The 54,039-nt window shown below is 63.3% G+C and carries 51 protein-coding genes; 34 read left to right on the forward strand and 17 right to left on the reverse strand.

The annotated features are described in order from the left end of the window. A partial coding sequence (locus C446_RS11310; RefSeq protein WP_006673233.1) for an SOS response-associated peptidase occupies positions 1–682 on the forward strand: 682 nt, incomplete at its 5' end. Between the two features lie 213 nt (positions 683–895). Continuing rightward, entirely contained in the window at positions 896–2,551 is a 1,656-nt protein-coding gene (gene thsB / locus C446_RS11315; RefSeq protein ID WP_006673234.1) for a thermosome subunit beta, read from the forward strand. A gap of 761 nt (positions 2,552–3,312) precedes the next feature. Here thsB and lrp read toward each other — a convergent pair. Further along, positions 3,313–3,774 carry an HTH-type transcriptional regulator Lrp gene (lrp, locus tag C446_RS11320; protein WP_006673236.1) on the reverse strand — a complete coding sequence of 154 codons (462 nt, stop codon included), beginning with the start codon at positions 3,772–3,774 and terminating at the stop codon, positions 3,313–3,315. Positions 3,775–3,900: 126 nt separating this feature from the next. Between lrp and glnA the strand changes: the two genes are divergently transcribed. Further along, a complete protein-coding gene (glnA, locus tag C446_RS11325) occupies positions 3,901–5,256 on the forward strand; it encodes a type I glutamate--ammonia ligase (protein WP_006673237.1) in 1,356 nt (451 codons plus the stop codon). A gap of 72 nt (positions 5,257–5,328) precedes the next feature. On the opposite strand, the gene C446_RS11330 is transcribed toward glnA, so the two are convergent. Together C446_RS11330 and C446_RS11335 are read right to left on the reverse strand one after the other, a co-directional pair. Beyond that, positions 5,329–6,348 (reverse strand): phosphatase PAP2 family protein, encoded by a 1,020-nt coding sequence (locus C446_RS11330; RefSeq protein ID WP_006673238.1) that lies wholly within the window; start codon positions 6,346–6,348, stop codon positions 5,329–5,331. A 98-nt stretch (positions 6,349–6,446) separates the two neighbouring features. Beyond that, the gene (locus tag C446_RS11335; protein WP_006673239.1) at positions 6,447–7,970 is read right to left on the reverse strand and encodes a YihY/virulence factor BrkB family protein; all 1,524 of its coding nucleotides are present in this window, start codon (positions 7,968–7,970) and stop codon (positions 6,447–6,449) included. Positions 7,971–8,101: 131 nt separating this feature from the next. Here C446_RS11335 and C446_RS11340 point away from each other — a divergent pair, with 131 nt between their 5' ends. After that, positions 8,102–8,434, forward strand: a complete 333-nt coding sequence (locus C446_RS11340; RefSeq protein ID WP_006673240.1) for a hypothetical protein — start codon at positions 8,102–8,104, stop codon at positions 8,432–8,434. Between the two features lie 141 nt (positions 8,435–8,575). Here C446_RS11340 and C446_RS11345 read toward each other — a convergent pair whose 3' ends face one another. Next, positions 8,576–9,697 (reverse strand): tRNA (guanine(26)-N(2))-dimethyltransferase, encoded by a 1,122-nt coding sequence (locus C446_RS11345; protein ID WP_006673241.1) that lies wholly within the window; start codon positions 9,695–9,697, stop codon positions 8,576–8,578. A 176-nt stretch (positions 9,698–9,873) separates the two neighbouring features. Between C446_RS11345 and C446_RS11350 the strand changes: the two genes are divergently transcribed. Further along, positions 9,874–10,302 (forward strand): hypothetical protein, encoded by a 429-nt coding sequence (locus tag C446_RS11350; protein WP_006673242.1) that lies wholly within the window; start codon positions 9,874–9,876, stop codon positions 10,300–10,302. A 133-nt stretch (positions 10,303–10,435) separates the two neighbouring features. Further along, a complete protein-coding gene (locus tag C446_RS11355; RefSeq protein ID WP_006673243.1) occupies positions 10,436–10,792 on the forward strand; it encodes a hypothetical protein in 357 nt (118 codons plus the stop codon). 15 nt (positions 10,793–10,807) lie between these two features. Here C446_RS11355 and C446_RS11360 read toward each other — a convergent pair whose 3' ends face one another. The 3 genes from C446_RS11360 to C446_RS11370 form a co-directional block, all read right to left on the reverse strand. Continuing rightward, entirely contained in the window at positions 10,808–11,638 is an 831-nt protein-coding gene (locus tag C446_RS11360; protein WP_006673244.1) for a hypothetical protein, read from the reverse strand. 62 nt (positions 11,639–11,700) lie between these two features. Beyond that, complete coding sequence (gene hisH, locus C446_RS11365; RefSeq protein WP_006673245.1) at positions 11,701–12,426, reverse strand: imidazole glycerol phosphate synthase subunit HisH; 726 nt, start codon at positions 12,424–12,426, stop codon at positions 11,701–11,703. A 65-nt stretch (positions 12,427–12,491) separates the two neighbouring features. Beyond that, complete coding sequence (locus C446_RS11370) at positions 12,492–12,671, reverse strand: GNAT family N-acetyltransferase (protein WP_006673246.1); 180 nt, start codon at positions 12,669–12,671, stop codon at positions 12,492–12,494. Positions 12,672–12,738: 67 nt separating this feature from the next. Here C446_RS11370 and C446_RS11375 point away from each other — a divergent pair, with 67 nt between their 5' ends. Further along, entirely contained in the window at positions 12,739–13,578 is an 840-nt protein-coding gene (locus C446_RS11375) for a glycerophosphodiester phosphodiesterase (RefSeq protein ID WP_006673247.1), read from the forward strand. Position 13,579: 1 nt separating this feature from the next. On the opposite strand, the gene C446_RS11380 is transcribed toward C446_RS11375, so the two are convergent. Further along, positions 13,580–15,226 (reverse strand): FAD-dependent oxidoreductase, encoded by a 1,647-nt coding sequence (locus tag C446_RS11380; protein ID WP_006673248.1) that lies wholly within the window; start codon positions 15,224–15,226, stop codon positions 13,580–13,582. A 158-nt stretch (positions 15,227–15,384) separates the two neighbouring features. On the opposite strand from C446_RS11380, the gene C446_RS11385 reads away from it, so the two are divergent. Next, positions 15,385–15,855 (forward strand): response regulator, encoded by a 471-nt coding sequence (locus C446_RS11385; protein WP_049920181.1) that lies wholly within the window; start codon positions 15,385–15,387, stop codon positions 15,853–15,855. A gap of 30 nt (positions 15,856–15,885) precedes the next feature. Here C446_RS11385 and C446_RS11390 read toward each other — a convergent pair whose 3' ends face one another. Next, on the reverse strand, positions 15,886–16,773 hold the full coding sequence (locus tag C446_RS11390; RefSeq protein ID WP_006673250.1) for a TIGR01548 family HAD-type hydrolase: 888 nt from the start codon (positions 16,771–16,773) through the stop codon (positions 15,886–15,888). Between the two features lie 194 nt (positions 16,774–16,967). After that, on the reverse strand, positions 16,968–17,384 hold the full coding sequence (locus tag C446_RS11395) for a UPF0146 family protein (RefSeq protein WP_006673251.1): 417 nt from the start codon (positions 17,382–17,384) through the stop codon (positions 16,968–16,970). A 39-nt stretch (positions 17,385–17,423) separates the two neighbouring features. Here C446_RS11395 and C446_RS11400 point away from each other — a divergent pair, with 39 nt between their 5' ends. The 3 genes from C446_RS11400 to C446_RS11410 all read left to right on the forward strand — a co-directional run bounded on the left by C446_RS11400 (position 17,424) and on the right by C446_RS11410 (position 19,599). Beyond that, the gene (locus C446_RS11400; RefSeq protein WP_006673252.1) at positions 17,424–17,945 is read left to right on the forward strand and encodes an archaemetzincin family Zn-dependent metalloprotease; all 522 of its coding nucleotides are present in this window, start codon (positions 17,424–17,426) and stop codon (positions 17,943–17,945) included. Between the two features lie 106 nt (positions 17,946–18,051). Then, positions 18,052–18,786, forward strand: a complete 735-nt coding sequence (locus C446_RS11405) for a class I SAM-dependent methyltransferase (protein WP_006673253.1) — start codon at positions 18,052–18,054, stop codon at positions 18,784–18,786. A gap of 48 nt (positions 18,787–18,834) precedes the next feature. Then, complete coding sequence (locus C446_RS11410) at positions 18,835–19,599, forward strand: hypothetical protein (RefSeq protein ID WP_006673254.1); 765 nt, start codon at positions 18,835–18,837, stop codon at positions 19,597–19,599. 155 nt (positions 19,600–19,754) lie between these two features. On the opposite strand, the gene C446_RS11415 is transcribed toward C446_RS11410, so the two are convergent. From C446_RS11415 to C446_RS11425, 3 genes are read right to left on the reverse strand one after another with little or no spacing between them, the layout of a single operon-like run. Further along, complete coding sequence (locus tag C446_RS11415; protein ID WP_006673256.1) at positions 19,755–21,569, reverse strand: ribosome biogenesis/translation initiation ATPase RLI; 1,815 nt, start codon at positions 21,567–21,569, stop codon at positions 19,755–19,757. Between the two features lie 2 nt (positions 21,570–21,571). Further along, positions 21,572–21,895 carry an EMC6-like membrane protein gene (locus C446_RS11420; protein WP_006673258.1) on the reverse strand — a complete coding sequence of 108 codons (324 nt, stop codon included), beginning with the start codon at positions 21,893–21,895 and terminating at the stop codon, positions 21,572–21,574. A 55-nt stretch (positions 21,896–21,950) separates the two neighbouring features. Then, positions 21,951–25,505 carry a DUF7289 family protein gene (locus C446_RS11425; protein WP_006673259.1) on the reverse strand — a complete coding sequence of 1,185 codons (3,555 nt, stop codon included), beginning with the start codon at positions 25,503–25,505 and terminating at the stop codon, positions 21,951–21,953. Positions 25,506–25,729: 224 nt separating this feature from the next. Between C446_RS11425 and C446_RS11430 the strand changes: the two genes are divergently transcribed. The 6 genes from C446_RS11430 (at position 25,730) to C446_RS11455 (ending at position 30,921) form a co-directional block, all read left to right on the forward strand. Continuing rightward, the gene (locus tag C446_RS11430; protein WP_006673260.1) at positions 25,730–27,340 is read left to right on the forward strand and encodes a long-chain-fatty-acid--CoA ligase; all 1,611 of its coding nucleotides are present in this window, start codon (positions 25,730–25,732) and stop codon (positions 27,338–27,340) included. A 224-nt stretch (positions 27,341–27,564) separates the two neighbouring features. Continuing rightward, the gene (locus tag C446_RS11435) at positions 27,565–27,858 is read left to right on the forward strand and encodes a winged helix-turn-helix transcriptional regulator (RefSeq protein ID WP_006673261.1); all 294 of its coding nucleotides are present in this window, start codon (positions 27,565–27,567) and stop codon (positions 27,856–27,858) included. A gap of 123 nt (positions 27,859–27,981) precedes the next feature. Continuing rightward, positions 27,982–28,395, forward strand: coding sequence for a hypothetical protein (locus C446_RS11440; protein ID WP_006673262.1), 414 nt, complete (start codon positions 27,982–27,984; stop codon positions 28,393–28,395). A 367-nt stretch (positions 28,396–28,762) separates the two neighbouring features. Further along, complete coding sequence (locus C446_RS11445) at positions 28,763–29,455, forward strand: metal-dependent hydrolase (RefSeq protein ID WP_006673263.1); 693 nt, start codon at positions 28,763–28,765, stop codon at positions 29,453–29,455. Continuing rightward, on the forward strand, positions 29,455–30,153 hold the full coding sequence (locus C446_RS11450) for a metal-dependent hydrolase (RefSeq protein ID WP_006673264.1): 699 nt from the start codon (positions 29,455–29,457) through the stop codon (positions 30,151–30,153). The genes C446_RS11445 and C446_RS11450 overlap by 1 nt, the downstream gene beginning before the upstream one ends. A gap of 114 nt (positions 30,154–30,267) precedes the next feature. After that, positions 30,268–30,921, forward strand: a complete 654-nt coding sequence (locus C446_RS11455; RefSeq protein WP_006673265.1) for a hypothetical protein — start codon at positions 30,268–30,270, stop codon at positions 30,919–30,921. A 166-nt stretch (positions 30,922–31,087) separates the two neighbouring features. Here the strand turns inward: C446_RS11455 and C446_RS11460 are convergent, their stop codons facing one another. After that, positions 31,088–32,980, reverse strand: a complete 1,893-nt coding sequence (locus C446_RS11460) for a PINc/VapC family ATPase (RefSeq protein WP_006673266.1) — start codon at positions 32,978–32,980, stop codon at positions 31,088–31,090. A 173-nt stretch (positions 32,981–33,153) separates the two neighbouring features. Between C446_RS11460 and C446_RS11465 the strand changes: the two genes are divergently transcribed. Then, positions 33,154–34,875, forward strand: a complete 1,722-nt coding sequence (locus C446_RS11465; protein ID WP_006673267.1) for a globin-coupled sensor protein — start codon at positions 33,154–33,156, stop codon at positions 34,873–34,875. A 79-nt stretch (positions 34,876–34,954) separates the two neighbouring features. Then, the gene (locus C446_RS11470; RefSeq protein ID WP_006673268.1) at positions 34,955–36,052 is read left to right on the forward strand and encodes a M20 family metallopeptidase; all 1,098 of its coding nucleotides are present in this window, start codon (positions 34,955–34,957) and stop codon (positions 36,050–36,052) included. Positions 36,053–36,081: 29 nt separating this feature from the next. Here the strand turns inward: C446_RS11470 and C446_RS11475 are convergent, their stop codons facing one another. Next, positions 36,082–36,438 (reverse strand): hypothetical protein, encoded by a 357-nt coding sequence (locus C446_RS11475; RefSeq protein WP_006673269.1) that lies wholly within the window; start codon positions 36,436–36,438, stop codon positions 36,082–36,084. 204 nt (positions 36,439–36,642) lie between these two features. Between C446_RS11475 and C446_RS11480 the strand changes: the two genes are divergently transcribed. Both C446_RS11480 and C446_RS11485 read left to right on the forward strand, forming a co-directional pair. Further along, complete coding sequence (locus C446_RS11480; protein ID WP_006673270.1) at positions 36,643–38,169, forward strand: carboxypeptidase M32; 1,527 nt, start codon at positions 36,643–36,645, stop codon at positions 38,167–38,169. Positions 38,170–38,298: 129 nt separating this feature from the next. Continuing rightward, positions 38,299–39,825 carry a carboxypeptidase M32 gene (locus C446_RS11485; RefSeq protein ID WP_006673271.1) on the forward strand — a complete coding sequence of 509 codons (1,527 nt, stop codon included), beginning with the start codon at positions 38,299–38,301 and terminating at the stop codon, positions 39,823–39,825. Positions 39,826–39,847: 22 nt separating this feature from the next. Here C446_RS11485 and C446_RS11490 read toward each other — a convergent pair whose 3' ends face one another. Further along, on the reverse strand, positions 39,848–40,996 hold the full coding sequence (locus C446_RS11490) for a site-2 protease family protein (RefSeq protein WP_006673272.1): 1,149 nt from the start codon (positions 40,994–40,996) through the stop codon (positions 39,848–39,850). 114 nt (positions 40,997–41,110) lie between these two features. Here C446_RS11490 and C446_RS11495 point away from each other — a divergent pair, with 114 nt between their 5' ends. The 10 genes from C446_RS11495 to C446_RS19090 all read left to right on the forward strand — a co-directional run bounded on the left by C446_RS11495 (position 41,111) and on the right by C446_RS19090 (position 48,491). After that, the gene (locus C446_RS11495; RefSeq protein ID WP_006673273.1) at positions 41,111–41,716 is read left to right on the forward strand and encodes a metal-dependent hydrolase; all 606 of its coding nucleotides are present in this window, start codon (positions 41,111–41,113) and stop codon (positions 41,714–41,716) included. Between the two features lie 96 nt (positions 41,717–41,812). Beyond that, positions 41,813–42,451 (forward strand): phospholipase D family protein, encoded by a 639-nt coding sequence (locus C446_RS11500; RefSeq protein ID WP_006673274.1) that lies wholly within the window; start codon positions 41,813–41,815, stop codon positions 42,449–42,451. 91 nt (positions 42,452–42,542) lie between these two features. After that, positions 42,543–42,971, forward strand: a complete 429-nt coding sequence (locus C446_RS11505; RefSeq protein ID WP_006673275.1) for a universal stress protein — start codon at positions 42,543–42,545, stop codon at positions 42,969–42,971. A gap of 242 nt (positions 42,972–43,213) precedes the next feature. Next, entirely contained in the window at positions 43,214–44,011 is a 798-nt protein-coding gene (locus tag C446_RS11510) for an SDR family oxidoreductase (RefSeq protein WP_152419431.1), read from the forward strand. Positions 44,012–44,265: 254 nt separating this feature from the next. Next, positions 44,266–44,655: a hypothetical protein gene (locus tag C446_RS11515; RefSeq protein ID WP_006673277.1), complete on the forward strand. Its 390-nt coding sequence runs from the start codon at positions 44,266–44,268 to the stop codon at positions 44,653–44,655. Between the two features lie 813 nt (positions 44,656–45,468). Next, positions 45,469–45,612 carry a hypothetical protein gene (locus C446_RS19330; RefSeq protein WP_169331363.1) on the forward strand — a complete coding sequence of 48 codons (144 nt, stop codon included), beginning with the start codon at positions 45,469–45,471 and terminating at the stop codon, positions 45,610–45,612. After that, the gene (locus tag C446_RS11520; protein ID WP_006673279.1) at positions 45,602–46,312 is read left to right on the forward strand and encodes a magnesium transporter; all 711 of its coding nucleotides are present in this window, start codon (positions 45,602–45,604) and stop codon (positions 46,310–46,312) included. The genes C446_RS19330 and C446_RS11520 overlap by 11 nt, the downstream gene beginning before the upstream one ends. Before the next feature lie 3 nt (positions 46,313–46,315). Then, a complete protein-coding gene (locus C446_RS11525) occupies positions 46,316–46,732 on the forward strand; it encodes a CBS domain-containing protein (RefSeq protein WP_006673280.1) in 417 nt (138 codons plus the stop codon). A gap of 220 nt (positions 46,733–46,952) precedes the next feature. Then, positions 46,953–47,621 carry a phosphate signaling complex protein PhoU gene (gene phoU / locus C446_RS11530; protein ID WP_006673281.1) on the forward strand — a complete coding sequence of 223 codons (669 nt, stop codon included), beginning with the start codon at positions 46,953–46,955 and terminating at the stop codon, positions 47,619–47,621. Positions 47,622–48,341: 720 nt separating this feature from the next. Beyond that, the gene (locus C446_RS19090) at positions 48,342–48,491 is read left to right on the forward strand and encodes a hypothetical protein (protein WP_160162968.1); all 150 of its coding nucleotides are present in this window, start codon (positions 48,342–48,344) and stop codon (positions 48,489–48,491) included. Between the two features lie 430 nt (positions 48,492–48,921). On the opposite strand, the gene C446_RS11540 is transcribed toward C446_RS19090, so the two are convergent. Then, positions 48,922–51,276 (reverse strand): APC family permease, encoded by a 2,355-nt coding sequence (locus tag C446_RS11540; RefSeq protein ID WP_006673283.1) that lies wholly within the window; start codon positions 51,274–51,276, stop codon positions 48,922–48,924. Between the two features lie 219 nt (positions 51,277–51,495). Here C446_RS11540 and C446_RS11545 point away from each other — a divergent pair, with 219 nt between their 5' ends. The 3 genes from C446_RS11545 to C446_RS11555 all read left to right on the forward strand — a co-directional run. After that, on the forward strand, positions 51,496–51,699 hold the full coding sequence (locus C446_RS11545; protein ID WP_006673284.1) for a hypothetical protein: 204 nt from the start codon (positions 51,496–51,498) through the stop codon (positions 51,697–51,699). A 119-nt stretch (positions 51,700–51,818) separates the two neighbouring features. Next, positions 51,819–52,688, forward strand: a complete 870-nt coding sequence (locus C446_RS11550) for a bacteriorhodopsin (protein WP_006673285.1) — start codon at positions 51,819–51,821, stop codon at positions 52,686–52,688. A 198-nt stretch (positions 52,689–52,886) separates the two neighbouring features. Beyond that, positions 52,887–54,039, forward strand: a 1,153-nt coding sequence (locus C446_RS11555; RefSeq protein WP_394295210.1) for a glycosyltransferase, incomplete at its 3' end; no start/stop codon positions are given.

The following is a 54,039-nucleotide window of genomic DNA, read 5'->3' on the forward strand; positions in this document are numbered from 1 at the left end:
CCTCGAGTCCGACGACCTCGAGGACCGATTCGACGTAACCCTCGAGGAACCGTTCTCGCCCCGCTACAACGCCGCACCCGGACAGCGGCTCCCCGTCATCACGGACGCCGAACCGGACACAGTTCAGCGCCTCGAGTGGGGGCTGGTTCCGTCGTGGGCCGACGACGACAACGGCGGGCTGATCAACGCACGTGCGGAAACGCTCGAGGAGAAGCCGAGCTTTCGGGAGGCGTACGAATCTCGGCGGTGTCTCGTCCCCGCGGACGGCTTTTACGAGTGGGTCGAGACGGAGCATGGTAAGCAACCCTACAGAGTCTCCTTCGAGGACGACCGGCCGTTCGCGATGGCGGGCCTGTGGGAACGCTGGGAGCCCGACGAGGAGACGACCCAGGCGGGACTCGAGGCCTTCGGGGGCGGGAGCGCGGACGCCGAGAGAGACGACGGCCCGCTCGAGACGTTCACGATCGTCACGACGGAGCCGAACGACCTTGTCGGGGACCTCCACCACCGGATGGCGGTGATTCTCGAGCCTGGCAATGAACAGGAGTGGCTGACGGGGGACGATCCGAAAGCGTTGCTCGAGCCGTATCCGGCCGACGGCATGCGGGCGTACCCGGTTTCTACGGCGGTCAACGACCCTGGGAACGACGACCCGTCGCTGCTCGAACCGCTCGAGCCCTGAACCGCAAACGAGTGTATTTAAACGTGACGAGCGTCGCCGGGTTGACCCCTACATAGAGGGATGGTATCGAGCACCAAGATAATCGGACTATACGTCCGCAGTACGGTGGTTTTGTCGTTAGTTCTGCGATGCTGACGTAGGACCGACCGACCCAGATAGCGAAGGTTTTATATAGAAGCACAATCAATGAGTCGGATGACTATGAGCCAGCGAATGCAGCAGGGTCAGCCGATGATCGTAATGAGCGAGGACTCCCAGCGCGTCAAGGACAAGGACGCGCAGGATTACAACATCTCCGCGGCGCGAGCGGTCGCCGAGGCCGTCCGCTCGACGCTCGGTCCGAAAGGGATGGACAAGATGCTCGTCGACTCGATGGGATCGGTGACGATCACCAACGACGGCGTCACCATCCTCGAGGAGATGGACATCGACAACCCGACGGCCGAGATGATCGTCGAGGTCGCCGAAACCCAGGAGGACGAAGCTGGTGACGGCACCACGACGGCCGTCGCGATCGCCGGCGAACTGCTGAAAAACGCCGAGGACCTCCTCGAGCAGGACATTCACCCGACGGCGATCATCAAGGGCTTCCACCTCGCCAGCGAGCAGGCTCGCGAAGAGATCGACGACATCGCGACCGACATCGACACCAGCGACGAGGACCTCCTGCGCAAGACCGCCGAAACCTCGATGACCGGCAAGGGTGCTGAGGTCAACAAGGAGCACCTCTCGCAGCTGATCGTCGACGCCGTCCGCGCCGTCACCGTCGAGAACGACGAGGGCGAGAACGTCGTCGACCTCGAGTTCCTCAACATCGAGACCCAGACCGGCCGCAGCGTCGACGAATCCGACCTCCTCGAGGGCGGCATCGTGGACAAAGACCCCGTCCACGACAACATGCCCGTCGAAGCCGAAGACGCCGATGTCCTGCTGCTGAACGAGGCCATCGAGGTCGAGGAGACCGACGTCGACACCGAAGTCTCCGTGACCGATCCGGACCAGCTCCAGAAGTTCCTCGACCGCGAGGAAGAGCAGCTCAAGGAGAAGGTCCAGCAGATCGCCGACCTCGGCGCTGACGTCGTCTTCTGTCAGAAGGGCATCGACGACCTGGCTCAGCACTACCTCGCCAAAGAGGACATCCTCGCCGTCCGCCGCGCGAAGAAGTCCGACCTCGAGTTCCTGCAGGAGGTCGTCGACGCGGCGGTCGTCTCCGACCTCGGGAGCGCCGAATCCGACGACCTCGGTCACGGTGATGTCACCCGTGACGAGGAAGACGAGCTGTTCTACGTCGAAGGCGAAGACGCCCACGGCGTCACGCTCCTGCTGCGTGGCTCGACCGACCACGTCGTCGACGAACTCGAGCGCGGCGTCAACGACGCGCTCGACGTCGTCGCCCAGACCGTCTCCGACGGTCGCGTCCTCGCGGGCGGCGGTGCGATCGAAGTCGAGCTCGCTTCGCGACTGCGTGACTTCGCCGACTCCGTCTCCGGCCGCGAGCAGCTGGCCGTCGAGGCCTTCGCGGACTCGCTCGAGCTCGTCCCGCGCGTACTCGCCGAGAACGCTGGTCTGGACTCCATCGACACGCTCGTCGACCTCCGCGCGGCTCACGAGGACGGCGAGGTCGAGGCTGGCCTGAACGTCTTCTCGAGCGACATCGAGAACACCTACGACGCTGGCGTCGTCGAACCGGCCCACGCCAAGGAACAGGCCGTCAGCTCTGCTTCCGAGGCCGCAAACCTCGTTCTCAAGATCGACGACATCATCTCCGCCGGCGACCTGTCGACCGACAAGGGCGACGACCAGGAAGGCGGCGCGCCCGGCGGCGGCATGGGCGGCGGTATGGGCGGTGGCATGGGCGGCATGATGTAGGCGTCCACGCTCCGTTCCCGTTCGTCGCTCGCCGACAGAATACAGTAACAACTGCAACCAGTTGCACACTGATCCCGATCCGTCCGACGATCAGTGCGCACTGACTTGCAGTGGCTACTATACCTGACTTACAGCGAGAACAGCGCGAGAGCCCACGAGTTCACTCGTGGGAGAAGCCAGATTCGTCAGGCACCGGTTTTGCAGTCCACTTCGTCCCCTCTGTTCGCTCGAGTGGCGACCCCGCGGTTGCTCCAGGCAAGCCGGTGATCTTTTGTGCTTGCCGTCGTACGCCGGCCATGGCCTTCCAGACAACGCTCGGCTGGTCGTTGATATCGTCCGGTATCGTCACGCTCGTCCTGAAAGTCCTGCCCGGCGACTCGTTGTGGTGGGGACTGCTGTTTCTGGTAGTTGGTGCGACTGTTCTGTATATCCGGACCTGAAACGGCTCGTCCCGACACGGATGCACACGTCGTTCGCGAAATAGTGGGGTTGCTCGGGGTCGCCATCGCTTGGGTGCGTAAAACGTCGCCACTCTCGAGAGTCCGATTCGTGACGAGGCAACCAGTGTGGTCGGCACGAACGGGCGGGCGACGACTCCAGTGAATCGCTCGAGTGACGGCCTCACCGTTGCTTCACAGTCGAACGAGACGATACCGGAGTGAAAACAGCCGTCGGGCTTGCCACGGTTAAAGCCGGTGTGGTCGCCTCGTCCGTGCGACAACCGAGGCGGTGTGTCGTCGGTCCGGTCCGTACCGGGGGAATCAGGTATCGTCGACGTCGAGTTCGAACTGCTCGTTCTCCGAGACCGCGTTGAGCACGACGCTCGTGTTCGAGGCCTTGATATCTGGGTCGGTCAGGAGTTCCTTGATCTGGTCGTTCATCCCGTCTGTGTCCTTGAACTTCCCGATAGCGATCACGTCGTAGTCGCCAGTGACCTCGTAGACGGAGATCATCTGCCGGTGCTCACGCAGCGTGTCCGTGATGTCGGGTAAGGCGTTGCCCTCGACTTGGAGTTGGATGACGGCGGTAACGTCGTAGCCGACGGCGTCGTAATCGAGTCGTGGTGTGTAGCCTTCGATAACGCCTTCCTCTTCGAGATCGGAGAGATGGTTGGAGACGGTAGTAACGGAGACATCCAGTTCTTCGGCGAGACTACGAAGGCTCGCGCGGCCGTCGCCGAGAAGTGCATTCACTAGTTTTGCATCGAGATTTTCGTACGTCATCAACCGTAACGACTCATTCGACCCTTTAGAAGTTTACGAATATTCAATTCCCGATGGGGAAGAGAAGATTTGCTCAGAGCAGCAGCGTTTTAGTATGCGAGATACGAGGATAGGACGACAATACGGATGACAAGCGGAAACATCAGTGCCGCCGAACAGGCGGTACTCGACGAAATTGAAGAGCAAGAAGTCGATTTCCTCCGTCTGCAGTTTACCGATATTCTGGGCACGGTCAAGAACGTCGCCGTCCCCGCCCGCCAGGCCGAGAAGGCCTTCACCGAGGGGATTTACTTCGACGGGTCGTCGATCGAGGGCTTCGTCCGTATCCAGGAATCGGACATGCGTCTGGTTCCCGATCCGGACACGTTCGCGATCCTTCCCTGGCGGAACTGCGAGGACGGCTGCTCTGCCCGAATGATCTGTGACGTCTACGACACCTCGACGGACGAACCGTTCGAGGGCGACCCACGGCGCGTACTCAAACGCGCCCTCGAGCGCGCAGCGGAGATGGGCTACACCGTCAACGCCGCACCCGAGCCCGAGTTCTTCCTGTTCGAGGAAGACGAGGACGGTCGTGCGACCACCGAGACGAACGACGCCGGTGGTTACTTCGACCTCGCGCCGAAGGACCTCGCAAGCGACGTTCGCCGGGACATCATCTACGGGCTCGAGGAGATGGGCTTCGAGGTCGAGGCCAGCCACCACGAGGTCGCCGAGGGCCAACACGAGATCAACTTCACCTACGACGACGCCCTCTCGACGGCCGACAACGTCGCTACGTTCCGTACCGTCGTTCGGGCGATCGCTGCCGAACACGAGTACCATGCGACGTTCATGCCCAAGCCGATCCCGAAGATCAACGGCTCGGGGATGCACACCCACATCTCGCTTTTCACCGACGACGGCGAGAACGCGTTCCACGACGAGAGCGACGAGTTCGATCTCTCCGAGACCGCACGGTCGTTCCTCGCGGGCGTCCTGGAACACGCGCCGGCGATCACGGCGGTCGCGAACCCGACGGTCAACAGCTACAAGCGCCTGGTGCCCGGTTACGAAGCTCCGGTCTACGTCGCCTGGTCCGACCGCAACCGCTCGTCGCTGATCCGCAAGCCCGCAGCCCGCGTCCCGGCCGCGAGCCGCATCGAACTCCGATCGCCTGATCCGTCGTGTAACCCCTATCTCGCCATCGCAGTCATGATCCACGCCGGTCTCGAGGGCATCGAGAACGACCTCGAGTGTCCCGACCCCGTCCGGGAGAACATCTACGAGTTCGACGAGGAGACGCGCGAAGAGTACGGCATCGAGACGCTGCCGTCGAACCTCGGCGACGCCGTCGACGCCTTGGAAGCGGACGACGTTATCTACGAGGCGCTGGGCGATCACGTCGCACCGAAGTTCGTCGAGGCCAAACGCCAGGAGTTCGAGGAGTACCTCGTCGACGTCTCCCAGTGGGAGCTCGATCGCTACCTCGAGACGTTCTGATCGTCCACTCGAGACGTTCCGCTGATCGCTCTCACCCCCTATTACCCACTCCGGTCCCACGTGACCCGCCGGTCACGTCAGCCGGGTACTTTCGTTCGAACCGTCGAACACCGCCCTCGAGGACGTGAGCCGCGGCAGTGCGAGGACGAGGAGTCCGCCGGCGAGGCCGACGAACAGCCAGGCGAACACGGCATCGGTGACGACGAGAACGAGCGCGACGAGTGCAAGCGCCGAGACGCCAAACAGCGCCCGGCCGACGTACGGAGCCGAAAGCGGCCACGGTTCCGCGGCCGGTGTTGCGTACTGCCAGGCGAGGAAGGCACCGACTGCGCCGCCAAACAGGGCGGCCGCGTCCGGTGTCTCACTGATCGCGAACGCGATCGCCGCGAGGGCCGCAGCGACGGCGAACGTAGCGGTCGCGGCCCGGCATTGGGGCGGTCGAACGCCGTGGTCGGTCCGGCTCACCTTCGCCGGTCCGCCCGGACGTGCACTCGAGTCGGTAACGGCACGACGGGGCCGGTGGCACGGGCCGGCTGTCACACGTCCTGCAACGCGGCCCCGTAGCCACAGGACGCCCGCGAGGTACGCGACGCCGACGGCGACGCCGGCGACGACGTCGATCGGGTAGTGGACGCCCACTCCGACCCGGGAGAACCCGACCAGGGTGATCACCGTCGCCGCGGCCGCGAGACGCTGCCTGCGGGTTCCCAGATCGCTCTCGAGGGCGAGCATCGTCCAGACGATCGTACCGGCCAGCGCGTGGCCGCTGGGGAAAGCCATCGTATGGACCTCGACCGCCGGCGCGTACAGGAAAGCGAGCACGGTCGGGAGCGCGTCGGGCGATATCGCGGGACCGACGCCCGGACGCGGTATCGCGAAGACGTTCTTGAGTCCGACCATGACGGCGTATCCGCCCATGACGGTCCCGATCCAGGCGGCGAAACGGTGGCGATCCCAGAACCAGTACGCGAGGACGACCGCCGGAGCGACGACCCAGACACTCCCCAGATACGAGACGAAAGCGAAGAGAAACGCCATCCACTCCGGAAAGGCGTCACGGACCGTTTCGACGTGACTCGGATCGAACCACATCGATGGAGGCGTACGACCGACTGGCTGTTATAGCCGGCGGTGAGTGAGAGCCCGACCGATAGCACCACCTGCAACGAAACCCAGGAAAGCGGACGTGTTCAGGACCGCCACTCACCAACCCGATCTCGGAGTCGACCCGGCACGCCAAGCAGCGAGAGGCCGGCACCAAAGAGCACCATAAGGACGTACAGACCGAGCGTGGACGTCCAGACGACGAACATCGCCAGGATGGCCCAGCCGCCGTCGAGTCCGAAGAAGGCCGCGATACTCATCGCGGTGCCGTACAGCAAGACGAGATACGGCCCCCAGCCGCGGGCGTGACCCCGGCGCATCCGCCGGCGGACGTACCGCTTGAGTTCTGCCTCGAGCGAGTTCTTCTCGACGGTTCGGGACTCGACGTTGGACTCGAACGATTCGACGCGGTCCCGCAGGCGTTCGATCTCCTCGCGAAGTGCCTCGGGATCGTCGGACCGGTCTCGAGTCCGGGCGGTGCCGGCTCCGGGGCGGCTGTCGGACGCCTCCGAGGGTTCGGATTTTGACTGGGGTTCGGGTTCGGGTTCGGGTTCGGAGTCGGAGTCGGGTTCGGAGTCGGACTCAGGGTCAGGGTCAGGGACAGGATCAGGACCGGATTCCGGCCCGGGCTCGAAATCGGTTTCGTCCCCAGCACCCCGATCGGACGTAGCCCCCTCGTCGGGACCGTCTTCCGGACCGGATTCGCCGTTTCCGACTCCGTTCGCCCCGCTGCCGGCGTCTGCCGCGGTCCCGTCGTCGGCACCCGTGTCGTCGTCGGTCATCGCTCCTAGCGGAACCTGTCGGGCGCGGGGACTTTGTAGCTGCCGATCCACTTCACGGTCGGCGAGCACCGCGTTACAGATCGCTCCGACGATCAGCAACGCGGCTCCAACGTACAGCCAGATGAGGACGAGAAACACCGCCCCGAGCGCGCCGTAGACCGTAAACTCCCCGGCGATAGTGGCGTACACCGAGAACGTGCGGTTCAGCACGAACCAGCCAAGCGCCGCGAATATCGTCCCCGGAAGCGCCTCCCGCACCCCGACGTTTGCGTCCGGAAAGAGGACGTACAACGGGAAAAACGCCGCTATCAATCCCAGAATGACGAAGGCGTGACCGAGGTATGCGACCCGGAGGAATGGGACCAGACGGAGCAACACCTCGAGGACACCGACGGCAGCCAGGCCGACCGAGATCGTCACGAAAGCGAGCGTCGAGTCCCAGACGGTATCGAGCAGGGACTTCGTCGCGACGGTTCCGTAGATCGCGGAGAACGCACGGTCGAGGCCGCGAAGCGCGCGACTGGCACCCCACAGCAGTCCGAGAGCACCGACGACGGTCGCGCTGCGCCGTCCGGTCTGGTCGACGACGGTTTCGGCCAGTAGCTCCTGGGCCGACGGGGTGAGGACGTCGCCCGCGGCCGCGGTGAGTCGCGCGGCGAGTTCCTCGCCACCGATCGACGCAGTGATCCCGAGCCCGAGCAGGACGAGCGGAACCAGCGAGATGAACCCGTAGAACGCGACGCCAGCGGAAAGCAGCGTCAGCTGCTGAATCCGTGCGACCCTGACGACCCGGGCCACGAACTCGAGACCGGAACTGTAATCGAGCACACCGAAGATGACGCTGAGGACGAACTAATAGCGTCCGGCATCGAGGCTATCGGACGTTGGGGCTCACTCGTTCTCAATTCGAGAGACGCGACGACGGAACGATTGTCCCGGGTCACGTCAGAACGATATCGATGAACGGACGTAAACTCCTGCCGTTCGCGGACAGCGAAGGATCGGAAACGACGGACGAACGGACCGAACACGACGACACCGGGGACCCAAAAGCAGAAACGAGACCGGACGACGCGACCGCGAGGACCGAACGAACTGAGACAGACGAGACTGGAGAGAGCGAGCCGGACCCGGCCTCGACGGAGAACGTGGACGACTCGAGCGACGAAACCACCGGGAGCGAAACGACCGGCTCGAGTCGGCGGACGAAACTCCTGTCTGGAGCAGCGGTCCTCGTCGCCACGCTCGTCGTGGTCTATGCCAGGCGACGGAAAGGGACGGCTACCAAATAGACGTAAACGACCCCACCCCACTTCGCTCACCGCATAGGCGGTCCGCTCGTTGAGGGGAGCGTGGGACCGAAGGTCACGCACGACTTGAGGCCGGGGGCTCCGCCTCGAAATTGCTGAAAATGGTCGAAGGTGGAGTGGTATTCAAACGAGGTTCTCCTCGGTCGCCTCGCGAATCTCGTCGACGCTCGCGTCGGTTTTGAACGTCGTCCCGCCGTAGTGTGCCCGCGAGGCTTCGTACCCCGCGTCCCGGAGATCTGCGAGGAACTCGTCCATCGCGTTCGCGGGCACCCCCCAGTTGCGACAGAGCTTGTGCTGGTCGTAGTGGGTCGGCTCGTCGAGTTCGGCCTCGAGCGTCTCGCAGAGTTCCCGGGCCTTCTCCGCGGTACCGAAAGAGTCGGGAACCGCCGCGCGGACGGCAGCGACGAACTCGGGGTCTCGAACGGAGCCGAGCCAGACCGGTCCCGCCGTCAGGATGCGTGTTCCGCCACAGTGTGGACACGCCTCCAGCGGGTCGGCGATCAGTCCGGGGTCGGTCTCGCGGTACGTGCAGTCCTCGCAGTGGTAGATGTGTCCCAGTTCGTCGACTGTGGCATCGGCCGCGGTGGCTTTGTGCTCGAGTTCGAGGTAGGTCCGGACGTAGTGGCTGGTGGCGTGGGTCAGCAGGGGAGTGACGCCGACGTCGAACCGCGCGGCGCTGCGGGCGAGCGCCGAGAGGAGAATCCGGACGCCCATTTCGGGGTGATAGTCCGTGTTCCGTGGCACCGCAGAATAAGAGCGGACGCCGCTGTTGAAGTGTGCGCCACACAGCGGTGCGGTGTCGGTCGCGGTGACACAGACGAGGTCTCGGCAGTTCGCGAAGGCAGCGTCCGCGAACGGCATCGGCGTCCCGTAGGGGTCCAGGTCGATCACGTCGAACACCTCCTCGTGCATGAGTGCGTTGACGTTGCGGTGCTCGACGGACACCTGTTCTCCGAGGTCGTTGTGCGCTACGTTCTCGCGGGCGAGTTCGACTGCCTCTTCGTCGACATCACAGCACGTAACGTTCCACTCGTCGGCCGCCGCGCGGGCCCCACGAATGCCACTCGCCGCCATCGCATCGAGGTAGTATTCGGCACGTTCCTCACGGTCGCGGTAGGCCCGCAGCGTCGCGATCGTCAGATCGCGGTTCAGTTCCTGTCTGGGGTTGTAGAAGACCGACTCCTCGACACCCTCCGTCTGCTCGCCGGGGACCTCGAGTTCGATACCGCCCTCTGTGACGCGCATACACCGGTCTCCTCGCGGCACGGCGAAAAGCGGCGTGGTCTCGCGGCGGCTCGGGGTGTGTGTCATTACCGCTCATTGGTGTTTATGGGTGACATTCATCCATTGAAACCGGTTATCAACGGACAATGTAAAGAAATATCTGAACGTTTATCAAGGACGGATCACACCGGGAAGACATGAGCCGACGATCACTGAGCCGTCGACGTTTCGGTGCGACTCTCGCAGCCCTCGGTGGCGCTGGGCTTGCGGGCTGTATGGGCGACGAAGAGGAAGGCGAGAACGAAAACGACGGCGAACCGGACTTCGATCTCGACGAGCCCGGCGATCTGACGATCGAACTCGAGAACGAGAACGGTGAGCGAGTCTCGGACGGGGTCTCCGTTACGGTCGAGAGCGTCGAAGAAGACTTCCGGACGAACATCGAGAGTGTCGACATCGCGGACGGCGAAATCACCACGACGGGGCTCCTCTACGAAGGAGAGTACAATGTCATCGTCGAGAGCACCGAGGGCGAGTTCGACACCGTCGAAGAGTCCGTCACGATCGAAGAAGACAGAGACGAGACGGTGACGGCCGTACTCGAGGGCGCGACCGGCGACGACTAACGCGACCCAACGCAGATAAAGCGTTACAGTTCGGTCAGCTATTCTTTCACGCCGGTTTCAGTCCAGCGGCAGGTCAGCAACGCCACGACGGGACAACCAAACCGATTTTACAGTCCGGGACACAGGTTCAACCGTGTCGGAGGGTACGCCGGTCGAGCGGTGGCAAGCGCAACTCGAGGAGGAAGGGGAGTTGACACCGGAGATCGTCGAGCGGGTCTCCCGGCTCCACGGCGACCGCGGAGTCCGGGCGATCGAAGCCGTCAGCGAGAACCGGGTCAAAACCTACCGCGATTTTACCATCGTCGTCGGGTACGAAGACGAGTACATCGTCGAAGGCGGCGGCTGTACTTGCAAGGACAGCGAGTACAACTTAGACGACGAGGACCCGACTGATCTCTGCTGGCACGTGCTCGCGGTCGCCATCGCTCGCCGGGTCGGCCACGTCGACTACCACGACATGTGGTACTCGGAAGTTCGCGAGTTTCTTTGATCGGCACCGACGAGATCAACCCGGAACGGCCGCCTGTTCGCGGAGCAGTTCGATCGTCTCTCGAACGGTTTCGGCGTCGTCCGGGTAGGTGCCGTAGACGATTTCGTCGGCGTACGGTTCGACGGTTCGCGTGACCTCCGCCAATCGATCCGGCTCGATCCGCGCTCCGGAGAGCTGGATCGCCAGTTCGACGTCGGTCTCGAGTTCACGGAGCGTGGCGTCGAACCCGCGTGCGATCGACTCCACCCAGTAGCTCGTCTCGTAGCCCGGACTGCACAGCGGAACGAGGACGCCGTCGACGAACGCCGAGAGCGCCGCGAGGTCAATCCCGGCCCGCTGCTCGAGCTGGCCGGGGTAGGGGTCGGGGTACGCAGTCGCGAGCAGGTCGCCGTCGACCCGCCGGGCGACCGCGGCCACGAAATCCGTGACGACGGTCGTTCGCCAGGCCGTGCGGTCGTCGGACTCGGCGTCGGCAAACCGACGATCACACCGCTTGCACTGACAGTACGCTTCCCCGGGAAAACCAAGCGTGGTGAGCCGGACGTCTCCCTCGAGTTCCTCGATCCGCTCGAGTACTCCGTCGCGGTAGTCGGGATCGGTCGGACAGACGGTCCCCCAGCCGCCCTCGCCGGTCGCCGTCGCGCGTGTCCCGTCGGCGGCGACGGCCGCGCGGTCGGGCTCCGCTTCGACAGTCTCGGTGTCACCCCAGCAGGCCACGGAGTGGACGACGTTCGGGTCCTCGATCGGTTCGTTCCGACTCCCGTCGACGTACTCCACGAAGTGGTAGCTTCGGTCGCCGATCCCGGCTCGAGCGAGGTCGGGATCGTCGGTGAGGACGGCGTACATACCCGAGCAACGGTCGGCATGGAGCATAAGTGCACCGCGAAACCGGCCCGGTGAAAAGACGGTTACTCTTCTTCGGCGGCGCAGATTTCCACGAAGTTCCGCAGAATCCGCAGGCCGGTTTCGCCGCTCTTCTCGGGGTGGAACTGGGTCCCGAAGACGTTGCCCGCCTCGTTGGCGACGATCGAGGGGAACGCCCGTTCGTAGTCGGTCGTCGCGACCGTCGCGTCCTCGTCGTCGGGGACGGCGTAGTAAGAGTGGACGAAGTAGGCGTACTCGCCGTCGACGGGTCCGCCTTCGGCGGAGCCGTCGTCTCGTTGTGTCTCCGACGCAACGCTGTCTACTCCCTCGACCAGTGGATGGTCGCGCTCGATCTCGAGTCGGTTCCAGCCCATGTGGGGGACTTTCTGTCCCTCGTCGAACCGGACGTTGGTGCCGGGGATCAGGTCGAGCCCCTGAACGGCCGACTCACCGTCGTTGTCGCCTTCCTCGCTGGTCGTCAACAGCATCTGCATGCCAAGACAGATGCCAAAGAGCGGCGTCCCGTTCTCAGCGACCTCGAGGAGGTCATCACGGAGCGGGTCGGCGTTCTCGACGCCCTCGCGGAACGCGCCGACGCCCGGGAGGACGACGCCGTCGGCGGCCTCGAAGGCCGCGGGATCGTCGGTGATCTCGACGTCGGCACCCGCACGCTCGAGGCCGCGGGTGACGCTTCGCAGGTTCCCCAGTCCGTAGTCGACGACGACCACGGACGCGAGCGACTGCGTCTGGTCGGACGAAACGGTGCTCATACGCGTAGTCGGGGAAGCGCACCCAAGTGTGTTGTCTTTCGAGCAATCGGCTGTGTTCTCGGTGGTTAGTTCCTCGAGACGGTGGCGATCATCGTGTGACGAGACGGCTCGAAGCCGAGTTTCTCGTAGAAGGCGAGGGCACGGTCGTTCTCGACGTTGACTTCCAGTTCGGATTCGTCACATCCCGTCTCGTGGGCCCGACTCCCGGCGCGTTCGATCAGCTCTTCGGATAAACGTGGACGCATCGGTCGCGGATGCCGAGAGGTTGGTGGGGAACGCAGCCTCCATTAGTCCCGTCGCCGTCGATCAGGTATGACCGAACCAGACATCATCGCCCACCGGGGCTACGCCGGCGTCACTCCGGAAAACACCGTCCGTGCGGTCCAGGAGGCCGCGGCCCGAGACGAGACGGGGATGATCGAAATCGACGTCCAGCCGGCCGCCTGTGGAACGCCCGTCGTCATCCACGACGAACGGCTCGAGGGGACACCGGGACGGGACGGCCGACCGCTCACGGACGCCGACGGCGTCGTCTGGGAGACGCCGCTCGAGCAAATCCGCGCCGCTCGCGTGGTGGGCACCGACGAGACCGTCCCGACGCTGTCCGAACTACTCGAGGCGGTCCCGGAGAGCGTCGGTCTCAACGTCGAGTTGAAAAATCCCGGGACCTCGGCGCTTCGGGTCGGCGAATCGCTGTCGCCCGATGTCCGGGACGAGCGACGCGCGGTGTGGGAGCCGTTCGTCGAGCGCGTCGTCGACTGCTGTCGCGACTTCGACGGCGACCTGCTGTTCTCCTCGTTCTGCGAGGGAGCACTCGCCGCGCTCCGCGAGGTTACACCCCGGTACGCCGCTGCAGTCCTCGTCTGGGACGATCTCGAGGCCGGGCTCGAGATCGCCGACCGCTACGACTGCGAGGCGATCCACCCGCCGAGAAACGCGGTTCCGGGAACGCCGCTGGCGACGACATCCTACGCGGGGCTGCCCGCCGGGGAGCCGGGCGTGGACGTCCTCGAGCGTGCTCACGAGGCGGGACGGGCGGTCAACGTCTGGACCGTCGAAACGTGGGCTCAGTACGAGCAACTGGCCGAAGCAGGGGTCGACGGAATCATCGCCGACTACCCAGGGCTGTCGAGCTCGGACCGAGAGACCTAGCTCACGTTCCCGGGGGCTCCCGCCGCGAGAGATCGTCCGTGGCCGGTCCCTCGAGGACCTCGCCGTCCGGCGCGAACCGCGAGCCGTGACAGGGGCAGTCCCAGCTTTCCTCGGCGTCGTTCCACTCGAGCAGACAGCCCATATGGGTACAGACGGCCGAAACTGCGTGCAACTCGCCGTCCGCGTCCCTGGCGCAAGCGATCGGTTCGAGGCCACCTCGTCCCCGACGGAGCACTCGTCCCTCGCCTCGCTCGATCGCGGAACGATCCGGCGAGAACAGCGTCCGTGCCCAGTCGGTCGCGAACTCGCTGACGGCGTCGGCGTTCTCGGTGAGCGTCTTGCCGAGCGACGCGGTCGGGGTGAATCGTAACGGGTCGAACAACTCGAGTTCCTCGGGTCCCGATCCCGGCGTCGCGATCCGCTCGGCGAGGAGTCGACCTGCGGCGACGCCGTTCGTCATCCCCCAGCCGCGAAAGCCGGTCGCGACGAAGACGGTGTCCGTCGTCGGCCCGGCGCGGCCGACGAACGGTATCCGATCAGCGGTGACGTAGTCCTGTGTGGACCACCGGTAGGCAACCGACGCGACGGGGAACCGCTCCCGGGCCCACCGGAGGAGCCGCCGATACCGCTCTCGCGTCGAGCCACCCTGTCCAGTCTTGTGGTTCTCGCCGCCGACGAGCAGGAGCGTCCCGTCCTCGCCGCGGTGGACACGCACCGAGCGGTGGTTCTCCCCCGTCCGGTAGTACATCCCCTGGGGTGTGCGCCCGTCGAGCCGAAGCCCCAGTACGTACGAGCGTTTCGGGTACATCCGCGCGAAGTAGCCCGCCCGATCGAGAATCGGGTACCCCGTCGCGACGACCGCCCGGCGCGCGGTGATCGTCGCTTCCGTTCCGCCGGTGGGGTCGGTGTTCGCGTCCTCGGTTCGTCCAGAGGTTCGGACCCGAGCCCGAACCCGAACCGGCGACCCGGGTTCGAGGTCGGTGACTCGCGTTCCCTCCAAGACGGAGGCGTCGTCGTCGGCCCGGAGCTCCGCCGCGAGTGCGAGCAGATACGCCCGCGGGTGAAACACAGCCTGGTCGTCGAACCGGACGGCAGCCTGGGCGCGCTCGAACGGCGGCACCGAGGTGACGGAACTCGCCTCGAGTCCAGCGACACGAGCCGCGTCGGCCTCCCGCTCGAGTTCGTCGGGGTCGTTCCCGTAGAGGTACGACGGCTGCCGTTCGAACCCGCAGTCGACATCTACCGCCGCAATGCGGTCCTCGACGGCGTCGATAGCGTCCTCCTGCAGGCTCGCGTACCGGCTCGCCGCCTCCCGGCCGAACTCACGGCGCAGGTGGTCGTAGACGAGTCCGTGCTGGCTGGTCAGCTTCGCCGTCGACTTCCCCGTAGTGCCTGCCCCGACGCGGTCGCGCTCAAGGACGACGACCGTCTCTCCCCGCTCACGGAGTTCGATCGCGGTCGAGAGGCCGGCGATACCGGCTCCGACGACGGCGACATCGATGTCGACGTCGCCGTCGCCCCCGACGCTCCAACCACCCTCGAGCATCGCGGGATCGACATTGGGTTCTCGGTCGGCGTCGCGAGTCGTCGCGAGCCAGGGAGAGGTCGGCTCGCCGGGGAGGTCGTCGCTGCGGGAAAACTCCGCCATGGGTCTGCCGAAGCTACGGGGAGGGCGATCAAAAAACGGGTGGCGACCGGCCGACGCCTTGGTCATTCGACCCCTGCTGTCTCCCGGACGCTCGGATCGGTGCCGAACGTTCCGACGCAACCACGTGGTTGATTGCTGTGGTTCTCGAAGATGGGAACATGGAGCCTCCACGGTCCCCACGGTCCCCACGATCTACAGATACGGTGACTATCTTGCTCGTCGAACCGAACGAGGCTGACGCCAGACTCTTCGCCGAATCGTTCGAGGAGGCGAGCATCACCTGCGACGTTCGAACCGTTTCGGACGGTGAATCCGCACTGGACTTCGTTCACGGACGCGAGGAATACGCCGACGCCCCCGATCCGGACCTGGTGTTGCTCGACTTCCATCTCCCAGACGTCAGCGGGGCCGACGTGCTCTCGGAACTGAAATCGGAGCCGAAACTCCGGCGCATTCCGGTGATCGTAATGACGAGTTCCGACGCCGAAGAAGACATCGCCCGGTCGTACGACCTTCACGCGAACGCCTACGTCCAGAAGCCGGTCGAGCCCGCGGAGTTCGTCGACCTCGTCGGTTCGTTCGAGAACTTCTGGCTCACGTTCGTCCGTCTCCCCTCCAAGTCGAAGTAACGCTCTCTTCGACCACCAAGCGCCCGAATCTCAGGACTCGAGCCGGGACGCCAACTCGTTGATCGACTCGAGCACCGCCGTCGCGCCCTCACGCTCGTACTTCCGTCGTCCGTCCTGGCCGGTGAGACCGCCCGTCAAGACGCCGACGCCGTGGTACTCGCGGTCTGGATCGGTTTCGGCGGCGTTGATCGCCGTTCGCACGTCGTCCAGCGTGTCGCCGACGAACACCACGTTTGCAGCACCGAACCGTTCGGCGAGCGTCGTCAACGCCCGCGGATGTGGCTTCCCTTCCTCCCAGTCGTCCATCGTGAACCGGTGGTCGAGGGCGATCTCGTCTTCGAGACCCACACGTTCCAGGGCGATTTCGGCCTCCGCTTCCGGACGGCCCGTCAGGATTCCGACGTCGTATTCCGCGAGGAGTCGCTCGCGCGCCTCGGCCTCGAGCAGGACCGGTTCGTCGTGGATAAAGCCCGCGTCCTCGGGATCGATCCCGGCGTCGAACTCGCCGCCCTCGAGGCCGCGGTAGAGTTCGGGTCCGAGGTAGAGTTGCTGGAAGACATCCCGGAGACGGTCGCGGTCCCAGCGATCCGTGACCCGCTGGGTCGCCCGCGCACCGATCGATTCGCGGACGACCGTCTCGGCAGCCTCGAGACCGCCGCCAGCGGCGGCGATGTCGTCGGTAAACTCGTCGATCGACGCACCGTACCCCTCCTCGGTCGCCAGGACGTACAGCGCGGCGGCGTCGGTGAGCTCCCAGTCGTTGTTGAACCCACCCGCGTCTTTGAACTCCTGAACGTCGTCCGTGCGGATCGTCCGGTCGTAGACGTGCTCGACGGACTCGAGGATCGCGCGCCGGTACGAGTCGGCGACGTCGACGAGTACCCCGTCGACATCGAGTACGACTGCGTCTGCGTTCATACCGACGAAGACGGGCCGGCGGAAATAAAGCCGGTCGGTTCGAGCTGACCCAAGTGCGGAGAGGAAAAGAGAGCGGAGGAGAAGAGAGGAGAGGGGAAGAGAGGGGAAGAGAGCGGAGGAGAAGAGAGGAGAAGAGAGGAGAGAAGAGGAGAAAAGAACGGCGGGGGTGGTCGTTCAGTCTGCGGTTGTATCGGCTACCTGCCCCCGGAACCCGGCTCGTCGCGGGCGACGTACAGCGTTCCCTCGCGGATCGTCTTCCGCTCGACCGGAACCGTCGGCTGGTCGCCACCGAGCGTCGTAAACAGCAGGTCGGCGTCCGCCTCCTGGGCGACCTCGAGCGCGGGTCGGTGCAGTTCGGGCGGCAGGTTCCGCGCGTACACGGCATCCGCGTCGGCGTAGACCGACGGCTCCGGATCGACGACGTCGTCTTCGACGAAACGGACGCCGTCGGGGACAGCACGCGGGTGGACATCCGTCGCAGTCACGGAAACCCCCACATCGACGAGATCGGCCGCCAGCCCGGTCCGACGGCCGATTCCGACCTCGACGACCCGATCGTACTCGCGAAGATAATCGATCAGCGACTCGAATCGACGACGGGAGCGGGACACGGCGGGACGTTTATGGTATCGCCGCCCATAGCAGTTGCCATGCTCGTCGACATCGTGCCGGTCGGCAACGTCTCCGCCGAGGTCAAGCGCGCTGCCTCGTCGGCGTTGCGATCGGTCTACGACTGCGAGGTGTCGATCAACGACTCGCAGTCGGTCCCAAACGGTGCCTACGACTCCGGCCGGAACCAGTACTCCGCGGAGACGTTCATCCAACTCGCGGAACGCGTCGGCCGTGGCGACAAGAACATCGCAATCACTCCCCACGACCTCTTCTACCGGCGGCGCAACTACGTCTTCGGTCTGGCCTACCTCGACGGCAGCGGCAGCGTCGTCTCGACGTACCGGCTCCAGACCTCCAGCGACGGCGGGTTCTCGAACAAAAGCGCCACCGACATCTTCGAGAACCGCGTCCGCAAGGAGATCGTCCACGAGATCGGTCACACCTACGGGCTCGAGCACTGTGACAACAATCGCTGTGTTATGAACTTCTCGCCGACCGTCCGCGAGGTCGACATCAAAGAGGAGAACCTCTGTGGGAGCTGCCAACGGCTGATCAGTTGAGACGCGGTCGCTGACGCCGATCGCACCGTTCTCCCGGGACGGTTCAGATCGAGTGGAAGCCGACACACACACAACTCTTTTTTCTTCTCGCCAAGTCGATCACTCAATGGCGACGATCGCCCCTTTCGAGACCCTCACCGAGGAGTACGACGAGTGGTTCGACGACAACGAGGGCGCGTACCACGCCGAGCTGACCGCACTCGAACGTGCGCTGCCCGACCGGGAAGTCGACACCGGTCCCGACGGCGATACGCACACGATCGAAGGCAAAAGCGAAGACGAAAACGAAGGCAGCGACACAGCCTGGAGCGACAACCACACCCTCGAGATCGGCGTCGGCACCGGACGGTTCGCCGGTCCACTTGCCGTTCCCCTCGGCATCGATCCAGCAGCCACACCGCTCGAGACGGCTCGTGACCGCGGGGTCGGTCCCGTCCGGGGCGTCGCCGAGTCCCTTCCGATCGCCGACGACGCGGCCGACTGCGTGCTGGTCGTGACTGTCCTCTCGTTCGTCGACGACCTCGAGGCGACGCTCGCCGAGGCCCACCGTGTCCTCGCGGACGACGGCACCCTCGTCGCCGCGGTGCTGGATCGCTCGAGTCCCGTCGGACAGGTCTACCAGGAACACAAAGACGAGAGCCCGTTCTACGCCGATGCCGAGTTCCTGACGGCCCGAGAAGCGTGCGACGCGCTCGAGGACGCCGGATTCGAGATCGAACAGCGCCTCCAGACGATCTTCGACGAGCCGGCAGCGATCCCGGCCGACGACGAACCGACGGTTCGTGACGGTCACGGGGACGGACTGTTCGCGGTAGTACGGGCGACCCCCGGGGAGGGATGACGGAACGATTTACCCCCCTCGATCCCGTACCCCCGACGAACGCAATTCGTGACCGACGACCGTGACGCCCCCACCGCTGACGATAGCCCGATCGATCGGCCTGAGAGCGATCCCCGGGCCGATCGAACCACGGGGAGGCCTCCCGACGGCCGGACCGTGGACGGCTACCGAACCGACGACGGCGAGGTCGAACTCGGGGGTCGCCGTGGCGATGTCGGCGACCGCAAATCCGAACGCGACGAGTCGGTCGGCGACGACGCTGTCGACCGACGCCGCGGGTACGCGTCCGAGACCGACCTCGCCGACGAACTCGGACGGATCGACGTCATGACCACGCCGGACGGGTACGTCGAGGGGCGGATCACCGACCTCGAGACAGTCGACGAGACGACTGTCGAAGTTGTAATCGCGTTGCCCCACGGTGAAACAGTCTCCTTTCCCCTCGAGAAACCGATCCCGTGGTCCCGGGAGTTCCTGCTCGCCAGAATCGTCGAGGACGTAGGCTACGACGCCGCCTCGATCGATCACGTCGTCGGCGAACCCGTCTACCTCCAGCGGACGGACCTCGAGGACGACACTGCGGACACGGACGACTGGTGGGTAGCATCGCTCGAGGACGCAGGCGATGCACTCCTCTCGTCGCTTTCGGGTGGCCGCTATCGCCTCGAGCACGACACCGCTCCCGAGTGGCGACTCGTGGACCCGCTCGAACGACCCGATCCGACGACTGACGATAGTCAGACACTGTCCACGGACTTCCTCGGGGGCGGCCTGGTCCTCCTGGGTACCCTCGCGCCGCTGTCGGTGCCGTGATCGGGGCGACGGGAGAGGTCGTCCTCACCAGCGGGGTCGTCGGCTCTCTCGTGCTCGGACTGCTCGTCGTAACACTCCTGTCTCTTATACACATCTCTGATGGCGCGAGGGAGGCGNTCGCGCCATCAGAGATGTGTATAAGAGACAGCGCGCGATCAGGGCGCGTAGTAGTACTCGCCCTCGCTCTTTTGCTCCTTGTCGAGTTGCGAGTCAGGCTTGTTGATCCGCGGACGTGAGGTGCGGTCGTCCCGGCGGAACGTAACCTCGAGGTTCGCGAGAAACTCGTTCATACCCGCACGCATCGACTGTGGCGGACTGGCACGACCCCGGACGGCCGGTTCACCGTCGAAGACCATCAGTCGATCCGCGAGCAGGTCGATCGTGTAGATGTCGTGGTCGATGACCATCACGGTCGCGTCCTGCTGTTCGGCGTAACGCCGGATCGCGCTCGTCGCCTGGACACGCTGTTCGACGTCTAAGTGGGCAGAGGGTTCGTCCAGCAGGTACAGATCCGCGGAGTCGGAGAGACAGGCGGCGATAGCCACCCGCTGGCGTTCACCCCCCGAGAGGTCCGAGAGGTTCTGTTCCATGATCCGCTCGAGTTGGAGCGGCTGGGCGATTTCGGTGTTCCAGTAGGAGGAACCGAACTGATCCGTAATCGAGGAGAGGAAGGCGTCGACCCGCATGTGCTGGTCGATCGTCACGTACTGGGGCTTATAGGAGATGTCCAGATCGAGGTCGGCGTTGCCCTCGTCCGGCTCGAGGTTGCCGGTGAGGAGGTTCGCGAAGGTGGACTTCCCGATCCCGTTCGGACCGACGATCCCCAACACCTCGTTCTCGCGGATCTGACCGCCCTCGACCTCGAGGGTGAACTCGCCGTCGCCGTAGCTTTTGGTGAGGTCCGGGTAGTCGACGAGGACATCGCCCCGAGTCGCCGTCCGGGGGGCGTGTTCCTCGAACTCGATCCGGTCTTGCCGGATCCGCATGTTCTCGTTGTCGAGATAGCCCGCGAGGTACTCGTTGATCCCGTTCCGGACCGACTTGGGGGGCGTGATGACACCGTACGCGCCGGGCTCACCGTACGCGACGTGTAAGGTGTCCGCGACCAGATCGAGGATCGCCAGGTCGTGCTCGACGACCAGCATCGATCGGTTCTCCTCCTCGGCGAGTTCACGGATCAGCCGCGCCGCGGTCACTCGCTGCCCGATGTCGAGATACGGCGTGATCTCGTCGAGGAAGTAGAAGTCCGTATCTCGAACGAGCGTCGCGGCGAGCGCGACGCGCTGGAGTTCACCACCCGAGAGGTCTTCGATCGACTGGTCCATGACCGGGCCAAGCGAGAGTCGCTCGGCGATCTCCTCGAGTGCGCCGCGTTCGTCCGTGCTCTCGAGTAGTTGGCGGGTGTTGCCGTCGAACTGCTCGGGAATCTGGTCGACGTACTGGGGCTTGCGTGCGACCGTGACGTTGCCATCCCGAACGTCGGCGATGTAATCCTGCAGTTCCGTGCCGCGATAGGCCTCGAGCACATCGTCCCACGCCGGCGGCTCCTCGTGTCGACCGAGGTTGGGCTCGAGTTCGCCGGCCAGAATGCGGACGGCGGTCGTCTTCCCGATCCCGTTCGGTCCGAGGATGCCGGTGACTTTGCCCTCCTGGGGAGCCGGGAGCCCGTACAGCGAGAAGGCGTTCTCGCCGTAGCGGTGGGCGGGATCGTCCTGGAGTTCCTGCGGGAGGTTGATGATCTCGATCGCGTCGAACGGACACTTCTCGACGCAGATACCGCAGCTCTCGCCGAGACATATCTCTTCGGATATCCGAACCTGGTCGGGCTGGCCCTCGTCGGTCTCCTCGCCACGGAGGGTGATACACTCCTTGCCGGTCCGGTTTGGCGGGCAGTAGTTCTTGCACTCGTAGTTACACCGGTCGGGCTGGCACCGCTCGAGGTCTACGACGGCGATACTGTCGTCAGCCATGGTTACGCCTGGCCCTGTGCGGTCAGCATGATTCCGTACACGACGAACCAGAACGAGAACGTCATGAACGTGATAAAGAGGTAGTGTTTCACGCCGAACTCGTCCTCACCGTAGATGCCCGAGAACTCCAGCAGCGGAATCTGGACGACGATCGCACCGAAGACGAGTGCGAGCGCCCGGGTATCGGTCGCCGCTTCGGCTGGCCCGAGATCCCCGGTGATAGACAGCGAGGCCAGGGCTGCGCCGACGCCGAGCAACGCTGACAGCGCAGTGACGCTGATCGAGCGAATGTGCTCACGTCGGTCGCTAATCGATTCGGTCGACATGGACGTGTCTCTGTCGTCGATGGTGAAAAGGGGTTCGGGTTAGTGCCGAGTCCAATCAGCCTATTTCGACGCCGTCGAGATCGGTCTCGAAGGGGAAATCGTCCAGATCATCCGGATCGACATCCCCGGTTAGGTCCTCTATGTCGGCAGGGTCGATCTCGATAGGTGCCGAATCCTCTCGATCCTCGCTCTGGGCAGTGACCTCACCGACACCCTCGTCGTCGAGACTGGTATGCCACTCGAGTTCGATCGTCTCAGAATCGTCTCGGTCTGGGTAACTCGTCAAGTCGACGTCTTTCGTATCGACGACCTGCCCATCCATGTTCGTCAGGGTGATCGTCTGCGTGACCACTTTCTCTTCTTGGTCTCGATCACGACTCGTGACCGTCACATCGACCGTACTCGTGTTACCAGCAGTCACGTTGTCGACATCGTCTATTTCGACCTCGAAGATGCCCTCGGCCTCGAGTTCCCAACTGAACCGCGGATAGTCGTCGGGGACTGCCTCCCAGGGCCCGCCTTCGTCGGCGAACTCGAGATTACCCATTCGGTCAGGCTCGGTAACGTCGAACCCTTGCATTTCGGCGGTTGTGCGACCGATCCAGTCCGTCTCGATCGTCCACGATCCGATAGAGCCCGTATACCAGTTGCCGATCTCTCCATAGGGGTCGGACTCGATCGTTTCGTCCCAGTAAACACTGCTATCGAAGCTATCTCCCGCCGAGAGGACGTGCCCAACGATAGCACCAGCATCGGAGTCGCTACCAGTCGCAGTGCCGGTGGTGTACATCTGCTCGAACTCCGAGGGGACGTAGGAGGAGGTCCCCACGATAGAGCCGACGTAGTTGGCCCCGCTGACATCGGTCTGGGTGTACGCCGTCGATACCTGGGTCTCCCAGGTTGCTCGGCCAACCAGTCCGCCGATCCCTTCGTGGTTCAGTCTAGCGTTACCGCTGGCTGCGATCTCCCCGCCGACGACGGTTCCCTCCGTGACGAGGCGGTTGTCGATGTTGGCGTGGGCACCGTCGCCGATCAATCCGCCAACGAGTTGTTCCTCTGCTTCGACGTATCCTTCACTTCTCGCGTTTTCTACAGTCCCGCCAGCCTGTCCAGCTAGCGCACCCACGTGTTGTTGACCATGGACGTACACGTCCGTGAGACGAACGTTCTCTATCGTGGACCCCCATCCGACGGACGCGTCTTCTGCAGGGTAGTTGGTTGCTCCGAACAGACCGACGAACCGTTCGTCCGGGCGATCGATATAGAGGTTTCTGATCTCGTGACCGTTCCCGTCGAAATCCCCGCTGAACGCGTCACCGTCCCAGTTGCTGTCGACGAAAGTGTTTGGATAGTTGTTGCCGTCTTGACCGATCGGTTCGAATCCGTGTGGGTTGCCGAACTGCGTTGCCGTTTCGTAAGTGACATCTAGCTCAGACCAATCGTCCCAGTCACCTGGACTATCTCGTATTTCTATAATTCCATCCTCTGCGCTAACGAGTTCGAAGTTCGGATCACTATTGAACAGTCCTGGACCTGCATCCACCTCGATGCTCTCTTCCACTACCGGCGACTCCGAGAGTGTGATCTCGTCGCCCCAACCGAAATCGCCGCTTTCAGCGGTGACGGTTTCGGAGTCAATCCGCTCCGTACCGACGATCTCCTTATTCCAGTACTCCGTTCCGTGAGCATCGATATCATCGACGAGCTGGTAGTTGGCATCGAGATCATCGTTGATACACTGGAGTTGGTCGACGGTACTCACGTTGTATGGGTCTCCTTCTTCGCCACTTCCTTCGTAATCGACCTCACTGCAGACAGGACCGTCTCGTTCGACGACGACGACCTCGTCCATTTCGTCGTCTTCTGCCCCAGGGCTCTCCGTTCGAACCGTAACCCGATCGGTTCGCTCTCCGACACCCTCGTACTCGAGTTGGACAGTCGTCGGGCTTCCAGTAGCGCTGATCGTTTCGCTCTGTGTGCGGTCTCCTTCGCTCCCATCGAATCCGTCCAGAACCACGTCCGATTGTGTATCATCACCTATCGCTTCGATATGAGCCTCGATTTCGACCGTATCACCTTCCTCAACTGGCTCGTCGAGAACGTCGATCGCAGTTATGTTGAGGAGTGGTTCGACGTCTACGTCTGCCGTTTCCGTACTGTTTTCGGAACTGACCGAGATTTCGGTCTGGTCTGGCTCTTCGGGAAGGTCGACGCTCCCCCACTCGAGTGTCACCGACTCGTCTCCGTCGCCGTCAGGATCGATCATGGTGGTGTCGACGGTGTTATCGCCGAACCCGTTGAGCCAGACGAGTTGGCCGTCCCCATACCCTCGCTTTTCGACGTCAGCGTGAACAGTGAGGGTCTCTCCCTGTCCGACTGGGTCGTCGTCCTCGATTTCGGTAATACTAATGTTGACTTCCGGTGATTCCTCCTCTACGATAAATTTGCCTCGCTCGTCGAGACTATCCCCTCCTGGATCGGTTACGATATCGTACTCGTACTCAGTATACGGTTCCAGGCCGAGCGATTCCGGTTCGAAGTAGTATTGTTGTTGATCTTGATCTTGGGGATCTGTAACGTTCGTCCAATCACCGCTAGGTCCCGTTTTTATAGTATTATTTTCATATATGGAGTGATTGGATTCGATAGTACGGTCGTTACGTTCAGAGTCGTTCCAGATGGAAAGGGTTGCATTGACCGTCCCTGGATTGCTGCCGTAGTTCGTCAGTGAAGCGTTAATGTAGAATCTGTCGTTCAGTCCAACACGGTTGTTTTCTATCGCGTTGGGCTCTTCTTGATCGTGTGCAACCAACCCATGATCTTCGTCGATCACAAAATGGGGCTCTGCCGGGGGGTCGCCAATTCCCTCAATCGTCATTTCGACTTCGTCGTCTGAGTCGCGTTTCACCTCGACACTGTACTGCGAAACACTTTCTTTCTCTTGCCTGAGATGGCGTTCCCAACCGTCGGCGTACTCGCTTTCGATCTTGAATGTAACGTTGTTTTCAGCATCACTGAGTACTGAACTGAGATTCGAAGTCGCCTCTGATGCACCCTCGTGGTCGTGTCGGACTACCGTTTCCCCCCCGGAAACGTCGTCTATCTCGATCTGCATGAGTTCCACGTGGAGCGTATCGTTCTCGAAGCCGATATTGGGTTCTTTTACGGCCCGAGTATCGGAGTCTGTACGCTCCCACACAGCACCGCCCTGATGGGCGATCGTCTGCTCGTCGAGTTCGAACTCGAGCGTTCCGAGAGTTTCAGTTGCGGTCCGATCGTCATCGTCCCAATCCGGATGTTCACCGTCGTGCCGTGCAACTGAAATCGTCCCATCGGCAGCTATCTGCGGTTGACAGTCCGAGTCGTCGAACGCGAGGGATTGTTCGGCTCCCGTCGTGATGACCGTCCCGAGACGGTGATCGGTTTCGTCCATGCACATGTGGACTTTTTCCTGCTCGGCACCCGACTCGATGGAGTCGAGCATCGCCGACCCGGCCACCAACAGCAATGCGGTACCGATCGCAACGATGCCGAACAGCAGGATCAACCCCACGAGTGGGCTGACCGCTCGCTGCTGTTCCCCATCGTCACTCGCTCGCCCCTTGTTCATTAGTTCTCACTCGAGATTCCAGTACCATAAAACAATATTATGCAGTGACTGTTATGACAGATAAACTATTTTCATTTCACCCCTAAATTGTAGAATAAATGGGCTGTTGTAGAGAAGAGAAAGCCGTTCCGTCGGTCGGTTTTCGACCTTCACCAGTGCAGGGCCTTGGTGAAAGTGGACATCAACCAAATTATTATCATGGTTGTTACGGAACGTTGGGCCGTATGGAGAGACCACTCGTCGTTACGGCGTTTCTCGAGCAGGCGCGCAACCACTACGCCAACCAGGAGGCGATCGTCGGCGCGGACGGTGATCGGTTCACCTACGCCGAGTTGGGCGACCGTGTCGACCGGTTCGCCGCGGCACTCCAGGAACGTGGTATCGAGAAAGGTGATCGGGTCGCCGTGCTCGACCCGAACACGCATTACCACCTCGAGGCTGCTTTCGGAGCGATGAACATCGGGGCGGTGTTTACGCCGTTGAACTACCGACTCACGGCCGACGACTACGAGTACATTCTCTCGGACGCCGGCGTGGACGCGATCTACGCGGACTACGAGTACGCGGAGAAGATCGAGGCGATCCGCGACGACGTGCCGACGGAGACGTTCATCACCAACGATACCGAGTCGGTCGAGGACGAGTGGGAGTCGTTCGATACCGCACTATCCGATGCCGGTCCAGAGTACGACCAGCCCGAGATGAGCGAGGACGAGATCATCACGATCAACTACACCTCGGGGACGACCGGCGATCCGAAAGGGGTCTGTCGCACCCATCGGACCGAGACGATCCACGCCTACCTGGTGTCGATCTACCACGAACTCACCGACGACGACGTCTACCTCTGGACGCTCCCGATGTTCCACGTCAACGGCTGGGGACACATCTACGCGGTGACCGGCCAGGGAGCGAAACACGTCTGTACACGCGGTGTCAACGCCGACCAGATCGTCGACGCGATCAGGACCGAGGACGTCTCGTTTCTCTGTGCGGCCCCAGCAGTGCTCAACCAGTTGATCGACTACTACGAGGACGAGGGCGGACCCGCCATGGCGGGCGACAACGACGTCCGAGTGACGACGGCCGGCAGCGCCCCGCCTGAAGCGACGATCCGCGCCGTCGAAGAGGAGTTCGACTGGCGACTCAAACACCTCTACGGCGCGACCGAGACCGGCCCACTAATCACGATCTCGGCACCCTCGAGACACGTCACGGAGGAGAACCGCTACGAACTCAAGAAACGCCAGGGAATGGGCATCCTCGGGACCGACGTGCGCGTCGTCGACGAAGACGGCGAGGACGTCCCCCGCGACGATCGGACGCTCGGCGAGGTCGTCGTCCGGGGCAATCAGGTGATGGACCACTACTGGAACAAGCCCGAGGCGACCGAGCAGGCGTTCAACGACCGTGTCGAGGGCTACTACCACACCGGCGATCTCGCGACGATCGACGAGAACGGGCTGATCGCTATCCGCGATCGAAAAAAGGACATCATCATCTCCGGCGGCGAGAACATCTCGAGCATCGAACTCGAGGATGCGTTGTTCGACCACGATGCGGTCGCGGACGCAGCGGTGATCCCAGCACCGAGCGAGGAGTGGGGCGAGACGCCGAAGGCGTTCGTCGTGCCGTCGAGCGGGGACCCGGACGATCCGCCGGTGTCGGCCGACGAGCTAACCGACTTTACCCGGGATCGGCTCGCGAGTTACAAAGTCGTCCGGCGGGTGGAGTTCGTCGGAGAACTTCCCAAGACGGCGACCGGGAAAACCCAAAAGTACGAACTCCGCAAACGGGAGTGGGACGAGGAAGACCGGATGATCGGGGAGGGTTGACACCAGTTCGTAACGACCCGACCACCCGATCGGCGAATCGCACCCCCGTCTCGAGGCTCTGGTTATCGATACGACACGTGGATACTGACTGGCCAGTCAAATAGGAGTTATTGGCATCTAGGCCCCTAAGGATGCATTTTAAACACCTAATACATTGGAATTTTTCCGAGAGTGGCGCTGGTAAGGCTCAAGCTTTATACTGCTGGGACCTTTCGATTCGTAATATGGCAGAGACTGACGGGGAGGAAATAGAGGACTTGCCTCCAAGTGCGAAACTCGTTTTCAAGGTACTCGAGTACGACGGGCCGCTGACGCAGAAACAGATCGTCGAGGAATCGATGCTCTCGGCACGGACCGTCCGTTACGCACTCGAGCGACTCGAGGAGATCGGTATCGTCGACGAGGACATCTACTTTGCGGACGCCCGCCAGAGCCTCTACCGAATCGAGGAGCCGGTCGCGGCGGATGGCAATGGGGTCGACGAATCCGCGAAGAAAGACGCCTGCTGCGCCGAATAACTACGGGGACGGAGACAGCGGGGCGAGCGCATCGCGACGGATCGATCCGCCGTCGCCGGTCGGCATTCGACTGCGACGGACGAGAACGGCAGGATTATTTTTCCCGGGTGACCGTCACCGCACATGAACAAGGAACGGCTGCCACGGTGGGGATGGTTGCTCGTCGGACTGTTCGGCGCGTCGATCGTCGCCAATTTCGTCAACGCAGTGTTGATCGCACAGGGGATTCTCCCCGAAGAGTACCAGGTCATCACGATCATCACCGCGATGGCACCAGTATTGATCTACGTCGGCGTCTGGTACGACGACGAGCGTCAACACTATTGGGAGTACCCGACGGAACGTATCTTCGGCGACGTCGTCTTCGTTCTCGTCGGGGCAGCGGTCGGGTCGTCGATCGTACTCGTAGCGATCATCGACTTCGACGTGTGGCGACTCCTCAAGGAGATCGTCGCGATGGCCGCCGGCTTCCTGCTGTCGTGGGGGCTGTTCTGGTGGCGAAATCCGGACCTGTACCGGATGGAAGTCGAGCGGTGAGCCCCCTCGGAGCCAGGTGGTTCGAGACGACTGCTGTGTCTCGCCATCGAGCGAAAACAGGGATTGCGCGGTCCTCCCGAATTCCGGCGGGACTCCGCCCGCTGACCTCGCGGGAGCTTCGCTGCGAGTCGTTCCAAGTCGCTCAGTCACGAAAATTCTCGATTTTCGTACGACTCCAGGCTATTCGGCCTGCTCTGCCCGTAGACTGACTGTCGGCGTTCTCGGAACCGCTTCTCTCCTTCTCGAGCAATCCACCCCGTCCGGAGTTCGGCGACAGTATTGGTAGCCATCTCCGACGTGAGGGGGCCTCTCGTCGCAAATTTAGTCTCACCGATAGGTTTAGGCTCTTCGAGTCGGTGTAGCCGCTATGGCACCCACGCTGGTGAACGTCGCCGCCGGGGTGTTGATCGGACTCGCTCTCCTGGGGGCGGCCGTCGACCGCCGGTCGCTACTCGTCGTCGCGCTCGCCGCCGCGGTTCCGGACCTCGATGCGGTCCTCAGTCTCGCGATCCAGGGTGCGACGAACGCCGTCTTCCACACGCTGTTGCTGCCGGGCGTCGCATTCGTCGTCCTCTACTGGGACACCCGCTGCCGCGAGCGCTCGTGGCTCGCGACGCGATACGGCTGGTACGGCGTCCGGGTCGCGTGGGTCGCGCTCGGGTCGTACGTCGTCGCCGGCATCGGCCTCGACCTCTTCCGTCCCGAGGGAGTGAATCTCCTCTATCCCCTCCACGACCGGTTCTACGCCGTCGTGGGTCGGCTCCTGCTATCGACCCAGGACGGACTGATCCTGACGTTCGTCGAACGCGGAGAGACGCCACTGTGGCTCACTTCGCCCGGGACGACCGCTGACCATCACGTCGCAACCTGGGTGAACCCGACGCCCGGGACGGGACTCGAGACGGGCGTCGAGCGGAGACTGACGCTGGTGGAGTCGGGCTGGCAACTGGTAGTCGTCGCCGCGGCGATCGGGGCCACTGCAGCGCGGTTCCGACTGGAGCGCACGGACGAAGACGAACAGGACCCAGGAGTGAAGACGGAAACGGACGGTGAACACTGATGCCATCGACGATCGTCCACGCCGGGTTCGCCCTGTTGCTCGCCGCAGGGCTGCTGAAGGGAGCGTTCGACCGTCGGGCGCTCGCAGTCCTGCTCGTCATCGTCGTCATCCCCGAGGCCGACACCATCGCCGGACTGTGGCTCGACGGGGCACACCGCGCGCTGTTGCACAACCTGACCATCCCGATCGTCGGCGGCCTGTTGCTCTACTGGGACACCAGCTACCGCGAGCGATCGTGGCTTCGCGACCGGTGGGGGTGGTGGGGTGTCAGGGTCGCCTGGGTTGGCCTCTTCGTCCACGTCTTCGCTCACGTGCTGCTCGACTACGCTCACCTCGAGGGGATCAACGCCTTCTACCCGATCGTCGACCGATTCGTCCGACTCGAGGGTGAACTCGCCCTCTCGACGACGGAGGGGATCGTACAGACGTTCGTCGATGTCGATCTCGATGTCGGCGTCGCCTCCGAAGACGGCACCGACGGGATCGCCGCCGACGTCGGCGTGACTGGCACCACTGCGGACACGCACGTCGACAATCCGGTCGAACCCTCCACAGCGGTCGAGGACGACGCCGACGGACCGGTCGAGCGCCTCTTCCCGGTCGCCGAAAGCGGCTGGCAGTTGTATCTGGTACTGTCCGGACTGTTCGTTCTGGTCGCCCGGCGGTTCCAGGATCGTCGCGAACGAGACGACCGCTAACACCCAAAGACTGTGTCTGAGTCTCGAGGCGTCACGAGAGTGTCTCGAGTTCCTCCCGGGACCGGCCTGCGTACTTGTCGTACTCTTATTATCAGCCCACTACGAAAGAAAGCCATGAACGTGCGACGCGCGGTAGCGGCGTTGATCGCAGTACTGTCGCTGGTTCCCGTCTCGGCAACGGCACAGAACGGCGTCGAAACCTCGGTTACTGGCGCGGGTGGGGTCGAACTCCTCGTTCTAGGCGCGTTGCTGTACGTCGTCTACGTCCTGTTTTCGATCGCGCTGGGACTCATCGTACTCGTGGCGACGGAGGTGATCGGCTCGGGGACGTACGTTCGTACGCTCGAGCATCGAATCTACGATCGGCCCGTCCGGTCGGCGCTGCTCGGCTTCGGTGCGATCGTCGCCGGGATCGTGGGCCTGTTCGTGCTGTTGTTCGTGCTGGTCGTCCTCGTGGAAATCGGCCTGCCGGAGCCGACGGCGTTGATCGCCGGGATTCCGCTTTTCGGAGCGATGATCTTCGTCCACGTCGCAGCCGCGATCGGAACCATCGTGATCGGAGCGTATCTGCTTCGAAAACGACAGAGCGGCCCGGCGAATCTCTGGCTCGCGCTGTTCGTCGGCGCGCTGATCGTCAACGTCCCGCTTCTCAACCTCCTTTTGGCTCCGGCCGTGCTCCTGCTGGGGATCGGTGCGATGATCGGCCACTGGTTGGGAGACGGCGGCGACGTGTCCGGACCGGGCTCGAGAGCGTCGGCCGAAGGCTAGTCCGACGCAGTTCGACGAGGGCACGACCGTGATCGGGTCCGCCGATCGATTGTCCCTCGAGGGGTGCCACAATCGTACACCCACGGGGAACCCGAATCTCACGGGGATGCTTTTTCTCTGCCCGCTCACGCACCAATCCACGCGAAAAACGGTCCAACGGTCCCGGTCAGGACGAGGGCACGACCGTGATCGGGTCTCTCCGGTCGATCGCCTGCTCGAGTTCCTCGGCGATCGCACTTCCACGCGAGACCTGGATTTCGCCGCCGCGGCTCACCGTCGCGGTAAAGAGATAGTCACCGCCGGCCTGGACCTCGACGGTCTCGCCGTGGTTGCCGTCGACGGGGATGACGATGTGTCTCGAGGTCACCTCCGGGGAGACCATCTGGCCGGCCTGACCGCTGGTACCGCCGTCACCGCTCGCGCCGGCACCGCCAGCACCAGCACCAGCACCGGCTCCGTAGTTGGGGTTCTCGTCGTGGGTCCGGACATCGATGTCGATCCCCAGCCGGTTCTCGATGTCGGTGATCCGACCGCCGCCCTTGCCGATGACACTCGAGATGTCGTCGTCTTCGACGTAGACGACGGCGCGATCCTGGCCTTTGAGGTCGACGTCGACGTAGCCGTGTGCGACCGATCGGATTTCGCGTTCGATCTCCTGTTTGGCGATACGGTCGACGCCGGACTCGCTACCCGGGCCGTCTTCCTCGTCTTTGAGCGGGACGGTGACGACCTGGCGATTGAACGTGTATATCTCGTACTCGGGTTCGCCGGTCTCGAAGTTGGTGACCTGGATGACCGGGCGGGCGAGGTCCTCCTCAGTGAGGCCCGCGGGGACCTTGACCTCGGTACGGACGTCGTAGACGGTCTCGACTTCGCCGGCCTCGATGTAGACGACCGTGTCGACGACCTGCGGGATCATCCCGAGTTCGACGCGGCCGACCAGCCGCTGGAGCGCGTCGATCGGGCGGGTCGCGTGGACCACGCCGATCATACCGACGCCGGCCAGCCGCATGTCCGCGAAGACCTCGAAGTCGTCGGTCTTGCGCACCTCGTCGTAGACGGTGTAGTCGGGACGGACCATCAATAGGGCGTCCGCGGTCTTTGCCATCTGCCCGCCGAGTTCGGTGTACTGGGTGATCTCGGGGCCGACCTGCAGGTCCCGCGGTTTCTCCATCGTCTTGACCGCGTAATCGTGATTCGAGATGAACCGGGCGACTGCCTGCGCGAACGTCGACTTCCCGGCACCGGGTGCACCCGAGATGAGGACGCCACGCTGGCGCTCGAGCAGCCGTTCTTTCAGTTCGTCGGCGTTCTCGTAGTCCTCGATGTCCGTCTGGGCAATGGGTCGAACCGCGGTGATCTCGATGCCGTCCGAGAACGGCGGCCGGCCGATCGCGATCCGGTAGTCCCGGAACTGGACGATCTTCATGCCCGGTTCCGAGAGTTCGAGGAAGCCCTCGGGGGACTCCTTGGCGGCGTCGACGACCTCGCGGGCGTACTCGTCCATCGTCTCCTCGTCGAGTGGCTCATCAGCGATCTCCTGGTAGTGCATGTCGCCGAGTTCGCCCCGTTTTGCCATCGGGACGGTGCCCGTCTTGAGGTGGACGCTCATCGTCACGTCGTCGAAGTAGTTCTCGACGGTGAGCGTGCCGACGTCGACCTCGCGGGTCTCCGGGGAAACGTGTTCGACGTCGAGGCCCTTCGCCTCGGCGACTTCCGCCTGTACGACGTCGCTAGTGAGAAAGGTTGCATCGAGGTCCTCCGCGAGGTCGCGGATGAGCGCGTCGATTTCGCCCTCGGAGGCGTGACCGCGCTCGATGGCGCTCGGGCGCTCGCCGACGTACTCGAGGTCGATCTCGCCCTCGTCGGCCAGGTCGGCGAGCTGCTGGAGTTCCTCGAGGCCGTCCCAGCCGGTCTCGATGCCGTCGTTTGCCTGCGCTTCGAGTTCCGCGACGACGGCTTCGGGAACCGAAATCGTCGCTCCCTCGAACTGCCCGTCTTCGATCGTCGACGAGACGCGGCCATCGATGACCACGCTCGTGTCCGGCACGACGTTCATACGCTCACTCGGGTACGTACGCCCATAAGGGTGTTCACGTCGCTGGACGGGCCCGTCGGACGTGGCTGGGGCACAATACGGCGGACCGGAACGCGAACCATCATGCGTGATAAAGTTCCAGGTTGCTGGAACTACCGGCCAAAATTTAAACCCCGAGCCGAACACGTTCTGCCATGAATCCGGAACGCACGTTCGGGCACGGTGGCCTGAACGGGTTTCTCGAGGTCGATCGGTTGCTCGATGGAATCGGACTGGACGAAGACGACGTCGCCTGGCGAAAGGAGTTTATCGGGTTCGACGAAACCGACGAGCAGCGGCTGAACGACCTCGAGCCGTTGCTTCGTGACAACCAGGACGAGATCGCCGACGAGTTCTACGACAACCTGCTGGAGTACGAGGCGGCCCGCGATGTCGTCGAGCGGTCGCCGAAAGGAGTCGAGCAACTCAAGCAGACCCAGCGGGCGTATCTCGTGTCGCTTTCGACCGGCGACTACGACCTGGAGTACTTCGAGAACCGCGCCAGGATCGGCAAACTCCACGAGATGCTGGACATGCCGTTGAAACAGTACGTGGGACAGTACGGCGTCTACTACGATCTCATCATGCGCCGGGTAAACGAGCGGGTCCAGGAACAGGTCGTCACCTCCATCGAAGAGTGGCTCGCCGAGCGAGAAGAGGACGCCGACGGGGGCCTCGGGCGACTTTCCGGAGCGTTCGGGTTCGGCAGCGACGAAGCCGACTCCGAGGCGACGGACGGACTCGAGGAGAGTCTCGAGGACGCCGTTCGCGACGCGATCGACGACGGGATGGGCGACGTACTCTCGCTGTTGCGGATTATCAACCTCGACATGCAGATCGCAACCGAGACGTACGTCGACTCCTACGCCCAGAACCTCGAGGAGGCGATCGATCAACACGAGCAACTCGCCGCGGACGTCGAGTCGGACGTGGAAAACCCACTCGAGGAGCTCCACGAGGCCAGCGAGGTCGTCTCCCGCCGTGCGGAGGCGATCAGTCAACACACCGAGGCCCAGGCCGCGACCGCCGAGGAGGCCGCGAACGAAATCGACGAGGTCAGCGCGGCCGCCGAGGAGGTAGCAAGCGTCGCGGCCGAAGCCCGCGAGGAGAGCGAACGGACCGAGCGACTGGCAGGGGACGGAGTCGAAGCCGCCGCCGAGGCACGTCGCGAGCTCGGAGCGATCGAGGACGCGACCGAACGGGTCGAGACGGCGGTCGGCGAACTCGAGTCCCGAACCGACGAGATCGACGAGGCGATCGAACGACTCGACGAGTTGGCCCAGCGGACGACCATCCTGGCCTCGAACGCGAAGATCGAATCGACGCGAGGGGATGCGGGCGACGAAACGATGGCGATCATCGCCGACGAGGTCAACTCGTTTGCAAAGCAGACGAAACGCGACCTCGACGCGATCGAAACCGCACTCGAAGACGTCTCCGAGGCGACTGCGGAAACCGTCGAGGCGGTCACGGAGACGAGCACCCGGGTCGACCAGGGTGGTGAGCGCATCCGCGATACGATCGAATCGCTCGAGAGAATTCACGACGCTGCCAGATCGACGGCAGCGGGCTTGGAAGACGTCGCGACTGCGACCGACCAGCAGGCCCACAGTATCGAGGCGACCGCGGAGTCGGTCGAGGAACTTTCACGAAGCGCCGAACAGGTTGCGGACGCGGCGGAGTCGGTCGCGGCCGCGAGCCAGGAACAGACGGCGAGTCTCGGCGAGGTGAGCGCTGCCGTCGGGAGACTGACCGACGTCGAGCCGTTCGAGAGCGAACCCGTGTACGAACGCGTTTCGAGAGAACCCGACACCGGGGCCGACCACGATCCCGGTCCCGAACTCGAGTTCGACGCCGAAACCACGGAGACGCAGTGAGGACTCGAGCCGGGCGATCACGGCCCGCCGACCCGGGGTCGCCGGTGCAATCAACACGTCGGCGGTCGAACCGACGGGCATGAACGTCACCGAGCTCACTCGTGAGTTGGTCTCGATCCCGAGCTACGAGGACGAGACCGCTGCGGGCGATTTCATCGAGACCTGGCTGGGGCGGGAAGCCGGCGGCGACGCGACGATCACCCGCGACGAGGTGGGAAACGTAATCGCCCGGAAGGGGGAGCCAGCGCCGCAGACGCTCGCGCTCGTCGGCCACCACGACGTCGTGGAGCCGGCCCCGTCGCAGGTCCAGGACGAGGGAGAAAGTAGCGGCGAGTACGTCGTCGACGAGCGCGATGGCCGCCTCTACGGTCGTGGCACTGCGGATATGAACGGTGCCGTCGCCGCCGCCATGCTCGCGTTCGTCGAAGCCGACCCCACAGGAGAGCTCGTCTTCGCCAGCTTCGTCGGCGAGGAGGTCGGCGGCGTCGGTGCTCGCCACGCCATCGACGCCGGGTTCGCCCCCGACTACGCCGTCGTCGGCGAGGGATCGACTGGTTACTCGAGTCCGGGCGTCACCGACGTCGCCGTCGCCCACAAGGGTCGACGCGGGAGCACGATCACGGCGACGGGCGCGACAGCCCACGCGAGCGAGGCCGATGCCGGGGAGAACGCCGTCTACCGGGCGACCGACGCCGTCGGGATCGTCCGGAACCTCGAGCGGCCGGCCGTCGACGTTGCCGGCGATCGACTCGAGGGGAGCGTCGTCGTCACCGAGATCCAGGGCGGGACGGCGATGAACGTCGTCCCCGACCGGTGCGAGATCACGGTCGACGAGCGAACCGTGCCGGGCGAGCGCGCGGCTCTCGAGCGCGTCGAGGGAATCGAGGGCGTCGAATGGACCGTCGACCAGGACCTCCCACCGATGCAGTGTGGGGACGAGGGGTTCGCCGACGCCGTTCGCGAGGCGGCATCGGCCGCCCAGCCGGGGACGCCCGAGCACGTCACGAAACCCCACGCGACCGACGCGGGCTGGCTCGCCGACGCTGGCACCGACTGCGTCGTCTGCGGGCCGGCCGAACCCGGCGAGGCCCACACCGACGACGAAAGCGTCTCGATCGAGGTCCTCGAGCGGTGTCGGGAGACGTACCGCCACGTCGCGGAGTCGTGGCCCCAGTGACCCTCAGGCCGGCGATTCTCCGAGTATCGCTACAGGCCCGGCACGCCGACGGCGTTGAAACCCGTGATCCCGACCGCCGCGAGCGCGTAGAGGACGATCAACACGGTCACCCACGCGATCAATCCGACCATCGCCGCGGCGGTCCAGCCCGCCGGATACCGGAGGTTGATGACCGCGACGTACGCGACAAGTGCAAGCAGTGGCCCCAGGAGAGGAATCCAGCCAACGAAGAACCCGACGAGCGCCCAGACGATCGCACCGATCAACGCGGTCACGATCGCGTGATCGTAGTCGCCCGCGCCGACGATGACGCGAGCGCCGACGTGGATACCGAGCGCCCCGATGAACAGGCTGGCGAGGAAGACGATTGCCGAAGCGACGACCATGTGCGACCGTCGTCGGCGAACGCAAACAGTCCACGGCTTGCAATTTCCGCCGCTTTCAGGGGCCGTTCCTGAAGATTTCCCGAAACGGGATTCGACGGCCACGCAGATCGCGGGTCGGGTCCGACCGTTCGATCACGTTTCGAGATACCTGCGTCAAGACCCGGAATCAAGACCTTGATAGCAGTTCATTGTATACTGCCGACGATGGCAACAGATCAGGCCGAGACCGGAGGGGAAAGTCACGGAGATACCTACGAACGGTTCGAAAGACGCGTACAGCGGATTTCGAACGTCTCGAACGCTGCGGGCGTGCTACGGTGGGACCAGGAGGTCGTCATGCCCGAAGACGGGACCCCCGCTCGTGCCCAGCAGCTCTCGACGCTGTCTTCGCTCGGACACGAGCTGCTGACCGACGACGAGACCGGCGAGCTGCTCGCGGAGCTCGAGGAGAGCGACCTCACCGGCGAGCAGGCCGCAGTCGTCCGTGAAATCCGTCGGCAGTACGATCGTGAGACCAGCGTGCCACAGGAGCTGGTCGAGGAGATTTCGGAGACGACCGCCAACGCACATCCGAAGTGGAAGAAAGCGAAGGAAAACGACGACTTCGAGACGTTCGCCCCGACGCTCGAGAAACTCGTCGAGCTGAAACGGGAGTACGCCGAACACGTCGATCCCGACGCCGATCCGTACGCCGTGCTCTTCGCGGAGTACGAACCGTATCTGGACCTCGAGACTGCAGAGCGCGTCCTCGAGCGGCTCCGAGACGAACTGGTCGCGCTGATCGAGGAGATCGACGCGAGTGACGCCGACCTCGAGACCGACGCCTTCAGTGGCGAGTTCGACGACGACGATCAGGAGGCGCTGGCCCGCGACGTCCTCGACTCGCTTGGCTACGACTGGGATCGCGGCCGTCTCGACACCGCACCGCACCCGTTCTCCTCGGGGACGCAGTTCGACGCCCGGGTGACGACCCGGTTCGAGGAGGACGATCTGCTCGGCTCGATCACGTCGACGATCCACGAGTTCGGCCACGCCAACTACACGCTCGGCCTGCCCGACGACGGCTACGGCACCCCCCTCGGCGAGTCGCGGGACCTCTCGGTCCACGAGTCCCAGTCGCGGCTCTGGGAGAACCACGTCGGCCGCTCCCGGCCGTTCTGGGAGCAGTTCCTGCCGATCGCTCGCGAGCGGTTCGCGGAGCTCGAGGACGTCACGCCCGAAGAGGCCTACGAGGCCGCGAACCAGGTCTACGACGACAACCTCATCCGGGTCGAAGCGGACGAACTCACCTACCACCTCCACATCGTCATCCGGTTCGAGATCGAACGTGAACTGCTCTCGGGCGATCTCGAGGTCGCTGACGTGCCCGAGGTCTGGAACGACAAGTACGAGGAGTATCTGGGGGTCCGCCCCGAGACCGACGCCGAGGGCTGTCTGCAGGACATCCACTGGTCGCACGGCTCCTTTGGCTACTTCCCGACCTACTCGCTGGGCTCGGTGCTGGCCGCACAGCTCTATGCCGCCGCAGAAGACGATCTCGGCGACCTTGACGACGACATCCGTGCCGGCGAGTTCGACGACCTCAACGGCTGGCTCCGCGAGAACGTCCACCAGCACGGCTGCCGGTACACCACGCCCGAGTTGATCGAGCAGGCGACCGGCGAGTCGTTCACCGCCGACTACTTCCTCGAGTACGTCGAGGAGAAGTACGGCGAGCTGTACGACCTCTGACCGTCGACGGCCGAACGAAGGCGAGGCTTTCTTTCGACTTGCCACCACCTCGAGCAGCGCTATCGTTCGTACCTCGGTCGCCCCTTCCCGAGGTTTTAGTATCGTTCCCCCGATCCTTCGAAACGAAATATGGCAACTGCCGACGAATCTCACGACGTGGAGAGCGCGCCGGAGGCGTACCACGACCTCCTCGAGCGTGCCGAGAAGCTGACGAACCTCGAGATGGCGTCGATGGCGCTGGGGTGGGACCAGCGCGTGATGATGCCCGAAGGTGGGACGCCGGCCCGGGCGGGGCAGCTCTCGACGATTTCGGGCGTGAGCCACGACCTGCTGGTCGACGACGAGGTAGGGGAGTGGCTCGCGGAACTCGAGTCCGTCGACCTGACCGACGAGCAAGCGGCTGTCGTCCGCGAGATGCGACGGGAGTACGAACGATCCGCGGAGGTCCCCTCCGAGCTCGTCGAACGTCTCACCGCTCACCAGGCCGAAGCCCAGCAGGTCTGGCAGGAGGCGAAAGGCGAGGACGACTTCGAGCAGTTCGCGCCCGCTCTCGAGCAGCTTCGGGACCTCCACCGCGAGCGAGCGGCGGCGATCGACCCCGACGCGAACCCCTACCGGGTGCTCTACGAGGACAGTCAGCCGTACCTGCCCCTCGAGACCGTCGAGGACATCTTTGAGGACCTCCGCGACGGGCTGGTCCCGTTGATCGAGCGAATCGAGGAGGACGGCCGGGAGCTCCCGTCGGTGTTTCGCGATCCGGAGTACACGTACGACGAGGCCGACCAGATGGCCCTCTCGGAGGCAGTCGTCGACCTGCTCGGCTACCCCGAGGAACACGGCCGCCTCGATACCGCGCCCCACCCGTTCATGTCAGGCAATCAGTTCGACGCCCGGATCACCACCCGGTTCAAGGAGTCAGACCCGATCGACGCGCTGACGGCGACGATCCACGAGTTCGGTCACGCGAGCTACCAGCTCGGCTTACCGAAAGACGAGTACGGCAACCCGCTCGGCCAGTCACGATCCTCGGGCGTCCACGAATCCCAGTCGCGGTTCTGGGAGAACCACGTCGGCCGTACGAAGCCGTTCTGGGAGCTGTTCCTCCCACGGATGAAAGCACAGTTCCCGCACCTCGAGGACGTGACCGTCGACGAGGCGTACGCGGCGGTCAACCGGATCTATCCCGAGAACCTGATCCGCGTCGAAGCGGACGAACTCACCTACCACCTGCACATCATCCTCCGGTGTGAGATCGACCGAGCGTTCGTCGAGGGCGACCTCGAGGTCTCGGAGATTCCGGCAGTCTGGAACGACAAGATGGAGGAGTATCTCGGCGTGCGTCCCGAGACCGACGCGGAGGGGTGTCTGCAGGACACCCACTGGTCGGCGAGCTTCGCCGTGTTCCAGGGCTATACCGTCGGCAGCGTCCTGGCCGCGCAACTGGACGCGACGATTCGGGACGACCTCGACGTCGACGGGCTCGTCCGGGAGGGCGAGTTCGAGCCGATCTGGGAGTGGATGACCGACCACGTCCACCGGTACGGCCAGCGGTATCCGACCGAGGAGTTGATCGAGGTCGCGACCGGCGAACCGCTGACTGCCGACTACTTCCTCGAGTACGTCGAGGAGAAGTACGGCGAGTTGTACGATCTCTAGGACGCCCGTTCCTCGCGACCGATCACATCGCCGTCCGCTCGAACGGGCCGGGAGCGCCAAGTTCCCGGCGCAGTTGCATGATCTCTCCGAGGTCCCGTCTGGAGACGGTGCCGACGGGATCGCCGTCCTCGAGGACGACGACGAGCGGCTCCCGCCCCATCGCTCGAAGCACCTCGAAGGCGGGTGTCTCGAGTCCGACGTGAGCGACCTCGTCGGTCATGACCTCGCGGACGGTCGTCGTCTCGAAGGCAGATCGATCGACCTGCCCCAGGTCCGAGAGCGTCACCAGCCCGACGATCTCGTCGTTGTCGGTGACGACGAACTCGCTACGGCGATTCTCGAAGAGATCGGTCGCAACGTCGGCAAGCGTCGCGTCGGCTGCCACCGACCGTGCCGGCTGATCCATCACGTCAGCTGCGAGCACGCCCCGCAGCAGTTCCTCGAGGGCGATCGTGCGTGACTCGGTCGTCGCCGCGACGTAGACGAAGAGCGCGACGAGCACGAGGAGCGGATTGCCGCCCAGGACGCCGACGACGGCGAACAACAGCGCGAAGATCGTTCCGATCCGGGCAGCGATCCGCGTCGCGGTCACGTACGACAACCACCGACCCAGCAGCGCCCGGAGGACGCGCCCGCCGTCCATCGGAAACGCCGGGAGCATGTTGAAGATCGCGAGCACGACGTTGATCAGCGCGAGCCAGCCGACGACGAAGAGGACGAGCGGCAGTCCCCCCGGAATCACCTGCAGGAGACGCGCAAAGACCACCGCGAGTAAGAGACTCGTGAGCGGTCCCGCGACGGCGATCCAGAACTCCCGGTTCCACTCTCTGGGCATCGACTCGAGGGCAGCTAAGCCGCCGAAAATCCAGAGAGTGATCGACTCGGTACCGATGTCGTACCGACGGGCGGCGTAAGCGTGGCCCAGTTCGTGGACGGCGACGCTGAAAAAGAGGCCGACGGCCCCTGCGAGGCCGATCAGCCACGGCGTCGCACCCTCCTCGAGTGGAGCGACTTCGAGCGTCGCCGGCGCGAGCGAATCGATAGCCGAGGCGTAGATGCCGATCTGACCACCTTCGGCGATCAGATAGACGAGTACGGGCAACAACACCAGCAGCGAGACGTTGATCCGGATCGGAATACTCCCGATCGTCGTGAGGTGAAAGTTTCGCATTCGGAACGAACGACGGACGGTCCCCACTTGAGTATCGGGTGTCTCCGACTCGTCGCGGGGTCGGTACGCCCGGCGGGACACATATATTTGGATGGGCCATAGGATCGGGCCAGGATGATGGTGACGACTCACGTGCTGGTGGGGCTCGTCGTTGCCCTGCCGGTCGTCTTCCTCGCGCCGGACCACGCGCCGGCGGCCCTCGCCGCCGGCCTCGTCGGCGGACTCTTTCCGGACCTCGACGTCGTCGCGACCCACCGAAAGACCCTCCACCATCCCGTCGTCGCCGCGTTCGGTGCCGCCGCCGCGGTGCCGCTTGCAGTCGTCGTCCCCACGGACGCGACGATCGCGCTCGTCACGTTCCTGGCCGCGGCCGCGTTACACTGTGTCGGCGACCTCGCGAGCTGTGGCATCGGCGCACGACCCTGGACTAACCCGCCGTCGAACCGCGCCGTCTACGATCACGTCCGCGGGCAGTGGGTGCCACCGCGACGATGGGTCCGGTACGACGGCTCGCCCGAGGACCTCGCGTTCGCATCGGCGCTCGCTGTCCCCCTGCTGGCCGTCCTCGAGGGACCGTGGACGATACTCGTCGCCCTCCTGATCGCCGTCTCGGTCGGGTACACGGTCACGCGGAAGCGACTCGAGGACCTCGCCCGCTGGGGCGTTCGCTACCTCCCACCCCGGCTGCACGTGTACGTCCCTGATCGATACCTCGCGTGAGGCGATCGACGATAGACTGCCAATGGAGCCAGCCCGGCGACGGGTGACGGAACACATATGGGACAGGTACCGAAACTATCCGACACGTAGATCGAGATGGCCGACGTCGAACTCGTCAACAATCGGTGGGGGGACCGGACTGTCGACGAACAGCTCCGGACGCTGTTCGAGGAAGACGGGACGATCTACCTCGTCACCGGATTCTTCACCTACAACGCCTACCACACGCTTCGGCCGGACATCGAGGCGTTTCTCTCGCGCTCGTCGGAGAACGAACTGGTGATCGTCGTCGGCCCCGCGGCAGACCAGTTCTCCGCCACGATCGCCCGCGATCTGTGGCGGCTCGATAGCGGGGACCAAGTCCACCTCCACAAGTACCCGGACGGGTTCCTCCACGCGAAGCTGTACGTCCGCACCGGCGAGAAGCCCGCCGTCATCATCGGCTCCGCGAACCTCACCCAGGTCGCATTCGAGCAAAACCTCGAGTTGAGTGCCTACGTCGAGGGGACCGGGCCCGGCGACGAACGGATCGCACCGTTCGTCGACTGGATCGACGACTTGCTCGAGGTCTGTGAGCCGATCACCCGACGGGATCTGTTCAAGCCCGTCATGCTGGCGAGGACGGTGACAAACTGGGCGAAGAAGGGGAAACTCCTCCCCTCACGGGCGGTCTTCGGTCACCGCGCGTCGTACGTCGTGCTGGTTATCCTTTTGGGGCTGTTCCTGTTTTCCTGAGAGAGATCGGGGGGAGGGGGATCGACTACTGGTCGACTACTGACGGCGGGATGGCACAAACCCTTATGCGTCGAATGCGTCTTGTTGCAGTATGGAGACGCCCCACGACCGCGATCTGCTCGGTCACGTTCTGATCCCCGTCGCACATCCCGAGGACGCTCGCAAGACCGCGAAGGAACTCGCCCGGTACGACCCCGGCCGCGTGACGACGCTGCACGTCGTCGAAAAGGGCGGAGGCGTCCCCGACAAGACGCCTGTCGAACACTCCGAAGAGATGGCAACGGAATCGTACGCCGCCGTTCGGGACGTGTTTCCGGACGCCAACGAGCACACGGCCTACGCTCGGAACGTGGTCGAGGCCATCTTCGAGGCCGCCGAGGAAGTCGAAGCCAGCGCAATCGTCTACCGATCCCGCGGCGGGAACCGGTTGCTGCAGTTCCTCTCGGGCGACCTCTCGGTGAAGCTGGTGACCCAGGCCGACCGGCCCGTCGTCGCCTTGCCCGCTCTCGAGGACGACTGAGGCAGGGACCGATGAGGCCGGAAGCGACGAGCATCGCGACCCGGGTCCGTCGGAGTTCTGTGGATCGTCTGGTATCTACGTTCAGACCCAGGTCGGCGAGCAGAATCGACGCTGGACCGCCGGGGTAGTACCGCTCTGTCTCCGTCACGGCCCCGCTCGAGGACGTGGCGACGGGTGAAGAGGAAGCGCCGACGACGCGGCGTTCGAAACCGATTTGGAGTGCGGCGGGATCGGTTCACTCGATGACCGCCCACACCAGCGACGGCACCGACACCGGAAACGGCAGCGACGACAGGAACGACAACGGTACGCTCGCGGACGCAGTGTCGATCGTCACCGGCGCGAGTTCGGGGATCGGCGCGGCGACCTGTCGTCGGCTCGCGGCCGCGGGATCGAACGTCGTCCTCGCAGCCCGAAGCGAGGATCGGCTGCGGGAACTGGCAGCCGACCTCGAGGACGACCACGGCGTCGAGACGCTCGTCGTCCCGACGAACGTCCGCGAGGAGGACGACGTCGACGGACTGATCGACGAGACGGTTGGGACGTTCGGCGGGATCGACGTGCTGGTGAACAACGCCGGCCTCTCACGAGGGAGCGACGTCGCCGAGATGGCGACCGACGACTACGAGACGATCCAGGAGACCAACGTCGACGGCGTCTTCTACGCGACCCGAGCCGCGATCCCACACGTCAGCGAGCGCGAGGGACACCTGATCTTCGTAGGGAGTTTCGCCGGCCAGTATCCGCGGTCGTTCAACCCCGTCTACGCCGCCTCGAAGTGGTGGACTCGCGGTTTCGCCAAGAGCGTCGCGGCGCAGGTCGGCGACGACGGTGTCGGCGTGACGATCGTGAATCCAGCGGAGGTCCGCTCGGAGTTCGAGGCGACCGACGGGAAGACCTTCGCCGAACACTTCGGCGAAGACGAGGCCAGCGAACCCGAGGAGGTCGCCGATGCGATCGTCTTCGCCGCGAGCCGGAACGGCTCGAGCGTGAGCGAACTCGATATCAACCGGCGGGACAAGTTCGCGGACGGGTTCTAGTCCTCTCGAGTGGCGCGGCCTCGAGACGAGAAGGCGGGGCCGATCACGACGTCGTCCTAGAGTATGACGTGTTCCGAACGGCGACACTGGACTGGGAATTTAAAAACAACCAAATGTGTGGTTATAGACATAGTTTCCCATTACCACCCGAACAAATACGGCTAGCTACCCGTTTGACACTCGAAACCACGTTTTGAGTTCATGTCAACACATGGCAAATATCTTTACCAGAACCGGGTCGAAAACGGCGACGTATGAAGCCAGCAAGCGAGTTCGACTATCTCGAGTACGAGGAGCGAGGCAGTGTCGGGATCTGGTCCATGGAAGACTTCGCATCGTACTACAACAGCGGGGAAATACAAGACGGGGAAGAACACTATCGGGAACATGCATCCGAGGATGAGATGAACGCGACGGTCCTGGTTCTTGACAACTCCGGCAACCTCGGTACCGAAGTCAGAAACTCCCTCGAACACATCAACGAGAAGTGGTCGGAGCTGGCCAACGACGTCGGTGTCGACCGGGTCGCATTCGTCGCCGACGGGATGATGGGATCAGCGCTCAAGGCGAACGTTGATACGGACACCGAGATGCAGTCGTTCGACGGCGTCGACGAAGCCGTCGAGTGGTGCCAGCAGGCCTGACTGCCGGTACGGATCAGTCGAGCCAGGCAACGTTCTTGGAGAGCAAGACGCTCTATCTCGTGGCCGAAATCTGTCCAGACAACCGGTATCCTGTCGGATACCGGACGAGGCGGAGCTGATCGTGAATTCGGAGTCGTCGCCCAACGAAACGCCCAGTCGAGGGCCCCGCCAACTGCGGCCGCGACGGGTCGGGACCGATCACGACCTCGTCCTCGAGCAGTACTCGGGCCGACGAGAACGTGGGTGAGTAGTCACGGTCTCGGTTGGTAATTGAAGGCATAATAACATCTTATACCGAACATTGAAACAGGGGAACAGTGTCGGTAGTACCCGTATGTACTGTACTCAGCCTCCCGGAAATCGCACTGTTCGTACGGTGGAATCCAGCGGTCGGCTCCTCGAAAAACACGTACGACGCCTGCTCGACGGCAACGTTGCCGGCGTCTTCTGTGAGTCCGAACGGAGGAACCGATATGGGGAACCACCGACGCTCTAAGCACGTCGCCGTCCCCGAGTCGCGTTCGAGTGCCACCACCGCCACCACGGATACGTCGTTCTAGAGCTACTCATGTCCCTCGAGCGACGTATCCGTCCCTCTCAGCGACTGCCGTCGCCGTCGTGTGTGTGCGGTAAAAGCGGGTACGAAGAGCTACGCGGCTGGCTCGTTGCTGATCTGGGAACACACCCCGAGCGGTAACGCCGTCTCACGGCTGCCCTGACGGACCCCGTGTCCGTCGCGTAGACCCTCCTCTGCGTTTTAATTTCAAATATAATTCCGGTGAATTTAAATTGTAGGGCATCAGAGCCGACTGTATGTGGAATCCCACTCACCACACGCAGCCGAGTAGTACGCCGAAAGCAGCCATGCCGACGCTCGAAGAACAGGTACGAAGCCTGCTCGACAGCGCCTTCGCCGGCGTCTTCTCGCCAGCCCAGGAGGAACACGATGACTGCTGAAACGCCCGCAGAACGGTCCGAGAGTCAGAACCGCGAGTCGACAGACGACGCCGCGACACTCCGTGCTGACGGCGGAGCCGAAACCGTTGCTGGTGGGTCCGTCGTTCGCGGTCGAAACGTCGCGGACGCGGAGGCAACCCGCAGCGATATCGTTCTCACTTCGTCACTGCCGAAGAAGCTCTGGCTGCGCCTTCCGTGGTTGCTAGTCGCCCTGGCCGGTGGCCTCCTCGCAGGCGGGGTAATCGGCGGTGCCGAAGGGTCGCTGGAAGCAGCCGAGATCGCGTTGCTTGCGATCTTCGTTCCCGTCATCATGGACATGGGCGGCAACGTCGGGACGCAAGCATCGACGATTTTCGTCCGCGGGCTCGCACTCGGGCACATCGACGACAAGAACGTGCTCAAACACCTCGCTCGCGAGTCCCTCCTCGGTCTCGCTATCGGGCTCATCATCGGCACCATTGCTGCTGGCATCGCGATGGTCTGGCATGGGGAGCCGATGCTGTCGATCGTGCTGTTTACCGCCCTGGTGACGGTCTGTCTGGTCGCGAGTACGTTCGGCTATCTCATCCCGTGGGCCGCACACAAGCTGGGGTTCGACCCGGCTGCGGTTTCTGACCCCGTCGTGACGACGTTCAAGGACCTCACCGCCGTGGTCATCTACTTCGGCCTGGCGATCTGGCTGCTCCCGGGGGCGCTATAACGCATGTCCGAGACACTCGCCGATCTCGTCTCCGACGAGTTCCAGACCGCCGCCCCCACGACCACGGTCGACGAGGCGATCGACCGCTTCCGCGATCGAACGCCGACGGACGGGACGACGCTGTACTACCTCTACGTCGTCGAGGGCGACGAACTCGTCGGGGTCGTCTCGGTCACCGACCTCCTGAACGCCGATCAGACGACCACCGTCGAACGAATAATGACGACCGATATCCGGACGGTTTCGACCGACACCCCGGTGGCTGACGCAGTCGACAGCATCTCCGAACGCGGATTTCCCGCGCTGCCGGTAACTGAAGACTCGAGGATCGTCGGCGTCGTGCGGGCGGACGAACTGCTCGAGGCGGTCGAAAACGAGATGACGATCACGGCGCTGAAAAAAGCCGGATTCTGGGTATAACGGCTCGGCCGAGACCGCCCCCCAGTAGCATTTTTATCGATGGTACGTGTCGGAAATCGCTTCGAGAACGGTTCTCTGTACGTGACCGATGTAGCCGTCGTACAGGTGGTGGGGGCTGACACGGTCGCACGCCCGAACGTAGCAACACCGGACACGATCAGTACTATGCAAACCACACTCATCGGAACGGAATCCAACGATTGTCCGAACAAGTGAGACGATGGCTCGAGAACAGTATCAACGGGAACTCGAGGCGCTCCGCGAGGCGGTACTCGAGATGGGCGCGCTCGTACAGACGCAGTTCGACCGCGCTGTGACGGCCCTCGCTGGCCACGAGACGGAGATCACTCGCCAGGTCGTCGAAAGCGAAGACCGAATCAACGAGTACTATCTCGACATCGAACGCAAGTGCATCGAGCTGCTGGGACTGCAACAGCCGGTCGCCAGCGACCTCCGGTTTATCGCCTCGTCGTTCAAGATCAGCACCGACCTCGATCGAATCGGTGACATCGCGGTCAAGATCGCCGAACGGACGGAAGCCGGGCTGCCGGCGATGGAGACGGCCGTCGACATTCCCTCGATAGCTCAGGAGAGCGCAACGATGGTTGCCGATGCGATCGACGCATTCGAGAGTTCGGACACGGACGCGTGCCAGGAAATCATCGCTCGTGACGACCAGATCGATCAGCTCGCAAAACACGCGAGCCGCCAGGTCTTCCACGAAACGGCAACGCTCGACGCCGCGATCGTCGATCTCGACGAACACCACGAGCGCGTCCTTCGGCTCGTGATCACCGTCGCCGACATCGAGCACGTCGCCGATCACGCGACCAACGTCGCCGCTCGGACGGTCTATATGGTGACTGGTGACGACAGTCTCCTCGAGTAGCTCCGTCAGTACGCCTCGGTACGGTTGTCTGGTGACAACTGAGTGGCGACCGTCGAAGAGCCACACGAGCGCGTACTCGAACCCCGAGGAAACGCGCAATCTGAACCGCCAACTCCTGATTCCCCGGTTAACGAGACGCGACACGTCTCGTTTGTGTCCTGAGGGGTCTGTCGGCGCAGGTGGATTCAATCACCAGCGCGGTCTGCTTGGAGAGTGAGTTCGCCACGCTCGGTCAAAGTATACGTTCCGCCGGTCTTCTTGCTCGCTATCGATGTATTGGCACCTCTAACTCCTGGCGGCGTTCGTACACCGTCGGCCCCTGCTTGCCGAGGTCTTTGGCGAGCGAGTAGCCGTGGCGGGACTCTTCCTCGAGTTGGGCAAGGATGGTCCGTTTCGCGTCGGACGGCGTAGCCCCATGTCGTCCTGGGATTTGGATGGATCGGTGATAAGCAACACATACTCGAATGCCTATGTATGGGCGATCAGCTACCTGTCGGTGGAGGTGGTACAACAGTCAAGTACTACAGGAGGTGAACGGGAGACCAATCAGATGTCCCCGGTTGACCTCGGACGGGTAGTATCGGATGCCGACACCCAGGAGGACGTCCTCGGCGCGACGGAGGGAATCTGGAGTGCTCTCTCCGAGTGAATGGGCCCGACGGAGACGCCGTGGGTCGTTGCGTCGAACGGTACCGGGACGGTCGTCTGTGGCCCGTTGCGATGGCAGTAGCTGACTACGCGAGGGAACGATCCGACCTCACGCTGAAGAGTACGGTAACGGTAACGGTACACCGGTGGGAAGACCACGGCGGTGACATGGAATCGGCGTACGACGAGATTCTCTTCTGCGTAAAGAACAAACGCGACTAGCAGTTCCACAAGGACGACATTCGGGTTGCACACGTATACGAGGGCAACGAGTGGGGTGGCGAACGCGAGAACGAACAGTGCCTGAAGTACATCTGGTGACACGAGATGCAGTACGACGGCCGAGACGGAGGCAAGCTCGACAGGGAAATCAACGACGACGACGACGACAGTATCGCGCTCCGAACCCAGTCGATCGACTACTCACGGAGCACCGACGTTACCTGATCTGGAACAGCCGCTTCCAGTGTCGGCTCGAACCGGACGAGACCCGCTTCCAGGGACGGGGACCGCCCGGCCGGAATCGGTCACTGGGTGTCCTCGAGTGTGGAGCCCTCGAGGGAGCCAGGAGCATGCATGACAGTACAAAAACCGACGAACGGCATGGAGGTAACCGTCCGAACTGGTCCAAACGTCGGTAGCGACGCGATGATCAGCCGAACAGCCGATCGAGTACCACACGCTGGACCAGTCCCGGCCGCTGTTTCCCGGCGGGTTGAACCATGATCGACGTGACATCGACGACGTCGACGAGTCGGTCACCGGGCCGACCGAGGAGCGCTCCGGACACCCCACGACGTTCGGTGGTCGTGACGAGGAGGTCTGCAGCGTTTGCGAACCGGGCGAGACCTGCCACGCGGTCGTCGCTGCGGAGAATCTGCGAGTCAGCCGTCACGGTAAGTATGCGCCGTAGTTCATCGTGGTACTCCTGGACAACCTGCTGACGTTCTGCGGGCGCATCCTCCGGAATGGTCTGCAACAACGTGAGCGTCGCGCCGGTCTCCTCGGCGATCGCATCAGCGACGAGTAGTTTCTCGGGATCGTACACGCCACGATCGGTCGCAACGGCGATCTCGTCGACTCGATCGATACCGCGATCCTCGACGAGCAACACGCCACAGCGTGCGTTCTTCAACACGTGCTCGTTGATCCCCTCACCGTACAGCTCGTGGAGCTCTTCTACCCGGCGCTCGAGGACGACAAACGACTGGTCCTCGAACGAGGCAAACTCGACGATTGCTGGGCCGATGTCCTCGGTCGTGACCGTCCGAAAGTCGATCGGCTGGCTTTGGGTCGCGGCAGTCGACTCTGGTCCGTCTTCGTCGACGCCGATCGTGTCGTCGGTGGCTCCGTCAGTCTGCTGGACGCCGCCGTCGGCCGTGGCTGGACCGTCGTCGAGGGTTCCAAGCGGCGGCATTTCGTGTGTCCAGTCGGGCGGTTCGTCGCGTCGGGACGTAGTGTCACCGGCCGTGAAGGCACGATGTGGCACCTGTTCGAACTCGGCGACTGTCACCGATCCTTCCTGTAGCGACGACAGGTCCGTTCCGACCCGGAGCATATCGCGACGCGTCTGGCGCGGCGTTTCGTCCGTGATCGCGACGAGCGTGTCGTAGCGTCGTCCCTCCGCAAACAGCTCCCGGGTTCGTTCGATGGCAGCTTCACCGACGTTGCGACGGAGTTCAGTGCGTGCGCTCCCCTCGCGGTCCGTCCGGGGACGGACGTACAGATAGAAGTAGACGACGGAGGCGGCGGTGATGAGTACTGCACCCACGAGCGGGACGAACCCGACCTGCGTGAGCACGACGAACCCGCTGGCCATCCCGAAAAGCTGCATCCACGGGTACAGCGGCGAAACGAATTCAGGCCGATAGTCGTCGATTGCACCTTCACGAAAGCCGATCAACGCGAGATTCACCAGAATGAAGACGATAATCTGGAACGCGCTGCCGAACTTCGCAACCTGGTCGATCGGTACGAAGGCAACGAGTACGACGATGATGGCACCCGAAACCGATATCGCGAGTACGGGAGTGTTGAACCGATCGCTGACCTGCTCGAACGCGCTCGGAGCGAGCCCATCACGAGCCATCGCGAACGGGAACCGTGAAGCGGACAGCAGCCCCGCGTTGGCCGTCGAGGCCAGCGCCAGTAGCGCCGCCAGCACGACCGCAACGACCCCCGCCTGTCCGAGCGTCGCGGACGCTGCCAGTGCCATGATGGCACCCTCGCCATCTGGCTGGAGAGAACCTGCGGCGATCGCCCCGTCGATGTCGACAACCCCGATGGCGACGTAGACGGTCCCCACGTACAGCGCCGTTGTCAGCACCAACGACCCGATCATCGCCCGCGGGATCGTCTTTCCGGGGTCTTTTACTTCCTCGGCGACGGCTGCGATTTTGATCACGCCGGCATACGAGATAAACACGAGTGCCGTCGCGGCGACCAGTCCATCCGAACCGAAGTTGAACGCACCCGCGGCGCGTTCGGGGGAGACGTCGGAACTGCCGCCAACGACGAACCACGCGAGCACGACGAGCATCACGCCGACGATGGCGAACTGCAGGCTGCCGGCGCTTTTCGTGCTCACGACGTTGATGACTGTAAAGAGCACGGCGAGTCCAACCGCGATGACGAGGATATACTCCGCGAGCCACGGTGCAACGAACACGAGATATGGGACGCCCCCGATCAGTGCGAGTGCACCCTTGAACGACAGCATGAACCAGTTGCCGATGCCGGCGATCGTCCCGAGCAGCGGTCCCATTCCGCGCTCGACGTAGACGTACGAACCGCCGTCTTCCGGCATTGCCGTCGCCATCTCGGACGCCGAGAGGGCAGCCGGCAACACCAGTAGTCCGGCGATCAGAAACGCAAGGACGACGGCTGGTCCGTCGACCGCGACGTACGCTACGCCGGGCAGGATAAAGATGCCAGACCCGACCATCGCTCCGATCGCGATGGCCATCGTCGATAACAGTCCGAGGTCACGTTTGAGTCCTGTTTCCACAGTGTCATACACCGATCGGACGGTCCTCGTCCGAATCAACTATTTCTAGTGATCGACCATGCTAATCGAACAGCCCTAACAGTGAAACGTGACCGGCCCCCACCACGGGAGCACGGCACGTCACAGACGTATCGACTGCTCTCGGTGAACGGTACGCCGGCAGTTCGCACAGAAGGTACCGACGTGTAGCTTTACTATCGCGGCACCCTATCACTCGATGTGGATAAATACGCCCGCTGGTTCGTCGAGCAGGAGCGCTTTTATCGACTGCTGCTCGTCGCAGTCGTCTTCTTCGGGGGTGCGGTCGCTGCGACCGGCGCTATCACTGCAAACGCCGTCCTGCTCGGCTTAGGAGTGTTCTGGATTCTCGGTGGTGGGCCACTCATCGTCGTCCTCGCGAACCGAGATTCGCAAAGTGGCTAGTACGTGAGGCCGGTTCGTTCAGTCCCGGAAAGTAACGTTCTTAGCCACTGTAGCTTCCAAAATATCAAACCCGTATGGATAGCCGCTTAAATAGACTCGAGTGGAAGCATTTACCACGCATGGCACTGCCACCCTCTATCACGGTCGCTGTACAGCAACTCCCGCTCGAGAGCGGACTCACCCAGACAGAACTCTTCGAGTACGTTTTCGACGATACGCTTCTGTCCCTCTCGTTCGTCCTGAACATCGCCCTTGCAGGAATCACCATCCTGGGAATTGCCTATCTGGGGAGAAATCTGACCGATCCACGGGCGAAAGTCATCGCCGTTTCGCTCATGTTGATCTCCGTCGTCTCGATCTCGAGTTACTCGGGACTTACCTCGGGGCTGACACTGAGTGTCGTCGAGATGCCGGCCGGTCACCCAGCCGAGGGAACGACGACGGCCGGTGAAGACGGCGTCCTGACGATGTGGGGACGGTATCTCACGTGGACGTTCTCTACGCCGTTCATCCTGATCGCACTCGGGATGATCGCCGGCTCGAACTGGACGAAGATACTCACCACCTGTGCGTTTACGATCGCGATGTGTGTCACTGGACTGGCAGCGGCGCTGACGACGTCCTCACTGATTATGCGCTGGTGGTGGTTCGCGATCAGTTCGATCTTCTTCCTCGTTATCGTCTTCGTCATCCTCGTCGACTGGACGGCCGAGGCAGAACGGACCGGCACGGCGGATTTGTTCAGTACGCTCAAAATCCTCACTGTCGTCGGTTGGTTCGGCTACCCGATCCTGTGGGCCCTCGGTGTCGAAGGGTTCGCCGTCCTCGACGTGGCGATCACGTCGTGGGGCTACAGCATCCTCGACATCATCACCAAGTACATCGTGACCTTCGTCGCGATGTTCTACGTGATCGACGAACCCCGTGCGATTACCGGCGGCGAGGAGTACGGTGCGAGTCTTCCCGGGTCCAGGCCGGCCGACGACTGATCCCAACCGATCGACGTGACGACGCTACCCGTGGGTTGCTCGAAGCGGGAGGTGTGAGGTCATCGACGGCTCGGAAGCCACGCTTGCGGAGCACTCGTCCACAACGACTGACGCTGATCGCCGCACGAGGGAGAATAGATTGGTTGCGTGGAACGCAAAGCGGACCGAACTCGACACCTTCATTTTCAGTTACGATTTATCGACTGTGTGTCGCTGCTCACGCCTGCCGTACTGATCGTTATCTGGAGTATATTCGTTCTGTACTCAGTCTCCGTGTTATTTTGGCTATACGAGGTGCTCGTACTGGCGCGAAACCAGTTGGCCTCGGCCGACGAATTGGCGTACGGCCACGACGATGTACAGGTGCGAATATTGACCATCGATGCCGAGGCCGTCGTTCAAGCGACGGTCAACTCGGTTCCGGACGGAGTCGATGACATTCGAGTTATTGCGGAAGAAGGGATGCAGATCGACGGGGCGACCGTACATGTGGTCCCCGACGATTTCGACTGCAAAGCCCGACACAAAGGACGTGCCCTCGAATGGGCTCGTCGAAACGTATCGTCTTCGCGAGAGTTCGTTCTCTATCTGGACGAAGATACCATCGTCCAGGAGTTCCAGGGGTTGCCGGACGCGGACGTCGTCCAGATCACCGAGATGCCGCTGTACACTGGTTCGTGGCTCTCGTACCTGTCCGAAACGTTCCGTATCGGGTATCAGGTCGAACAACGCGCCTTCGGTCAATTCACGTATCCGCTCTATGCATGGGGTGGTGGAATTGCGATTCGAAAATCCTTGGAGGACACGATCACATGGGATGCAGAAACGATCACAGAGGATACGAACTTCGTGTGGCGCGCAGCACAGGCGGGCGACCTCGATTTCCAGGTGTTGAACCTGAAGTTTCGGAATCAGGCCCCACCGTCGCTCCGGGGACTGCTTCGCCAACGACGACGGTGGTTCGCCGGTACACAACACTCCTCGAACCTCCTTCCACGGAAGTACCGCTTCCTTCTCGGCTTCCGGCTGATTGCGTGGGCATTGTCGCCGCTGATCCCCGTCCTGTCAGTGCTGCTGTTTCTGTTCCCGCAGTACGTTCCACAGCCACTGTTCTATCAGCTCGGCTCACTTGCCATGTTTTTCGTTCTGTTCGTGATTACGCTGGTCGGTGTCCGCGTGTACATTCGCTACGAACGGGCACCACTGCTGGCCGTCCCGCTGACTCCCATGTTAGTCGTGCTGAATACCGCTGGCGCGCTGTGGGGGTGGATTTCTCCCGTGGAAACCTTCGCCGTTACCGAAAAGATCGCACCGGAACCCGAAACGGTCCCACCGGAGACGATAGAGGAGG

Origin of the sequence: Halobiforma nitratireducens JCM 10879, assembly GCF_000337895.1 — an archaeon.
Classification (GTDB): Archaea; Halobacteriota; Halobacteria; order Halobacteriales; family Natrialbaceae; genus Natronobacterium; species Natronobacterium nitratireducens.

Bases quoted from the DNA above. Each gene is read 5' to 3' on its own strand.
- C446_RS11350 (WP_006673242.1), top strand. From the start codon at position 9,874: ATGAGCCGACGATCACTGAGCCGTCGACGTTTCGGTGCGACTCTCGCA.
- C446_RS11500 (WP_006673274.1), top strand. From the start codon at position 41,813: ATGGCCGACGTCGAACTCGTCAACAATCGGTGGGGGGACCGGACTGTC.
- glnA (WP_006673237.1), top strand. From the start codon at position 3,901: ATGACAAGCGGAAACATCAGTGCCGCCGAACAGGCGGTACTCGACGAA.
- C446_RS11495 (WP_006673273.1), top strand. From the start codon at position 41,111: ATGATGGTGACGACTCACGTGCTGGTGGGGCTCGTCGTTGCCCTGCCG.
- C446_RS11400 (WP_006673252.1), top strand. From the start codon at position 17,424: ATGCTCGTCGACATCGTGCCGGTCGGCAACGTCTCCGCCGAGGTCAAG.
- lrp (WP_006673236.1), bottom strand. From the start codon at position 3,774: ATGACGTACGAAAATCTCGATGCAAAACTAGTGAATGCACTTCTCGGC.
- C446_RS11450 (WP_006673264.1), top strand. From the start codon at position 29,455: ATGCCATCGACGATCGTCCACGCCGGGTTCGCCCTGTTGCTCGCCGCA.
- C446_RS11480 (WP_006673270.1), top strand. From the start codon at position 36,643: ATGGCAACAGATCAGGCCGAGACCGGAGGGGAAAGTCACGGAGATACC.
- C446_RS11430 (WP_006673260.1), top strand. From the start codon at position 25,730: ATGGAGAGACCACTCGTCGTTACGGCGTTTCTCGAGCAGGCGCGCAAC.
- C446_RS11420 (WP_006673258.1), bottom strand. From the start codon at position 21,895: ATGTCGACCGAATCGATTAGCGACCGACGTGAGCACATTCGCTCGATC.
- C446_RS19330 (WP_169331363.1), top strand. From the start codon at position 45,469: ATGTGGAATCCCACTCACCACACGCAGCCGAGTAGTACGCCGAAAGCA.
- thsB (WP_006673234.1), top strand. From the start codon at position 896: ATGCAGCAGGGTCAGCCGATGATCGTAATGAGCGAGGACTCCCAGCGC.
- C446_RS11525 (WP_006673280.1), top strand. From the start codon at position 46,316: ATGTCCGAGACACTCGCCGATCTCGTCTCCGACGAGTTCCAGACCGCC.
- C446_RS11345 (WP_006673241.1), bottom strand. From the start codon at position 9,697: ATGCGCGTCACAGAGGGCGGTATCGAACTCGAGGTCCCCGGCGAGCAG.
- C446_RS11360 (WP_006673244.1), bottom strand. From the start codon at position 11,638: ATGTACGCCGTCCTCACCGACGATCCCGACCTCGCTCGAGCCGGGATC.
- hisH (WP_006673245.1), bottom strand. From the start codon at position 12,426: ATGAGCACCGTTTCGTCCGACCAGACGCAGTCGCTCGCGTCCGTGGTC.
- C446_RS11440 (WP_006673262.1), top strand. From the start codon at position 27,982: ATGAACAAGGAACGGCTGCCACGGTGGGGATGGTTGCTCGTCGGACTG.
- C446_RS11380 (WP_006673248.1), bottom strand. From the start codon at position 15,226: ATGGCGGAGTTTTCCCGCAGCGACGACCTCCCCGGCGAGCCGACCTCT.
- C446_RS11465 (WP_006673267.1), top strand. From the start codon at position 33,154: ATGAATCCGGAACGCACGTTCGGGCACGGTGGCCTGAACGGGTTTCTC.
- C446_RS11455 (WP_006673265.1), top strand. From the start codon at position 30,268: ATGAACGTGCGACGCGCGGTAGCGGCGTTGATCGCAGTACTGTCGCTG.
- C446_RS11330 (WP_006673238.1), bottom strand. From the start codon at position 6,348: ATGTGGTTCGATCCGAGTCACGTCGAAACGGTCCGTGACGCCTTTCCG.
- C446_RS11405 (WP_006673253.1), top strand. From the start codon at position 18,052: ATGGCGACGATCGCCCCTTTCGAGACCCTCACCGAGGAGTACGACGAG.
- C446_RS11460 (WP_006673266.1), bottom strand. From the start codon at position 32,980: ATGAACGTCGTGCCGGACACGAGCGTGGTCATCGATGGCCGCGTCTCG.
- C446_RS11385 (WP_049920181.1), top strand. From the start codon at position 15,385: ATGGAGCCTCCACGGTCCCCACGGTCCCCACGATCTACAGATACGGTG.
- C446_RS11475 (WP_006673269.1), bottom strand. From the start codon at position 36,438: ATGGTCGTCGCTTCGGCAATCGTCTTCCTCGCCAGCCTGTTCATCGGG.
- C446_RS11390 (WP_006673250.1), bottom strand. From the start codon at position 16,773: ATGAACGCAGACGCAGTCGTACTCGATGTCGACGGGGTACTCGTCGAC.
- C446_RS11370 (WP_006673246.1), bottom strand. From the start codon at position 12,671: ATGCGTCCACGTTTATCCGAAGAGCTGATCGAACGCGCCGGGAGTCGG.
- phoU (WP_006673281.1), top strand. From the start codon at position 46,953: ATGGCTCGAGAACAGTATCAACGGGAACTCGAGGCGCTCCGCGAGGCG.
- C446_RS11515 (WP_006673277.1), top strand. From the start codon at position 44,266: ATGAAGCCAGCAAGCGAGTTCGACTATCTCGAGTACGAGGAGCGAGGC.
- C446_RS11340 (WP_006673240.1), top strand. From the start codon at position 8,102: ATGAACGGACGTAAACTCCTGCCGTTCGCGGACAGCGAAGGATCGGAA.
- C446_RS11445 (WP_006673263.1), top strand. From the start codon at position 28,763: ATGGCACCCACGCTGGTGAACGTCGCCGCCGGGGTGTTGATCGGACTC.
- C446_RS19090 (WP_160162968.1), top strand. From the start codon at position 48,342: ATGGCAGTAGCTGACTACGCGAGGGAACGATCCGACCTCACGCTGAAG.
- C446_RS11425 (WP_006673259.1), bottom strand. From the start codon at position 25,505: ATGAACAAGGGGCGAGCGAGTGACGATGGGGAACAGCAGCGAGCGGTC.
- C446_RS11510 (WP_152419431.1), top strand. From the start codon at position 43,214: ATGACCGCCCACACCAGCGACGGCACCGACACCGGAAACGGCAGCGAC.
- C446_RS11490 (WP_006673272.1), bottom strand. From the start codon at position 40,996: ATGCGAAACTTTCACCTCACGACGATCGGGAGTATTCCGATCCGGATC.
- C446_RS11520 (WP_006673279.1), top strand. From the start codon at position 45,602: ATGACTGCTGAAACGCCCGCAGAACGGTCCGAGAGTCAGAACCGCGAG.
- C446_RS11550 (WP_006673285.1), top strand. From the start codon at position 51,819: ATGGCACTGCCACCCTCTATCACGGTCGCTGTACAGCAACTCCCGCTC.
- C446_RS11375 (WP_006673247.1), top strand. From the start codon at position 12,739: ATGACCGAACCAGACATCATCGCCCACCGGGGCTACGCCGGCGTCACT.
- C446_RS11485 (WP_006673271.1), top strand. From the start codon at position 38,299: ATGGCAACTGCCGACGAATCTCACGACGTGGAGAGCGCGCCGGAGGCG.
- C446_RS11505 (WP_006673275.1), top strand. From the start codon at position 42,543: ATGGAGACGCCCCACGACCGCGATCTGCTCGGTCACGTTCTGATCCCC.
- C446_RS11415 (WP_006673256.1), bottom strand. From the start codon at position 21,569: ATGGCTGACGACAGTATCGCCGTCGTAGACCTCGAGCGGTGCCAGCCC.
- C446_RS11470 (WP_006673268.1), top strand. From the start codon at position 34,955: ATGAACGTCACCGAGCTCACTCGTGAGTTGGTCTCGATCCCGAGCTAC.
- C446_RS11435 (WP_006673261.1), top strand. From the start codon at position 27,565: ATGGCAGAGACTGACGGGGAGGAAATAGAGGACTTGCCTCCAAGTGCG.